Source organism: Eubacterium sp. MSJ-13 (assembly GCF_018918235.1).
Classification (GTDB): domain Bacteria; phylum Bacillota; class Clostridia; order Lachnospirales; family Lachnospiraceae; genus Butyribacter.
This window is the reverse complement of record NZ_JAHLQE010000098.1, coordinates 1-47,416: the sequence shown is the minus strand read 5'-3', so window position 1 is coordinate 47,416 and position 47,416 is coordinate 1. Positions and strand designations below refer to the sequence as shown.

The 47,416-nt window shown below is 37.3% G+C and carries 38 protein-coding genes and 1 other annotated feature; of the genes, 35 read left to right on the top strand and 3 right to left on the bottom strand.

Annotation, left to right across the window (positions count from 1 at the left end; genetic code table 11):
- The first annotated feature begins 267 nt into the window (after positions 1-267).
- The 5 genes from leuD to trxA all read left to right on the top strand — a co-directional run bounded on the left by leuD (position 268) and on the right by trxA (position 4,459).
- A complete protein-coding gene (gene leuD / locus KQI69_RS06215) occupies positions 268-741 on the top strand; it encodes a 3-isopropylmalate dehydratase small subunit (protein WP_216564479.1) in 474 nt (157 codons plus the stop codon).
- A gap of 4 nt (positions 742-745) precedes the next feature.
- Entirely contained in the window at positions 746-1,993 is a 1,248-nt protein-coding gene (locus KQI69_RS06210) for a homoaconitate hydratase family protein (RefSeq protein ID WP_216564478.1), read from the top strand.
- A gap of 209 nt (positions 1,994-2,202) precedes the next feature.
- Positions 2,203-2,694 (top strand): 3-isopropylmalate dehydratase, encoded by a 492-nt coding sequence (locus KQI69_RS06205; protein ID WP_216564477.1) that lies wholly within the window; start codon positions 2,203-2,205, stop codon positions 2,692-2,694.
- Positions 2,695-2,704: 10 nt separating this feature from the next.
- A complete protein-coding gene (locus KQI69_RS06200) occupies positions 2,705-3,952 on the top strand; it encodes a 3-isopropylmalate dehydratase large subunit (RefSeq protein WP_216564476.1) in 1,248 nt (415 codons plus the stop codon).
- A 150-nt stretch (positions 3,953-4,102) separates the two neighbouring features.
- On the top strand, positions 4,103-4,459 hold the full coding sequence (gene trxA / locus KQI69_RS06195) for a thioredoxin (RefSeq protein ID WP_371818753.1): 357 nt from the start codon (positions 4,103-4,105) through the stop codon (positions 4,457-4,459).
- 257 nt (positions 4,460-4,716) lie between these two features.
- On the opposite strand, the gene KQI69_RS06190 is transcribed toward trxA, so the two are convergent.
- Positions 4,717-7,158: a GH36-type glycosyl hydrolase domain-containing protein gene (locus KQI69_RS06190; RefSeq protein WP_216564474.1), complete on the bottom strand. Its 2,442-nt coding sequence runs from the start codon at positions 7,156-7,158 to the stop codon at positions 4,717-4,719.
- 178 nt (positions 7,159-7,336) lie between these two features.
- Here KQI69_RS06190 and KQI69_RS06185 point away from each other — a divergent pair, with 178 nt between their 5' ends.
- From KQI69_RS06185 to KQI69_RS06105, 17 genes are all read left to right on the top strand, one after another.
- Complete coding sequence (locus KQI69_RS06185; protein ID WP_216564473.1) at positions 7,337-8,095, top strand: polysaccharide deacetylase family protein; 759 nt, start codon at positions 7,337-7,339, stop codon at positions 8,093-8,095.
- A gap of 174 nt (positions 8,096-8,269) precedes the next feature.
- Positions 8,270-9,613 (top strand): phosphoglucosamine mutase, encoded by a 1,344-nt coding sequence (gene glmM / locus KQI69_RS06180; RefSeq protein ID WP_216564472.1) that lies wholly within the window; start codon positions 8,270-8,272, stop codon positions 9,611-9,613.
- 166 nt (positions 9,614-9,779) lie between these two features.
- Positions 9,780-11,066 carry a trigger factor gene (tig, locus tag KQI69_RS06175; protein ID WP_216564471.1) on the top strand — a complete coding sequence of 429 codons (1,287 nt, stop codon included), beginning with the start codon at positions 9,780-9,782 and terminating at the stop codon, positions 11,064-11,066.
- A 164-nt stretch (positions 11,067-11,230) separates the two neighbouring features.
- Positions 11,231-11,818 (top strand): ATP-dependent Clp endopeptidase proteolytic subunit ClpP, encoded by a 588-nt coding sequence (gene clpP / locus KQI69_RS06170; RefSeq protein ID WP_216564470.1) that lies wholly within the window; start codon positions 11,231-11,233, stop codon positions 11,816-11,818.
- Between the two features lie 24 nt (positions 11,819-11,842).
- Positions 11,843-13,126: an ATP-dependent Clp protease ATP-binding subunit ClpX gene (gene clpX, locus KQI69_RS06165; RefSeq protein WP_216564469.1), complete on the top strand. Its 1,284-nt coding sequence runs from the start codon at positions 11,843-11,845 to the stop codon at positions 13,124-13,126.
- Between the two features lie 143 nt (positions 13,127-13,269).
- A complete protein-coding gene (lon, locus tag KQI69_RS06160) occupies positions 13,270-15,633 on the top strand; it encodes an endopeptidase La (protein ID WP_371818752.1) in 2,364 nt (787 codons plus the stop codon).
- Between the two features lie 7 nt (positions 15,634-15,640).
- Positions 15,641-16,246 (top strand): ribosome biogenesis GTP-binding protein YihA/YsxC, encoded by a 606-nt coding sequence (gene yihA / locus KQI69_RS06155; RefSeq protein WP_216564468.1) that lies wholly within the window; start codon positions 15,641-15,643, stop codon positions 16,244-16,246.
- 47 nt (positions 16,247-16,293) lie between these two features.
- Complete coding sequence (locus tag KQI69_RS06150; protein WP_216564467.1) at positions 16,294-18,006, top strand: NlpC/P60 family protein; 1,713 nt, start codon at positions 16,294-16,296, stop codon at positions 18,004-18,006.
- Positions 18,007-18,050: 44 nt separating this feature from the next.
- Positions 18,051-19,166, top strand: a complete 1,116-nt coding sequence (locus KQI69_RS06145) for a D-alanine--D-alanine ligase (RefSeq protein ID WP_216564466.1) — start codon at positions 18,051-18,053, stop codon at positions 19,164-19,166.
- Between the two features lie 195 nt (positions 19,167-19,361).
- Complete coding sequence (gene murF / locus KQI69_RS06140; protein ID WP_216564465.1) at positions 19,362-20,750, top strand: UDP-N-acetylmuramoyl-tripeptide--D-alanyl-D-alanine ligase; 1,389 nt, start codon at positions 19,362-19,364, stop codon at positions 20,748-20,750.
- A gap of 61 nt (positions 20,751-20,811) precedes the next feature.
- Positions 20,812-21,124 (top strand) — a binding site (T-box leader).
- A 191-nt stretch (positions 21,125-21,315) separates the two neighbouring features.
- Positions 21,316-22,335 carry a phenylalanine--tRNA ligase subunit alpha gene (pheS, locus tag KQI69_RS06135; protein ID WP_216564464.1) on the top strand — a complete coding sequence of 340 codons (1,020 nt, stop codon included), beginning with the start codon at positions 21,316-21,318 and terminating at the stop codon, positions 22,333-22,335.
- Positions 22,336-22,531: 196 nt separating this feature from the next.
- Positions 22,532-24,970: a phenylalanine--tRNA ligase subunit beta gene (gene pheT / locus KQI69_RS06130; protein ID WP_216564463.1), complete on the top strand. Its 2,439-nt coding sequence runs from the start codon at positions 22,532-22,534 to the stop codon at positions 24,968-24,970.
- A gap of 253 nt (positions 24,971-25,223) precedes the next feature.
- Positions 25,224-25,721, top strand: coding sequence for a VanZ family protein (locus KQI69_RS06125; RefSeq protein ID WP_216564462.1), 498 nt, complete (start codon positions 25,224-25,226; stop codon positions 25,719-25,721).
- Positions 25,722-25,740: 19 nt separating this feature from the next.
- A complete protein-coding gene (locus KQI69_RS06120) occupies positions 25,741-26,085 on the top strand; it encodes a DUF6142 family protein (RefSeq protein WP_216564461.1) in 345 nt (114 codons plus the stop codon).
- 146 nt (positions 26,086-26,231) lie between these two features.
- Positions 26,232-26,987: a hypothetical protein gene (locus KQI69_RS06115; RefSeq protein ID WP_216564460.1), complete on the top strand. Its 756-nt coding sequence runs from the start codon at positions 26,232-26,234 to the stop codon at positions 26,985-26,987.
- Between the two features lie 144 nt (positions 26,988-27,131).
- Entirely contained in the window at positions 27,132-28,922 is a 1,791-nt protein-coding gene (locus KQI69_RS06110; RefSeq protein WP_216564459.1) for an ammonium transporter, read from the top strand.
- A 288-nt stretch (positions 28,923-29,210) separates the two neighbouring features.
- A complete protein-coding gene (locus KQI69_RS06105) occupies positions 29,211-30,749 on the top strand; it encodes a L,D-transpeptidase family protein (RefSeq protein ID WP_216564458.1) in 1,539 nt (512 codons plus the stop codon).
- A 418-nt stretch (positions 30,750-31,167) separates the two neighbouring features.
- Here the strand turns inward: KQI69_RS06105 and hisS are convergent, their stop codons facing one another.
- A complete protein-coding gene (hisS, locus tag KQI69_RS06100) occupies positions 31,168-32,406 on the bottom strand; it encodes a histidine--tRNA ligase (RefSeq protein WP_216564457.1) in 1,239 nt (412 codons plus the stop codon).
- 225 nt (positions 32,407-32,631) lie between these two features.
- Between hisS and asd the strand changes: the two genes are divergently transcribed.
- From asd to KQI69_RS06040, 12 genes are all read left to right on the top strand, one after another.
- Complete coding sequence (gene asd, locus KQI69_RS06095; protein WP_216564456.1) at positions 32,632-33,729, top strand: aspartate-semialdehyde dehydrogenase; 1,098 nt, start codon at positions 32,632-32,634, stop codon at positions 33,727-33,729.
- Between the two features lie 79 nt (positions 33,730-33,808).
- Positions 33,809-34,213, top strand: a complete 405-nt coding sequence (locus KQI69_RS06090) for an NUDIX domain-containing protein (protein ID WP_216564455.1) — start codon at positions 33,809-33,811, stop codon at positions 34,211-34,213.
- 72 nt (positions 34,214-34,285) lie between these two features.
- Positions 34,286-35,569 (top strand): dihydroorotase, encoded by a 1,284-nt coding sequence (locus KQI69_RS06085; protein ID WP_216564454.1) that lies wholly within the window; start codon positions 34,286-34,288, stop codon positions 35,567-35,569.
- A gap of 15 nt (positions 35,570-35,584) precedes the next feature.
- Positions 35,585-36,502 carry an orotidine-5'-phosphate decarboxylase gene (pyrF, locus tag KQI69_RS06080; RefSeq protein WP_216564453.1) on the top strand — a complete coding sequence of 306 codons (918 nt, stop codon included), beginning with the start codon at positions 35,585-35,587 and terminating at the stop codon, positions 36,500-36,502.
- A 22-nt stretch (positions 36,503-36,524) separates the two neighbouring features.
- Complete coding sequence (locus KQI69_RS06075; RefSeq protein ID WP_216564452.1) at positions 36,525-37,310, top strand: dihydroorotate dehydrogenase electron transfer subunit; 786 nt, start codon at positions 36,525-36,527, stop codon at positions 37,308-37,310.
- A gap of 20 nt (positions 37,311-37,330) precedes the next feature.
- The gene (locus KQI69_RS06070) at positions 37,331-38,233 is read left to right on the top strand and encodes a dihydroorotate dehydrogenase (protein WP_216564451.1); all 903 of its coding nucleotides are present in this window, start codon (positions 37,331-37,333) and stop codon (positions 38,231-38,233) included.
- Positions 38,234-38,375: 142 nt separating this feature from the next.
- Positions 38,376-39,053: an orotate phosphoribosyltransferase gene (pyrE, locus tag KQI69_RS06065; protein ID WP_216564450.1), complete on the top strand. Its 678-nt coding sequence runs from the start codon at positions 38,376-38,378 to the stop codon at positions 39,051-39,053.
- Between the two features lie 134 nt (positions 39,054-39,187).
- Positions 39,188-39,340, top strand: a complete 153-nt coding sequence (locus KQI69_RS06060) for a hypothetical protein (protein WP_216564449.1) — start codon at positions 39,188-39,190, stop codon at positions 39,338-39,340.
- The gene (gene fliB, locus KQI69_RS06055; RefSeq protein ID WP_253289029.1) at positions 39,340-40,302 is read left to right on the top strand and encodes a flagellin lysine-N-methylase; all 963 of its coding nucleotides are present in this window, start codon (positions 39,340-39,342) and stop codon (positions 40,300-40,302) included. Before KQI69_RS06060 ends, fliB begins: the two co-directional genes overlap by 1 nt.
- Before the next feature lie 256 nt (positions 40,303-40,558).
- On the top strand, positions 40,559-41,488 hold the full coding sequence (locus KQI69_RS06050; RefSeq protein WP_216564447.1) for a ParA family protein: 930 nt from the start codon (positions 40,559-40,561) through the stop codon (positions 41,486-41,488).
- 135 nt (positions 41,489-41,623) lie between these two features.
- On the top strand, positions 41,624-42,907 hold the full coding sequence (locus KQI69_RS06045) for a right-handed parallel beta-helix repeat-containing protein (RefSeq protein ID WP_216564446.1): 1,284 nt from the start codon (positions 41,624-41,626) through the stop codon (positions 42,905-42,907).
- A complete protein-coding gene (locus KQI69_RS06040; RefSeq protein WP_216564445.1) occupies positions 42,907-44,760 on the top strand; it encodes a right-handed parallel beta-helix repeat-containing protein in 1,854 nt (617 codons plus the stop codon). Before KQI69_RS06045 ends, KQI69_RS06040 begins: the two co-directional genes overlap by 1 nt.
- A gap of 13 nt (positions 44,761-44,773) precedes the next feature.
- On the opposite strand, the gene KQI69_RS06035 is transcribed toward KQI69_RS06040, so the two are convergent.
- Positions 44,774-46,078, bottom strand: coding sequence for a hemolysin family protein (locus tag KQI69_RS06035; protein ID WP_371818754.1), 1,305 nt, complete (start codon positions 46,076-46,078; stop codon positions 44,774-44,776).
- A 354-nt stretch (positions 46,079-46,432) separates the two neighbouring features.
- On the opposite strand from KQI69_RS06035, the gene KQI69_RS06030 reads away from it, so the two are divergent.
- Entirely contained in the window at positions 46,433-47,023 is a 591-nt protein-coding gene (locus KQI69_RS06030) for a zinc dependent phospholipase C family protein (RefSeq protein ID WP_216564443.1), read from the top strand.
- Positions 47,024-47,416: the final 393 nt, after the last annotated feature.

Below are 47,416 nucleotides of genomic sequence, written 5' to 3'. Positions count from 1 at the left end.
AAATGAGATGTAGGCATCATCAGCACCTAATTTTAGATATTTTACCTGTCTACTTGACGAGGGGCATATCAAAAATTCAGATGCTTTTTTGTTTATCAGATTATACACAGTTCACAGCCAATCAAAAATGTGATATACTTAAAAAGCACTTTTTGTTATACAAATTAGGTATTTGCGAAACGGTTATAATATTATAATTAAATTGTGTAATGAATATGAATTGTTTTGTAAATATCTATTATACAAATATAATGGAGGAAACTATAAATGGGTAAGATTTTTAAATTCAATCAGGATGTTGATACTGACCAGATAATCGCTTCGCAGTATCTTCTCTTTCCTACAATTGATGAGATGAAAACACATACATTTGAGTCACTTGACCCTGATTTTGCGGCAAATGTAGAGCCGGGAGATTATGTTGTGGCTTCTGAAAATTTTGGATGCGGTTCTTCAAGAGAACAGGCACCAAGTGTTTTGAAAGCACTCGGAGTCAAGGCAGTTATAGCAAAATCGTTTGCAAGGATTTTTTATAGAAATTCGATAAATATCGGACTTCCGGTTATTGTCTGTAAGGATTTACATGAAAATGTAAATGCAGGTGATGAGATGGAACTTGATCTTCAGGAGGGTATCGTGCGTGTGGGTGATAAGGAATACCAGTGCACAAAACTTCCGGCATATATGCAGGGAATACTTGACCAGGGCGGTCTTATTGCATCATTAAATAAGGAGGATTAGGTTTATGGGAATGACGATTGCAGAAAAGATTATTGCGGCAGCCGCAGGTGTAAATGAGGTTAAGCCGGGAGATATACATACAGTAGAACTTGACAGACTTATGAGTAATGACGGAACAACACATCTTACGATAGATATGTACAACAAACTTAAGAATCCGCATATAGCAGATGTAAACAAACTTGTCTGGATAGTAGACCACAATGTTCCATGCGACAGTGTTAAGACGGCAGCTTCACACAAGAAGATGAGGGATTTTGCAAAGGAACATGGCATTAAGTTTTATGAGGGAGCCGGTGTATGCCATCAGATAATGATGGAAAATCATGTTACATCAGGTGAACTTATCTTTGGTGCTGACAGTCATACCTGTGCGTATGGTGCTGTCGGTGCATTTGGTACGGGTGTGGGTTGTACGGATTATCTCTATGCCATGGTTACAGGCAAGTCATGGCTTCTTGTTCCTGAGACACTCAGATTTAATCTTAAAGGAAAACTTAAGGACGGTGTTTATGCGAGGGATCTTATCCTTACTATTATAGGAAAGATTGGTGCTAACGGAGCTAACTATATGGCTATGGAATTTGGCGGTGAGGGACTTAAAACTCTCAATATGAGCGACAGAATATCAATCTGCAACCTCTGTGTTGAGGCTGGTGCAAAAACAGCACTTATGGAGGTTGACGATATAACGATTGATTATCTTAAGGAACATGGAAGAAAACCAAAGCACAGTTTTTCAAGTGATCCTGATGCAAAGTTTGCGAAAGTTTATGATATAGACCTCGGTGAGATTGAGCCAATTGTTGCAAAACCTCATTTTGTTGACAGCGTAGTACCTGCAAAAGAATGTTTAGGAACTCACATTGACGAGGCATTTCTTGGCTCATGCAATAACGGAAGAATAGAGGATTTACGTGCTGGTGCAGAGCTTATCAAAGGAAAGAAAGTTGCTCCTCTTGTTCGTTTTCTTGTGGTGCCGGCAAGTGCGGCAGTTTATGAGCAGGCACTTAAAGAGGGCATTATCGATACATTTATGGAAGCTGGGGCAATAGTTATGAATCCAAACTGCAGCGTATGCTGGGGAAGCTGTCAGGGTGTTATCGGTGAAAACGAAGTTCTTATAAGTACGGGAACAAGAAACTTTAAAGGTCGTGCAGGACATAAGGATTCATTTATCTATCTTGCGTCAGCCGCAACGGTGACGGCATCAGCGATAAAGGGCGAGATTACAACGGCTGATTTATTGTAGAAAAATCTGATGTTGCGGATATTGTTGTGATTAAATTTTAGAGTTGTTATTTATATTTTAAGATATAATTGTCAGTTTATGGCTGGTTATATCTTAAATATCGACAAAATGATTATTAATAAATTTAAAAATAAATATAGTATTTGTGAGAAAAAATAAAAATAATAGACTTAATACAAGTCTGAATATAACGAAAAGAGGAAAAATATATGGCACAGTTTAGTGGAAAAGTCTGGGTGCTCGGTGATGATATAGACACTGATATTATTATTCCGACTGAGTACCTTGCATTAGAGACAGTCAATGACATGGCACCATATGCGTTCTCACCACTCAGACCGGAGCTTGCAGCACAGATTAAGGAGGGTGACATTATCGTTGCCGGAAAGAATTTTGGCTGCGGTTCTTCGAGAGAGCAGGCCCCTGAGATTATAAAAGCACTTGGTATCAAATGCGTTATCGCAAAATCATTTGCGAGGATATTCTTTAGAAATTCAATTAACAATGGACTTTTACTTATCGAGAATGATAAACTTCACGATGATGTGAAAGAGGGTGACAGTGTTACGGTTACCGTAAATGAAAATATAGAGTACAACGGAAATAAATATCCTATAGCATCACTTCCGGATAATCTTGTTAAGATAATTGATGCAGGCGGACTTGTAAAAGCAATGCGTAAATTAAATGGATTAGACTAGGAGGAAAGTTATGGGTTCAACGATTATTGAAAAAATCATTAGAAATAATATCGGCAAAGAGGTTAAGCCGGGGGAGATAGTTACCGTAAATGTTGACAGAGTTATGATACATGACATTTTTATCCCATTTGTTGCCTCAAAGTTTGAGGAGATGGGATTTACGAAGATATGGGATCCCGACAAGGCGGTTCTTATATATGATCATCTTGTGCCGGCAAGTCAGGTTGATGATACAAGACATTTCCGCATTGGAAATGAATTTGTGGAAAAATATGGAATGAAAAATATCCACCGTTCAGACGGAATATGTCACCAGCTTATGACAGAAGCAGGATATGTTAAACCTGGAAACATAGTTTTTGGAACAGACAGCCATACTACTACATACGGATGTGTTGGTGCATTTTCATCGGGAATCGGTTATACGGAGATGGCAAGTATTCTTGGAACAGGAACGCTCTGGATTCGCGTGCCTGAGACTATCAAGGTCAATATAACAGGAAAACTTCCTGACAATGTGATGGCTAAAGACATTATCCTTAAACTTATCGGAGATCTCGGTGCTGACGGTGCGACATATAAGGCACTTGAATTTGCCGGAGATACAGTGGAAAATATGTCGGTGGCTTCAAGAATGTCAATGTCAAATATGGCAATCGAGGCAGGAGCGAAATGTGCATTATTTACACCTGACGAGAAAACGGCAGAGTATTGCGAGATAGAACTTACTGATGAGCAGAAAGATTTGGTCGGTGACAGTGATGCGGTTTATTCAAGAGTTATAAATTATAAGGCGGAAGATTTAGTGCCTGTTATGGCTTGTCCTTCAAATGTTGATAATGTAAAACCAATCTCAGAGATTGAGGGAAAAGAGATAGATCAGGTATTTATAGGTTCATGTACAAACGGAAGACTTGAAGATCTCATGGCAGCGGCAGAAATACTTAAGGACAAGCATGTAGCACCTTTTGTAAAACTTATCGTTACACCTGCAAGCCGCAAGATTTACAGACAGGCAGTAGAAAACGGAACGATGGAAATCCTTTCAAAAGCAGGTGCGATAATAACACATCCAAGCTGCGGACTTTGCTGTGGACGAACAGGCGGTATCCTGACGGACGGAGAGACAGTAGTTGCAACAAACAACCGTAATTTCCTCGGTCGTATGGGAACATCAAAAGTAGGTATCTACCTTGCGTCACCAAAATCGGCAGCAGCCTGTGCAATAGCAGGAAAGATAGTAGTACCAGAGGTGTAAACAGCAACATACCACAGTAAATGATATACATTATCAATAAACATATATACACACAGGTCTGAAATGTGATAATATATGCAAATAGTAAGTTATTGTTTGACAATAAACTAGACGATTTGTGTCTGTGCACACTTGACATAAATCTTATGTGTGAAATATTATATTTCACACTATGCACAAAAAACGTGTGCAGAAATGAGGATTAATATGGTTAAGAAAATAGCTGATAACGATATGAGTGAAGTTTTGGCAAGCAAATGTGCTTTAGTTGATTTTTCGGCTGCATGGTGTGGACCCTGCAATATGATAGGACCTGTAGTAGAGCAGTTGTCAGAGGAAAGAGATGATGTAGAGTTCTTTAATGTCGATGTTGACAAAAATCCTGACCTTGCAATGCAGTACAGAATCCAGAGCATACCTGCACTTGTCTTATTTAAAGACGGTGAGGAAACAAACAGAAGTATAGGCTTTATACCTAAGGATAAAATAGAGGAGTTTATCTCATAACCATATATTAGAATTTTTGACAGATGATATTTTTTAGTATCATGTAACGGCTTAAAAATATCTGTTATGTGGAAAATCATAAACATTTGTAATATATTGACAAAACAACAAAATGGACTGCCGCAGCAATGAAAATCCATACAGAATATAGATTATTTACTATAATATATATTCTGCATAAAATTTTCTTGCCGCGACAGTCCATTTATTTATATTTTATAAGATTAGAGATTAGCTGTTTAGCAAAAGTCTGGGGATTAACCCATTACAACAGTTACATCATAGTTTGTCTGTCCTTTTTCATAAGGAACAACAGTTGTATTTGTAAGCTCTTTTCCGTTTACAATAAGTTTTACAACACCCTTTTCAACCTTTGAAGGATTTTCAACTTTGATATTGTAGATTCCTTCACGATATTTACGAGTCATTGTGAATTCAGTTCCCATCTCAGAAGGGATACATGGATCTATGCTAAGACCATTTAATGTAGGTACTACACCGAGGATGTACTGTGAAACATTTACAAATGTCCATGCAGCAGTTCCTGTAAGCCAGCTGTTTTTAGCCTGTCCAAAGAAATGAGCATCTTTTCCGGCTATCATCTGAGAGTAAACATATGGCTCTGTGCAGTGAATTTCACTGATGTCCTCGATATAAGCAGGACAAGTTTTTTTGTAGATTTCAAAAGCTCTGTTTCCACGACCGATAACAGTCTCAGCACATGATACCCAAGGGTTGTTATGGCAGAAGATGCCAGCATTTTCTTTATATCCTGGTGGATAAGAAGAAATCTCACCAAGTTCTACATGATATTTTGTGTAAGCTGGCTGGAGTAATACGATACCATATTTTGTATCGAGCTTTTCTTTTACTGAATCGAGTGCCTTTTTAGCTTCACCAGTTTCAACACCGATGCCTGCAAGTACACAGAAGCCCTGTGGTTCGATATATATCTGACCTTCTTCACATTCCTTAGAACCAATCTTGTGACCATATGCATCGTATGCACGTACAAACCAGTCACCATCCCAGCCGCCATCAAGTACAGCATCGTTCATTGCTGCAACCTCTTTCATTGCACGGTCAGCTTCTGCCTGGTCACCAGTATAAGCACAGAGGTCTGCGTACTCTTTACCATATTTAACAAACATTCCACCGATAAATACTGACTCAGCAACAGGTCCTTCACTAGGTCCGAATGTCTGGAAAGATTCACCCGGATGCTCAGAGAAGCAGTTGAGGTTAAGACAATCGTTCCAGTCGGCACGTCCGATAAGTGGAAGGTTGTGTGGACCCTTGTGGTTTACGATGTAGTCGAATGAGCGTTTGAGATGTTCCATAAGAGTAACAGCTTTGCTCTCGTCATTATCAAAAGGAACCATTTCTTCAAGTATTGAGGTATCACCTGTCTCACGGATATATGCAGATGTTCCTGCGATAAGCCATAAAGGATCATCGTTGAAACCGCTTCCTATATCAGAGTTACCCTTCTTTGTGAGAGGCTGGTACTGATGGTAAGCACTTCCGTCTTCAAACTGTGTTGATGCAATGTCGATGATTCTCTCTCTTGCACGTTCAGGGATAAGATGAACGAAACCTAAAAGATCCTGGCACGAATCTCTGAATCCCATTCCACGACCGATACCTGATTCATAGTAAGAAGCTGAACGCGACATGTTGAATGTTACCATACACTGATACTGGTTCCAGATATTTACCATGCGGTCAAGTTTTTCCTCACTTGATTTAACAGTGAATTTAGAAAGAAGGCTTTCCCAGTCAAGTTTAAGTTCATCAAGAGCTGCATATACCTGTTCATCAGTCTGATATTTAGCGAGAAGCTCATCAGCAGGTTTTTTGTTGATGACATTTGGTGCGACAAATTTTTCATCTACAGGATTCTCACAGTATCCAAGTACGAAGATAAAGCTCTTTGTCTCATCAGGTTCAAGTGTGACATTTATCTGATGTGAACCGATAGGACTCCATCCGCTTGCTATAGAGTTGTGAGCTTTTCCTTCTTCAACAACTACAGGGTCAGATACACCGCGGTATGCTCCTAAGAATTCATCACGGCTTGTATCAAAACCATCTACATCAGCGTTTACTGAGTATACTGCAAAATGGTTTCTGCGCTCGCGGTACTCTGTCTTATGATATATAGTAGAACCGACTACCTCAACCTCACCGATATTTAAGTTACGCTGGAAGTTTGTCATATCATCCATGGCATTCCAGAGACAGAACTCAACATAAGAGAAAAGAGTGATAGTCTTTGGCTTAGATGATTTGTTTGTGAGTTTAAGCTGGTTTACTTCGCAGTTGTCATTAACCGGAACGAAAGCTAAAAGCGATGCTTCAATATCGTTTTTGCTTGATGTGAAACGGCTGTAGCCCATACCATGACGGCACTCATAAGAATCGAGGTCTGTTTTTACAGGCTGCCATCCAGGATTCCAGACAGTATCACCATCCTTTATGTAATAATAACGTCCACCCTCATCTGTAGGGATGTTGTTGTAGCGGTAACGTGTCAGACGGAGAAGTTTAGCATCTTTGTAGAAGCTGTATCCGCCGCATGTGTTTGAAATAAGTGAAAAGAAATTGCTGCTTCCAAGATAATTTATCCATGGAAGAGGTGTTTTAGGAGTTGTAATGACATACTCCTTATTTGGGTCATCAAAAAATCCAAATTTCATATTTTTCCTCCGTTCATATTAATTTTTAATAATCTCCACAAAATTATATTCTAAAAAAGAATTAAAAGCAATAATCATATAGCCTTATAATTTGCATAAGATATACATGAAAAAATTGTTTTTTGTATAGTTTTTGCAAAAAAAGGAGGTAATTGATATCAATTACAAAAAGATTATGATGTTTTTTGAAATTATGCTGTTTGCAATGACGATATGCTTAGCTGACATATTGTGTGGATGTGAGAAAAAAAATAAAAATGTAGAAAAAATGGGTGAAGAAGTCAGTGTGCTTGCTGACAAAGGAGAAAAAATGGACAAAAAAACTGCGTATCTTACATTTGATGACGGTCCAAGTTGTCTTACGGACAAATATCTTGATATTTTGGACGACGAGGGGGTTAAGGCAACATTTTTTGTTATAGGGCAGCAGATAGAGGGGGAATATAAAAAAACGATAAAAAGAGAGATAAGGCAGGGACATGAGATAGGAATACATACATATACACATGAGGCGGATGAGATATATTGCGACTGCCAGACATATTACAATGATGTAATGAAGGTGCGTGATGAACTTGAAAAAGGTTTTGGATATAAGCCAAAATTGGTAAGATTTCCTTGGGGAAGTGCAAACTCATACATAAGCAGTTATCGAAAGGATATTATAGAGAGATTTCAAAATGCAGGGCTTGGATATGCAGATTGGAATGTAAGTGCAGAGGATTCTGTCGGAAACCCGACAGGTGAGTCGGTTATGAAAAATATAAGAAAGGATTACGCAAAATATTGTGAACCTGTGCTTCTTATGCACGATTCAGGTTCAAACAAAGTTACATTATCTGTACTGAAAAATATAATAACGGAGTTAAAGGAACAAGGATATGCATTTGACACTTTGTCTAACAGAAGTAAAAAGTGTCATTTTTATGAATATTAAGAGTTGTAACAGTTCAGCCTTGTATTTTTTAAAGTTTATATTTATTTCATTTTCAGAAATCAAAGGCTATTCTACCATAAAAAGAGAATCAGTTAAATTATTTCTACATATTGATTTGCAAAAGGCTATGTGATAAGATTTAACCTGTATGTAGTAATTGCGGAGGAAAAATAGATGAAATATTTTGGAACAGATGGATTTCGTGGAGAAGCAAATGTAAATTTAAATGTTGTTCATGCTTATAAAGTTGGAAGATTTCTCGGATGGTATTATGGAAGAGAGCATAAAGCACGTATTATTATAGGAAAAGACACAAGAAGATCAAGTTACATGTTTGAAGATGCACTTTCTTCAGGACTTACAGCGAGTGGAGCAGATGTATATCTTCTGCATGTCACACCTACACCGAGTGTATCGTATGTAGTAAGAACAGAAGATTTTGACTGTGGTATCATGATATCGGCAAGTCATAATCCTTATTATGATAACGGTCTTAAAGTTATAAACGGAAGCGGTCACAAATTAGAGGCTGAAATCGAAGAAAAGATAGAAGCATATATAGACAGCCCTGAGGATACTATTCCTATGGCTACAAGGGAAAATATTGGCTGTACTGTAGATTATGCTATAGGCAGACACAGATACATAGGCTACCTTATGTCACTTGCCACTAGATCATTTAAAAATATCAGAGTAGGTCTTGATTGTGCAAATGGTTCGTCTTATTCTGTTGCGAAAGGTGTATTTGATGCACTTGGAGCGAAGACATATGCTATAGGCATGGAGCCGAATGGAATAAATATAAATGATGGCTGTGGTTCAACGCATATTGAAAATCTACAGAAGTTTGTGAAAGAGAATGACCTTGATGTAGGCTTTGCATATGATGGAGATGCTGACAGATGTCTTGCGGTAGATGATAAGGGAGAGGTTATTGACGGAGATGCGATACTTTATCTCTGCGGATGTTATCTAAAAGATAAAGGAGAATTAAATAACAATACTGTAGTCACTACGGTTATGTCAAATCTTGGTCTTTACAAGGCTCTTGAAAGGGCTGGTATAGCATATGAGCAGACAGCGGTCGGAGACAAATATGTAAATGCAAATATGATGGAAAACGGTCACTCACTCGGAGGTGAACAGTCAGGTCATATCATATTCAGCAAATATGCTGTTACTGGTGATGGTGTGCTCACATCACTTATGCTTATGGAAGTTATGCTTGAGAAAAAGGCAAAACTTTCCGAATTAAGAAAAGACTTAAAAGTATATCCACAGCTTCTTAAAAATGTACGTGTGGCAGATAAACCTGCCGCAAGAGAAGATAAGGATGTACAGGCAGCAGTTGACAAGGTTTCAAAAGAACTTGGCGATGAGGGAAGAATACTTCTCAGAGAGAGCGGAACGGAGCCTGTTATAAGAGTTATGGTAGAAGCTAAGACAGATGAACTTTGTGAAAAATATGTTGATGAGGTAGTTAAGGTATTATATGACAAAGGTCATGGAATTGATTAGTATATCAGTTGTTTGTCACACTGCATATATGAAAAGCAGTCAGATATCTGATAAATATGTAATTTGTCGTTAAAAATATCTTGCTTTTATTATGGTATTCATGATATATTATACAAATGGTGATTTACGGGAGATTTCCCGGCAATGTTAAGGAGGAAATATTAAAATGAGTGTACAGGTAGAAAAGTTAGAAAAGAATATGGCGAAACTTACAATTGAAGTTTCAAGCGAAGAGTTTGAAAAAGCAATTGATAAGGCATACAAGAAAAATAAAAATAAAATCTCTATTCCAGGCTTCCGTAAGGGAAAAGCTACTCGTGGCATGATCGAGAAGATGTATGGCAAGGGAGTATTTTATGAGGATGCAGCCAATGAGGTTATTCCTGATGCTTATGCTGATGCAGCTAAAGAAAGTGAACTTGAGATCGTTGCTCAGCCTGAGATCGATGTTACACAGATCGAAAGCGGAAAACCATTTATATTTACAGCAACAGTTGCACTTAAGCCAGAAGTTACACTTGGCGAATATAAGGGAATTGAAGTAGAGAAAAAAGAAGCTGAAGTTACAGATGAAGAAGTTGATGCAGAAATCAACAAAGTAAGAGAGTCAAATGCAAGAATGTTAGATATCGATGACAGAGCTACTCAGAATGGCGATACAGTAGTGATTGACTTTGACGGATATGTAGATGGAAAACAGTTTGAAGGTGGAAAAGCTGATGATTATACATTAGTACTCGGCTCACATTCATTTATTGACAACTTCGAGGAGCAGCTCGAGGGAAAGAACATCGGTGAGGATGTTACAGTCAATGTTACATTCCCAGAGAACTATCAGGCAGAAGAACTTCAGGGAAAACCTGCTGAGTTCAAAGTAAAGATTAAAGAAATCAAAGTTAAAGAGCTTCCTGAACTTGATGATGATTTTGCACAGGATGTTTCAAACTTTGACACAATGGCAGAGTATAAGGAAGACTTAAAGAAGAAACTTACTGAGAATAAAGAAGAAGCTCTCAAGAGAGAGAGAGAAGAATTTGTTATCGGAAAGATTATCGAGAATGCACAGATGGATATTCCAGAGCAGATGGTAGATGCACAGACACGCCAGATGACACAGGAATTTGCACAGAGACTTTCTTCACAGGGACTTTCAATCGACCAGTATATGCAGTTTACAGGTCTTACACCACAGAAGATGCTTGAAGAGCTTAAGCCACAGGCACTTAAGCGTATACAGAGCCGTCTTGTGCTTGAGGCAGTAGTAGCTGCTGAGAATATTGAGACATCAGAAGATGAGCTTAATAAAGAAATTGAAAACATGGCTTCAATGTATCAGATGGAAGTTGATAAATTAAAAGAAGTTATTGGCGAAGAAGAGAAAAAGCAGATCAGTCTTGACCTTGCAGTACAGAAAGCAGTTGAGATGGTTACATCTGCAGCAGTTGAGAAATAATTTTTAGCTTACGTCAGCCGATTTTAAGACAGATTATCTAGTGTGATACAGCACACTGTGTCATATACTCTTATATACAGAACTGGTAAATCATATGTGAGAGTGTATGACAATCATCTGACTGAACGGTTGGCGTTTTGCACTATATAAAGGGGGAACAAAGAATGAGTTACAGCATACCTTATGTTATTGAAAAAACAAGCGGAGGAGAACGCTCATACGATATCTACTCAAGATTATTGCAGGAGAGAATCATTTTTCTTTCAAATGAAGTAAATGATGACATTGCAAGTCTTGTTGTATCACAGCTTCTTTTCCTCGAATCACAGGATTCAACAAAGGATATACATCTTTATATAAACAGTCCCGGAGGTTCAGTGAGTGCCGGATTTGCTATTTATGATACGATGAATTATGTAAAGTGTGATGTTTCAACTATATGTATGGGACTTGCAGCAAGTATGGGGGCTTTCCTTCTCGCAGGAGGAGCAAAGGGAAAGAGGTTTGCACTTCCGAATGCTGAGATTATGATACATCAGCCATCGGGCGGAGCGAAAGGACAGGAAACAGAGATAAGGATCGTAGCAGAGCAGATTCTTAAGACAAGAGAGAGATTAAACCAGATACTTGCAGAAAATACAGGAAAGCCTCTTGATGTTATTGCCGCAGATACAGAGAGAGATAATTATATGACTGCATTAGAGGCTAAGGAATATGGTCTTATTGATGAGATAGTAACAAATAGAAAATAAAATTAATGTTCAGGGGAGGTCGAAATGGCAAACAAAAAAGATGACGCAAAATTAAAGTGTTCTTTTTGCGGAAAAACTCAGCAGCAGGTTCGTAAACTTATAGCAGGGCCAAATGTGTATATATGTGACCAGTGTATAGAACTATGCTCAGAGATTCTTGATGAAGAGCTTGGAATGGAGAACGAAGAATATTTCGACGATAGTGATATTAATTTACTTAAACCAAAGGAAATTAAAAGTTTTCTTGATCAATATGTCGTAGGACAGGATGATGCTAAAAAAGTATTGTCGGTTGCGGTGTATAATCACTATAAAAGAGTGCTTTCAGAAAAAAACATGGATGTTGAGTTACAGAAAAGTAACATTATGATGGTAGGACCTACAGGTTCAGGAAAAACATTTCTGGCTCAGACACTTGCAAAGATACTTAATGTTCCATTTGCTATTGCAGACGCGACAGCACTTACAGAGGCAGGTTATGTTGGTGAGGATGTCGAGAACATACTTCTCAAGATAATCCAGGCAGCAGATTATGACCTTGAGCGTGCAGAGCATGGAATTATTTATATAGATGAGATAGATAAGATTACCAGAAAAGGTGAGAATGTTTCTATTACAAGAGATGTATCAGGAGAGGGTGTTCAGCAGGCACTTTTAAAGATTCTTGAGGGAACTGTTGCAAGCGTTCCGCCACAGGGTGGAAGAAAACATCCACATCAGGAGTTTTATCAGCTTGATACAACAAATATATTGTTCATATGCGGTGGTGCATTTGATGGTCTTGAAAAGATAATAGGAACAAGAATAGGACAGAAGTCTATCGGATTTAATGCAGAGATAGCAAATGAAAAAGATGATAATATCGGAGATCTTTTCAGACAGGTTCTTCCAGAGGATTTTGTTAAATTTGGAATCATTCCTGAACTTATCGGACGTCTTCCGATAAATGTGGCACTTGATCTTCTTGAGGAAGAGGCTCTTGAAAAGATTCTTGTTGAGCCTAAGAATGCTATTACAAAACAGTATAAGAAGCTGCTTGAGCTTGATGGTGTAAGACTCAGCTTTGAGGATGAAGCTATCAAGGCTGTTGCTAAACTTTCGTTTGAAAGAAAGACAGGAGCGAGGGGACTTCGTGCTATCATGGAGGATGTTATGACAGATGTAATGTATGAGATACCATCGGAAGATGATGTAAAGGAATGTGTCATAACAAAAGAAGCTGTTTTGGATGGAGAATCACCAAAGCTTATAATGGATGATGATGAGATAAAAATGATTTCTTCAAAGCAGGATGGGCAGAGTGCATGATATAATTCATATTATAAAATTAAAATCAGAGGGATTACTTGTTAATCCCTCTTTTTTACTATATAATACTGTATGAGTGTGTTCATGATATGTATTAAAGGTCAGAGTACATTTAGCGAAACTTGAAGTCTGGAGGAATTAAAGTGGAACAAAATATAGATAATAATGAAAATTATTCAAATGACAATGTCGGGAATATAGAAAGTTATACAGGTGTGCCGGTCGTTACTTTGAGGGATGTAGTAGTATTTCCTGAAACAACAGTATATTTTGAAGTTGGCAGGGATGCGACTGTAAAGGCTGTAAATGAAGCGATGCATGAAAAACAGTATGTTTTTGCCGTTGCCCAAAAGGATCCTAAGGTAGAACATCCCAAAAAAGATGATTTGTTTGAGGTGGGAACACTTGCACAGGTCAAACAGCTTGTAAGCATGCCGGGAAATATTGTAAGAGTGATAATAGCCGGGCAGAAGAGGATGAGGCTTGAAAATCTTGAGTTTGATGATGGATATTACAAAGCTGATCTTGAAGAACTCGCAGAGACAAGACAGGTAAGTTATGATATTGAGACGATAGCACTTATAAGAGGCTTGAAAGATCTGTTTTCGGTCTATGTGAATGAGCGTGGAAAGGTAAATCAGAATGTTGTTCAGGAGATTATGGACTGTACTGATCTGAACAGTCTTATAAATCAGATCGCTACAAGCATACCGGTTAATTATCAGTTTAAACAAAAGATTCTTAACGAGCAGGATATATACCAGAGACATGAAGATATTTCTGTGATATTGAGCAGGGAGATAGGCATACTGCGTATTCAGGATGATGTTGCGAGAAGAGTTAAATCGCAGGTAGAGAAAAATCAGAAAGAGTATTATCTTCATGAACAGATAAAGGCTATTCATAAGGAACTTGGGGATGACGATTCAGAGACGGACGCAGACAGATACAGTGAGCAGCTTGAAAAGCTCAAGGCTCCAAAAAAAGTTAAAAAGAAAATAGCTGAGGAAATAAAAAGGTTTAAACTGACAAATTCAAATTCATCAGAAAATGCAGTTATCAGAGGTTATATAGAGACTCTTCTGTCGATTCCATGGAAGAAGGCAAGTGATGATAATACCGATATAGGAAATGCCGAGAATGTTTTAAATGAAGACCATTATGGATTAAAAGATGTAAAAGAAAAGGTTATCGAGTGTCTTGCTGTCAAAGCGATAAAAAAGGACGGATACAGTCCTATCATATGTCTTGTCGGACCGCCTGGAACCGGAAAGACATCTATTGCAAAGTCTATCGCAAGAGCCATGAACAGAAAATACATAAGGATCTGTCTTGGAGGTGTCAGGGATGAAGCTGAGATAAGGGGACACAGGAGAACTTATGTCGGAGCTATGCCGGGACGCATCATTGCTGGAATAAGAAATGCAAAAGTAAAAAATCCGCTTATCCTATTTGATGAGATAGACAAGATGGGAGCTGACTATAAAGGAGATCCATCGTCAGCACTTCTTGAGGTTTTAGACCCTGAACAGAACAAGAATTTTTCAGATCATTATGTAGAACTTCCGGTAGATCTGTCACAGGCAATGTTCATATGTACTGCCAATTCGCTTGATACGATTCCGAGACCGCTTCTTGACCGTATGGAGATAATACATCTGTCAGGCTATACGGAGAATGAAAAATTTCATATAGCCAAAAAATATCTTGTTCAAAAACAGATAAATGCCAACGGATTGACAAAAGAACAGTTTAATATATCTGACAAAGCCATTTATACGGTTATACAAAATTACACAAGAGAGGCAGGCGTGCGAGGGCTTGAGAGACAGATAGGAACTTTGTGTAGAAAAGCAGCAGTCGAGATAGCAAAAGATCCTATGGCTAAAGTCAGGATTTCAAACAGGAATATTAAAAAGTTCCTTGGAAATTATAAATATATGCTTGATGCTGTCTCAGACAGACCACAGGTCGGTATAGTAAGAGGTCTTGCATGGACTTCTGTCGGCGGCGATACTCTGGAGATAGAAGTGAATGTTATGAAAGGAAAAGGGGCATTGCAGCTTACAGGAAAACTTGGTGATGTCATGCAGGAATCTGCAAGAATAGCATTATCATATGTCAGGTCACAGCTTACTGATATCGTTGCACCTGATTTCTTTGAAAAGCATGATATACATCTTCATGTTCCGGAGGGGGCGGTTCCAAAGGACGGACCTTCTGCTGGAATCACTATGGCTACAGCAATGTATTCGGCCTGTACCAATAAAAAAGTCAGAGCTGATGTGGCGATGACAGGAGAGATCACACTGCGTGGAAGAGTTTTACCGATAGGCGGGCTTAAAGAAAAGATACTTGCGGCAAAAGCTGTCGGTGTTAAACTTGTACTCGTGCCTGAAAAAAACAGAAAAGATGTAGAGGAATTTGACAGCGAGGTTACAGAGAATATTGATATCAGATTTGTAACAGAAGCACCTGAAGTATGGAAACTTGTATTAGAGGAATAGGAGCAATATGAAGATAAAAAGTGTTAATTTGGAAACCGTATGTGGCATAACAAGTGTGCTGCCTCAAAATGATAAGGTTGAAATAGCATTTGCCGGGAGGTCAAATGTGGGAAAAAGTTCTCTTATAAATGCGTTGATGAACAGAAAGGCGTATGCGAGGACATCCTCACAGCCGGGAAAGACACAGACGATAAATTTTTATAATATAAATGATGCGTTATATTTTGTTGATCTGCCCGGATATGGCTTTGCCAAAGTATCAAAAGATACCGTTGCAAAGTGGGGAAAGATGATAGACAATTATCTTGAAAATTCAAAGGTTCTGCGTCTTGTATTTCTTTTAGTAGACATAAGGCATAAGCCAAACAGCAATGATATACAGATGTATGACTGGTGTATAGAGTATGGTTTTAATCCTGTTATCATCGCAACTAAAGAGGATAAAGTAAAAAGATCTCAGAAGGCAAAACTTATCAAGGATATCAAGCAGACATTAAATGTTGTTGAGGGGACACCGGTGATTCCTTTTTCTGCACTGAACAAAAACGGGAGAGATGAGATAATGGAGTATATTGATCTTGTGTACGAGGGTTTTAATGCGGAAAGGGAATAGATAATTATAATAAAATAATGACAAAAGTCAGGTCAGGAGGTAAAGTTTTGAGTAACAGAAGATATGGTAAGATACTGTTGGGTATGTTTTTAATTGGATTTATGGTTTGTTTTATGTGTAAGGATGCATCAGCATTTGGAAATCTGTTAAAAAGCGAAGATACAAATGTATTTGCGGGAACTGTCATAAATCTCAGGGATTTTGTTGACGATACATACATGCTTGACAACTATGGTGAGGATTACAGCAAGGATAATGACGAACAGTTACTTTCATATCAGTTTAATATAGCTAACAGGAACAGTGATTGTGCAGAACTTGATAGTGATGGAAATCTTACGACAAAAAAGCCGGGAACGGTTATCGTTGATATTAAGTTTTCTTATAAAAATGTCTTTTCTATAGTTCCATTTACAGTCAATATAATGGAGCCTGAAAAGTTAAATGTAAGTTATGGAAAGTCATCAGATATAGAGGCGGCATCAATTTATGATACAAATGATTATACTTTTTCAGCGGATAAGGATAGTGTTACAGTAAGCGATAGCGGAAAGGTCACTGTTCAGGGATTTAAGGATTCAAAAATATATGCCAAAGGGAAAAAGGGCGAAAAGATAGAGGTTGCAAATGTTTCAGTAAATATGCCTAAATATACAGATGATGTAGTTGTAAGAGCTGTGGGAACAGAGCCTTATACACCTCAGATAAATGATTATACGAGTTTATCTGATGATGAGCCTATAAAATGGTCTTCCCAGAATGAAGATGTAATGAAGGTTACAGACGGAAAACTCGAAGCAACAGGAATAGGAAATACTAATGTTAAGGCGACTATCACTGCCAAAAACGGTGATGTGGAAAATATAGAAGTGCCTGTAACAGTTACAGATCCTGTTATTCCTGACAGTAAGATGGTAATTGCTGTTGGTGGTAAAAAGGCAATGAAATTGCAGGGAATCTGCGAGAGCAGTGCAGTAGCACTCACAAAATCTACAACTAATAAAGTTTCTCTTACTGATGATGGAAAATTGTATGCATCTGCGAAGGGAAAAGACAGCATAACTGTTTCTGTTGATGGCAAAGAATTAGATTGTGATGTTACAATAACAAATCCTTCTTTAAAGACAACTAATATAGTCACATATAAAGGTGGAAAAAGAAAACTTGCAGTTACAGGAACTGTTGAGGACAGTGTTGTAAGTTTTCAGTCAAAAAATGCATCTGCTGCAGCGATAACAGAGGATGGAACAATAAATGCAAAAAGTGTAGGACATGCTAAAGTAGTTGCAAATGTAGACGGAAAAAAGATTACGGCAAATGTTGAGATTGCATCTAAAAATGCATATAATGCAGCTCAAAAGGAAATTGCAATATCAAAGACAAAAACGAGATACAGCCAGGCAAGAAGAATGTCGGGAAGCAATTATGACTGCAGTTCTATAGTGTGGAGAACTTATAGAAGATATGGTGTGAATTTTGGTGTTAACTCATCTTGGGCACCTACGGCAGCGAGCATGGGATACTGGTGTCAGAAAAATAATAAAGTTATCTATAAAACAGGAGTGTCATCGTCAAAACTGCTGCCAGGAGATATAATATTCTATTCATATCAGAAAAATGGAAGATATAAGAACATAAGTCATGTTGAAATGTATGTTGGAAACGGAAAGAGTGTTTCAGCAAGCAGTGCACACAACAGAGTTATCCATTATGCATATAAAAACAGATCTGTAGTAATGATTGCAAGACCGACAAAATAGTGGTACATTATATTAGTAAATAAAAAAAGTGGAGGCTAAGTATAATGAAAATAGTCGTTTTAGCAGGTGGTATCAGCACTGAGAGGGATGTTTCACTGATTTCGGGAGCAGGTATCTTAAAGGCTTTAAGAGAGAGAGGTCATCAGGCAATACTTCTTGATGTGTTTCTCGGATATAAAAAAAGAGGCGATGATGTAAGTAACATTTTTGATAAGTCAGATGAGATGGATGACCATGTTAATGATATACAGGCAGTCGATCCGGATATCGAAGCGGTTAAGAAAATGAGGGACGGTGACGAGAAGGGACTGTTTGGACCTAATGTCATTGGGATATGCCGTCAGGCTGACATTGTATATATGGGACTTCATGGTGCTGATGGTGAGAACGGAAAGGTTCAGGCTGCATTTGATATTCTCGGAATAAGATATACGGGTTCTGATTATCTTGGAAGTGCACTTGCTATGGATAAGGGAATGGCAAAGAAAATATTTTTGCAGAGCGGTATCCCTACACCAAACGGTTTCAGCATGAAAAAAGCCCATGTCACAAAACTTCCTGATGAGATAGGCTATCCTTGTATTGTAAAGCCGTGCTGCGGAGGTTCAAGTGTAGGCATGAGCATTGCCAAAAATGAGGATGAATATAATAAGGCATTGGAACTTGCATTTAAGTACGAAGATGAGGTAGTGGTCGAGGAATACATAAAGGGAAGAGAGTTTTCTGTTGGTGTTATCGGTGGAAAGAGTCTCCCTATCATTGAGATAATTCCAAAGTCAGGTGTCTATGACTATGAGACAAAATACCAGCCGGGAATGGCAGAGGATGTTTGCCCTGCCCCACTATCAGACGAGATAACTGATAAAATGCAGACCTATGCAATTGATGTGTACAGGGAACTTAAACTCGGCTCTTATGCTAGAATAGATTTCCTTCTCGATGCGGATGACAATATGTATTGTCTTGAGGCAAACACACTTCCGGGAATGACAGCCACAAGTCTTCTGCCACAGGAAGCAAAAGTTCTTGGAGTCGAGTACGGAGTTTTGTGTGAGCAGGTTATCGCACAGGCACTTGCTGCATATAATGGTAAGACAGAAGAACTTCCGGCATCTGGCACAAACAGTCATTATGGAAAAGATGACTTGAAGGCACTGTAACAGTTCGGCCTTTTATTTCAGAAATGAAAGGTTATTCTACCATAAAAAGAGAATTTAGCGTACAATGAACAAGCTCATTGTATTGTCGATTATCTTTTTATGGCTGAACTGTTACTAAAATTGAGATAGAGTGAAGTAAACTGCCGGTAGAGTATTCTGCCGGCAGAAAAATTTTAGAAGGGAATTTTAGTCATAATGAAGAATCTTACATTAAAGAAAATAGCTGAAATCTGTAATGGAAAACTTTATGCAGATGAAAGCATAGAGAATATGGAAATCTCATCTATCACGACAGACAGCAGAAAAATTGAAAAAGACTGTATGTTTGTTGCGATAAAAGGCGAGAGAGTTGATGGTAATAAATTTATAAACGGGGCATATGAGGACGGTGCCATTGTTTGTCTTTCTGAGGATGAGCCTGATAAAAATGGTATAGATATTTCAGAAAATAAGGGGTATATAGTAGTAAAGTCATGCTTTCAGTCATTGAAAGATATAGCTGAGTATTACCGTGAGGTGATGAATACAAAGATAGTGGGCATTACAGGAAGTGTTGGAAAGACTTCCACGAAAGAGATGCTTGCGGCGGTTATGTCTGAGAAGTTTAATACATTAAAGACGCAGGGCAATTTTAACAACGAAGTCGGTGTGCCGCTTACATTGTTCAGGCTCAGGGAAGAACATGAGCTTGCCATTGTTGAGATGGGCATAAGTGACTTTGGCGAGATGTCAAGGCTTGGAAAAATCGTTAAGCCTGATATGTGCGTTATCACAAACATTGGTCAGTGCCATCTTGAAAATTTAGGTGACAGGGACGGAGTGCTTAAAGCAAAGACGGAGATATTTGATTATCTCAAAGAGGGTGGAAAGGCTTTTCTTAACGGTGATGATGATAAACTTGCCACTGTTAAAGAGGTAAACGGTTTAAAGCCTGTTTTCTTTGGATTTGACAAAAAGAATAATATATATGCGGAAGATGTAGAGTCAAAAGGACTTGCGGGAACTGTGTTTACGGCAGTCACACCGAAAGGAAAGATGAGACTTCGTGTAAATGTTCCTGGACACCACATGGTATCAAATGCCCTTGCAGCAGTTGCCATAGGTCTTGAACTGGGGCTTGATGAAAAGCAGATAGCGGCAGGAGTAGCAGCATTTAAGCCTGTATCAGGTCACAGCAGTATCGTGGAGACAGACAGATTTACGATAATGGATGACTGTTATAATGCAAATCCTGTTTCAACAAAAGCCGGTCTTGATGTGCTTGCAGAGGCAGAGGAGCGAAAAGTTGCGATACTAGGTGATATGTTTGAACTTGGAAGTGACGAGAGAAAGCTTCATTATGAGGTTGGTGAGTATGCTGTCAGCAAAGGCATCGACTGTATCGTGTGTGCAGGGGAACTTGCAAAAGAATATTATGACGGTGCAAAGGCAGCAGGAAAAACAGAGGGATTATATTATTTTGCCACAAGGGATGAAGCTATAGATAAATTAAAGGACATAGTAAAAGAAAATGATGCGATACTTGTAAAAGCATCGCACGGAATGAAATTTGAAAAGATAGTTGAAGTTTTAAAACAGATGTGATAGAATAGTTTGCGTTAAAGCTGTTATGCTTAACATAAATATATGAATATATTATTAAAGTTTAAAGGCTGTGAATGTGTAAAGTAGTCATATATCATTCATTCAGAGAGAAGATGTCCCCGGCTGAAAGCATCTTTATGTTACGTTTTATGATGAATTTCCCACAGGAGCTTCACTGTTGAATTTTATTATTATTGTTACATCTGGTAATATTTTAGTAGATAGTGACGGGTTTAGCGACCGTTATCCGCAAATTGAGAGTTTATGTATATATTTTTATCGTTTGTTCATGCACAGGCATGAGAATGATAATATATCACATGAAAATCAGGGTGGTACCGCGGTACTTAAAACGAGTAAGAGCCGTCCCTGACTGTAGTGCAGTCCGGGAGGTATCTTTATATATAATTATATATAATATAAGACTTTCCGTATTGTTTTGCGGAAAGTCTTTTTGTTTTTCCTGCTGCTAGCCGCATTGCAGATGCAGGCAGTAACATTAAAAGGACTCCGTAAGGCTCGCACATTTATGTGTTTATATGAAAATAAAGAGAGGAAAAAAGAGATGAAAGACAAGCTTAAAAAAATTCTTGATGAAGCAATGGCACAGATTGATTCATCAGACCGTCTTGACAGACTTAATGAGATTAAAGTATCGTTTTTAGGAAAAAAAGGAGAACTTACATCAGTATTAAAGGCGATGAAAGATGTTGCTCCTGAGGACAGACCAAAGGTAGGCCAGCTTGTAAATGAAGCAAGAAAGACTATCGAAGAAAGATTAGATGAAAAAAGAGAGATATTTGAAAAGGCTGTTTTAGAGGAAAAACTCAAGAGTGAGACAATAGATGTAACACTTCCGGGCAAAAAACTTGCAATGGGACACAGCCATCCAAATACGATAACACTTGAAGAAGTTGAAGATATATTTGTTGGAATGGGTTATGAAGTTGTTGAAGGACCAGAGGTTGAGTATGATTACTATAACTTTGAGGCTCTCAATATACCTGACAATCACCCTGCAAAAGATGAGCAGGACACATTCTATATCACAAAGGATATACTTCTTCGTTCACAGACATCTTCAGTACAGGTACACGAGATGGAAAAAGGAAAACTTCCTATAAGAATGATAGCACCGGGCAGAGTTTTCCGTTCAGATGAGGTAGATGCCACACATTCTCCTACATTCCATCAGATTGAGGGACTTGTTATCGACAAGAACATTACATTTGCAGACCTTAAAGGAACACTCCAGGAGTTTGCAAAGAGACTTTTCGGAGAGGACACAAAGGTTAAATTCCGTCCTCATCATTTCCAGTTCACGGAGCCTAGTGCCGAGATGGATGTTACCTGCTTTAAATGCGGTGGAAAAGGATGCCGTTTCTGTAAGGGTTCAGGCTGGGTAGAAATCCTTGGCTGTGGTATGGTTCATCCTCATGTACTTGAGATGAGCGGAATCGACCCAGAGGAATACACAGGCTTTGCGTTCGGTGTAGGTCTTGAGAGAATCACATTGTTCAAGTATGAGATTGATGATATGAGACTCTTATATGAAAACGACACACGTTTCCTTAAGCAGTTTTAAAATATGATTTATTTTCAGGCTGATAATATATCAGAAGCGTTTTTTTGCAAATATTTATTAAAATGCCAATGATATATGATGCTGAAAAGATAATGTTTTGTAAGAATAAATCTAATAAGAATATATTGATGGTTTTGTGATTTTTTATATTTGAAACACAAAATGTAAAACGAAAAAAGAAAGCAGGTATAGAGATATGGATACATCTTTTTCATGGATAAAAGCATATGTTCCTGACCTTGACTGTACGGCTCAGGAATATACGGATGCAATGACTTTATCAGGTACAAAAGTTGAGGGATTTACTGAATTTGACAAAAACCTTGATAAGATTGTTGTAGGTAAGATAAATAAAATTGAGAAACACCCTGATGCAGATAAACTTGTTATCTGTCAGGTACAGGTTGACGAGGACGGAAAGGAAGTACAGATAGTAACAGGTGCTTCAAATGTTAAGGAGGGACAGAAGGTTCCAGTTGTTCTCGATGGCGGTCATGTTGCAAGCTCACATAAAGACGGAGAGTCAGAAAACGGATTTAAGATTAAAAAAGGAAAACTCCGCGGTGTTGAATCGTTCGGTATGATGTGCTCCATCGAGGAACTCGGTTCAACAACCGATATGTACCCTGATGCTGCAAAAGACGGAATTTATATATTGAGCGATAACCCTGAGTACAAGGATGCAAAGATAGGTTCAGATGTAGTAGAACTTTTGGGACTTCACGATGTAAGATTTGAGTATGAGATAACATCAAACAGAGTTGACTGCTTCGGAATGATAGGCATCGCAAGGGAAGTTGCTGCAACATTCGGCAAGGAACTTGTCGTACCTGAGGTTAAGGAGACAGGAAACAATGAGGATGTAAACGATTATATTTCAGTTGAAGTAAAAACTCCAGAACTCTGCCCTAGATATACGGCAAGAGTTGTAAAAAACATCAAACTTGCACCATCTCCTGAATGGATGCAGAGAAGACTTGCGTCAGTAGGAATCCGTCCTATAAACAATATCGTAGATATAACAAACTATGTTATGGAAGAATATGCACAGCCTATGCATGCATATGACCTTGATAAGATTGAGGACAGAAAGATAATCGTAAGAAAAGCTGATAAGGGCGAGAAATTTGTTACTCTTGACGGGCAGGAGAGAGAGCTTGACGACACTATGCTCATGATATGTGACGGCAAGAAGCCTGTAGGAATCGCAGGTATCATGGGTGGAGAAAACTCTATGATAACTGATGATGTTACGACAATGCTTTTTGAGGCTGCAACATTTGATGGCACAAACATTCGTCTTTCAGGAAAGAAACTCGGTATGCGTACTGATGCACAGGCAAAATTTGAAAAGGGACTTGACCCGAACAATGCGATCGATGCAATGAACAGAGCATGCCAGCTTGTCGAGGAACTTGGTGCAGGCGAGGTCGTAGGCGGAGCAATAGATTACTATCCGGTAAAGAAAGAGCCTATAGTAATCCCTTACGATGCGGATAAGATAAATGCACTTCTTGGAACAGATATAGATGAAGTCACAATGGTAAAATACTTTGAAAAACTTGACCTTGCAGTAGATACTGCTAAGAAAGAAGTTATCGTTCCGACATGGAGACAGGATCTTGAGAGACTTGCCGACCTTGCAGAGGAAGTAGCAAGATTTTACGGATATGATAAGATTCCTATGACACTTCCAGAAAGCTCTGCAACAGCAGGCGGATTGTCAGAAAAACTCAAACATGAGAAAGCTGCAAGAATCGTGGTAGAGGGATATGGATTTAATGAGGGAATGACATTCTCATTTGAGAGCCCTAAGGTATATGACAAGTTAAATCTTACTGAGGATGATGTCCTTAGAAAGAGCATAAAGATAACAAATCCTTTAGGTGAGGATTACAGTGTGATGAGAACATCTGCACTTGGCGGTATGCTCACATCACTCTCAACAAACTATAACAGAAGAAATAAGAATGTAAGACTTTATGAGCTTGCAAATGTTTATCTTCCAAAACAGCTTCCGCTTACTGAGCTTCCTGACGAGCGTATGCAGCTTACACTCGGAATGTACGGTGATGGAGATTTCTTCACGATGAAAGGTGTTATCGAGACACTTATGACAAAACTCGGCCTTAAGAAAAAGGCAGAGTATGATCCTGAGGCAGGAAAAGCATTTCTTCATCCGGGACGCCAGGCAAAAGTTATGTATGACGGTGTGCAGGTAGCTTATTTAGGTGAGGTTCACCCTGTAGTACAGAAAAACTTTGCAATCGGTGAGAGAACATATATCGCTGTAGTTGATATGAAAGCTATCATGGATATGGCTGATTTTGAAGTAAAATACGAGGGTGTTCCAAAGTTCCCTGCAATGACAAGAGATATAAGTCTCAGCATGAAGAAAGAAGTTCTTGCCGGAGATGTAGAGAAAGTCATCAGCAAGAAAGGCGGAAAACTTGTCGAGTCATATGAACTTTTCGATGTGTATGAGGGTTCACAGCTTGTCAAGGGATTTAAGTCACTTGCATACAAGATTGTATTCAGAGCAAAAGACCACACGCTCAAAGATGATGAGGTAAATGCTGCAATGGATAAGATAATCAAGGCGCTTGCTGAGATGGATGTAGAACTTCGCCAGTAAGACAGCTATATGGTGATAAAGACCATATGTGACATAAGATAAATTCGTGATAAACAGGCAGTATCGTTTGTAAAACGGCATTGCCTGTTTATTATGTAATAAAAATTTAATTATTTTAATATAGTAAAAATGATGAATTTAATATATCATATAAAATGTTGCAGTACAGATATGCATGTTTTTCATAATGTAGTTTGTGTATGATACCTTAAAAGCTGAGGGGAGTTAAAGACATGCAGGAATGAGGATAGATATGAAAAAGAAACATAAATTTATTATAAGAACTGTTTCGTGGATATTATTTATAATATACCTTGTGATGATGGTTTATTTTTTATTTTTTAGCGAGATGCTTGGAAGGACGCCGAGTGACACATATCACTATAATCTTAAACCATTTACTGAAATACAGAGATATCTTGTATATTATAGAAAACTTGGCAGTTTTTATGTTCTTTTAAATCTTATGGGAAATGTTATATGTTTTATGCCACTGGGGTTTGTTCTGCCAGTCTTATCTTATAAAAATAGAAATATATTTAAAGTTACATTTATATGTTTTTTGTGTTCGGTGGCCGTTGAGATTACACAGCTTGTGTCAAAACTTGGTTCATGTGATGTTGATGATGTGATCTTAAATACATCAGGTGGCATTTTAGGATATTTGTGCTTTTCTATATGTATGATTATACTCAGGCATAAAACATCAGACAAAAAAATAAAGATAAAGAAAAAACATATCATAAGATGACACAGAAAAGAGGAATATTATGTTTAATAAGAATAAAAAAAAGAGAAAAAGAGATGGTGAGCTGAGACTTACAGATAAAAAACATCCTATATCAGGTATATGGTCAGTGGTGATAGGTGTGTTTGCACTTTCAATGTTTATAGCAACATGCATTATGTCGGGTGGCAATGGCGGAAATGGTGGAATGATAGTAGGTGTTGTAGGTATACTTTGCTTTATCATAAGTATTACCGGCTTTATCCTTTCATGGATGAGTCTTAGAAAAGAAAATATCAGATATTTTTTTCCAACGATAGGTGCTGTTGTAAACGGATTGCAGATAGTAGGATATATGGTTGTGTATATATGTGGATCATACATGTAAAATAAAAATATAAATAATTTTTCAGGAGAAAGTAAGTATAATTTGTGCAAAAATAATATAAAAAATCATGTTTTTTGTATTATACATAAAAGTTATAATCAGATTTATCAAAAAGAAAATTATGTAGAAATGAGGAAACTTATTATATGGCAATGAATTTTTCGGAAGAGGAAAAAAAGAAGATGCTTGCAGATGATTCTGAAATTTATCAGAAAAGAGAAGATGGTCTTGATGCGAACAACGGACAATTAAAAAAGTTAAAAGGTCATGAAAAGAGGGCATATTTCAGGCAGTATTATATGGGGACTGTTGCAGTTGTTGTCGTTATCGCTATACTTGCAGTACTGTTCTTTAAGAATGCATTTGAGAAAAAGCCTCAGTGTGCACTTTATATAGCTATAGAAGATGATGTTCTTGACGAAGATAAGGTGGATGATTTTCAGAAAGCAGTAGAAAAGTATCTTAACATTGACGGTGAAAAAGAATATGTAAAGATAGACAATGGAACAGATTCAAAACAGGTGCAGACATATATTTATTCCGGTATTGTTGATGTAGTCATAGCATCAGAGGACACATATAAGAATTGGTCACAGGAAGGCTGCATGACAGAACCTGATACCTCTGATAATGTGTCATTCTATAAAGAATACGATAAAAATAAACAGTTTTTCTCAGAATATATATCTGGAGAAGATGTAAGAGAAAGTACTGAAACAGCTAATAAGGCGAAGTCAGCAGATGGAAAAACCTATAATTTTGGTCTTTATTTAAGTGACAGCCAGAAGTATAAAAAAACGCTTGGCGGTCTTTTGGAAAAACCAGTCATAGGTATAACAGCCACATCAAAGCACACTGAGGAAGCGGCAGAGTTTGTCAAATGGATGATGGAAGAAAAATAAATTAAATGTAAAAAATGGTTGACAGATATTTAAATATGTATATAATAATAGTCATGACAAAGGTGTCACGAAGAAATATTCGTGGCACCTTTTTTTTGCACTAGTGGAAAAATAAAATCTAATGTAAAAAAGGAGGCAAATTATATGTCAAATGAAATTTTAGATTATATTAACAGTAATCTGTGGGGTGTCTGGTATCTCATAGGTGCCGCATTGGTTTTTTGGATGCAGGCAGGCTTCGCAATGGTTGAAGCAGGATTTACAAGAGCTAAAAACTCTGGAAATATTATTATGAAAAATCTTATGGATTTTTGTATAGGAACAGTAATGTTCATCGCAATAGGTTATTCATTATTACTTGGAAATGATGTCGGTGGATTTTTCGGGGCACCGGGATTTGATATATTTAAGAAGTATGCTGATTTTGATTTTTCAGGTTTCGTATTTAATTTGGTATTTTGTGCGACAACAGCCACTATTGTTTCAGGTGCGATGGCAGAGAGAACTAAGTTTATATCATATTGTGTATATTCAGCAGTTATCTCAGCAGTAATTTATCCGATCGAGGCACATTGGACATGGGGAGGCGGTTTCCTTGCACAGATGGGATTTCATGATTTTGCCGGTTCAAACTGTATTCATATGGTTGGTGGTATCTGTGCACTTATCGGAGCAGCAATGCTTGGACCTCGTATCGGAAAGTTCAGCAAGAGAACAGGTAAACCACACGCTATCCCAGGCCACAATCTTACAATAGGTGCACTTGGTGTATTTATCCTCTGGTTAGGATGGTATGGATTTAACGGTGCGGCAGCAACTTCACTTGAGGATTTAGGTTCTATCTTCCTCACAACAACAATAGCCCCTGCTGTAGCAACAGTAGTATGTATGATATTTACATGGATAAAATATGGCAAGCCTGATGTTTCAATGTGTCTTAATGCATCGCTTGCAGGTCTTGTAGCAATCACAGCATCATGTGATGTTACCGACTGCGTAGGTTCATTTATTATCGGAGCAGTGGCAGGTGTGCTCGTAGTATTTGGTGTATGGCTTCTTGATTATAAACTTAAGATAGATGATCCTGTAGGAGCAGTAGCAGTACATATGATGAATGGTATATGGGGAACATTTGCGGTAGGTCTTTTTGCTACAAAATCAGCACCGGGATTTCAGATCGCACTTGACGGCGGAGCAATAAAAGCCGAGGGACTTTTTTATGGCGGAGGATTTACACAGCTTGGACTTCAGATTATCGGTATGGCAGCGACAATAGCATGGACAGTTGTTACTATCACAATTACATTCCTTGCTATTAAACATACTCTAGGACTCAGAGTATCAGCAGAAGAGGAACTTCAGGGACTCGATTCAGTTGAGCATGGTCTTTCATCAGCATATGCAGACTTCATGCCGGCAGGAAACATGTTCTATTCAGCAGGTACATCAATTGAGACACTTAAAGGAAATATTCCTATGGATAAAGCAGTTGAAGTTACAAATGTATCGACAGCATCAGCACCAAAGCCTGCTGCATATAAGGAAAATAAAATTGAAAAGGATACAGATTCAGCTAAGCTTACAAAAGTTTCGATCATTTGTAAACAGAGTAGGTTTGAAGACCTTAAAGAGTCTCTTAATAACATAGGTGTAAACGGACTTACAGTAACACAGGTGCTTGGCTGTGGAACACAGAAAGGTATGACGACAAAATATCGTGGTGCAGAGCTTGATGTGGTTCTTCTTCCTAAAATGAAAGTTGAAGTCGTAGTAAGTGCCGTACCTGTAGAAAAGGTTATTGAGACAGCGAAAAAAGCACTTTATACAGGAAATATCGGTGACGGAAAGATATTTGTATACGATGTTGAGAATGTGGTAAAAGTTCGTACAGGTGACAGTGGTTTTGATGCATTACAGAGTGATGATGAATTATAAATATAAATTTTGATATGATTGATTGCTTTTGTTGAAATGTTGAATCTTCGATATTTTGAAAATATATTGTAGAATATTAAGGGGACTTTCTTTTGGAAGTCTCCTTAATTATGCAAAAGTTTCCAGTATTGTCATAAAAAACAAAAGTGGGTAAAAGCCGCAGTATTAAATGAATTGTAACAATCGTAACAAAAAAGTAATGGCACTAAGTATTGACATTGTTTCAATTTAAAACTATAATTCGTAAAGTGGAATAGGGAAAAGATATAATGATTTATGGAGGATATCATGAAAAGCAGTAATAAACAAAAGAATAATATTATAGAAAATAATGGTGCATCAGGTCTTGGAAAAAAGATTGCTGCGATTGCTGTTGGAGTTGTTGTAGTTTTGATCATTGCAGTTGTAATTGGAATAAGAGTCTATTACAAAGGTCATTGGTACTCAAATACTAAGATAGGCGATAAAGATGTGTCGGGGATGACACTTTCGGAAGCAACGGATACGATTAAGAAAGTCTATAGTTCATATAAACTTGACATCAAGGGAAGAAATGATGGAAGTCTTATTATAAACGGTGATGATATTGACTATAATGTTGATGTTGAGACGGCTGTTAAAAAGGCATATGAAGATCAACATTCAAAGTTTTCATTTTCTAAATTGTTCAAGAACAATGATACAAAGATAGAACCAAAGGTTTCTTTTGATGAGAGTAAGTTAGATTCCATTTTAAAATCTGCGTCAATAGTAAAAGGTGACAGTGATTATAAGATAGTAGCCCCTGTTGATGCAAAAGCAGAATATTCAAAAAAGAAAAACTGTTATCAGGTAGTAAAAGAAAATGTTGGTAATACACTTGATAAAGACAAATTCTCAGAAGAAGTAAAGAAAGCACTTGACAATGGAGAAACATCCATGGATATAAGTGATGGTGAAAAGTACCCTGATATATATGTAAAGCCGGCTATTACTTCAGATGACAAGGAAGTAAAGAAAGAAGTTAATGTATGTAATGCTACAGCACTCAGATGGGTGACATGGACTATACATAAGGGAGTGCAGGAAAGTGCGACACCTGAGGATATCAGTAAATGGATTACATACAGTGATGGAAAAGTCATTCTTGACAATCAGGCAATGAGAGATTGGATGGAAAAACTCTGTCTTAAATATAAAACATTGGGTGGAACAAGAAAGTTCAAGAGCCATACAGGAAAAATGCTTACACTTTCTGGTGGAGACTATGGATGGCAGCTTGATTATGAAAAAATGTGTGCACAGTTAAAAGACGGTGTAAATAAAAAGATAAATAAGAAGCTTCAAAATGCTTACATTAAAAATCAGGATGAGGCAAGTAAAAAAGCAGTTACTATCACACAGAAGCCAGAGTGGTTAGGAACAGCATACCGATATGACCCTAAAAATAAAATGAACGATTGGAACAAAAACAGTTATATAGAAGCAGATTTAGGATCACAGATGGTATATGTGTTCAAAAATGGAAAGATTATCTACTCATGTGCAACTATATCAGGAAAGCCGGTACCGGGAAGAAAAACAACAACAGGAATGTTCTTTATAAAAGACCATGCAAGACACAGAGTACTCAGAGGAGACAACTATGCGACACCAGTAGCAAACTGGGTACGAATCACATGGACAGGAACGGGATTCCATCAGGCAGAATGGCAGCCATGGGGAAGCTGGAGTCCTAGCCTTTACAAAGTCAGAGGCTCACATGGATGCTTAAACTTAAGCCCTTCAAGCGCAGCAAGAATCTATGAGCTTACAAGCTACAAACAGATGGTATTCATGCACTACTAAAAACATAAAAATTAAATAAAAAACATAAAAAGATGCAGATTGAAACTTGAAATCAGGCAAAAATCTGCATCTTTTAAATTATCAAAAACAATATAAAATTAAATATAAACATTTAACATAATCAAGCAGCAGAGTGTGTTCCAAATATCCGCCTGCCCATAATATCAAAAATATCCCCCAAAAGCACAATTGAAGGTACAGTTAATATAATAATTGCCGAACAATAAAAAAGCGACTTTTTCAACGTACAGCCAAAAACAGAATCTTATTTTGCAGCGAAGGGCGTTAGAAAAGCGTCAGTACTTAGTGAGCGTATTATGCTCACTTATGTACTGCTACGCTTTTCTCCGAGGCGCAAGCCGTCCCTGAGTGTAAAATAAGATTCTGTTTTTAGCGTCCGTCATAAACCAAACCTAAACTACCCAAACAACTTAACTCCATCAGCCTCACCATAGACAGCGAAACCGTCAAACTCATTCTGTTCAAGTTTATTTAAGAACTTACCGAGCTTCTTAGGTCTTGCGATGAGTGAAACCATATATTCATCTCTTAATTTCTCAGCATATGCAAGAGCATCGGCGTAAGTTTCTTTGTCATAGAATACTGCAATACGTTTTTTGCGGTCAGGTATAGCATAATTCTGTTCCATAAGTATTCCGAAGATTCTTTCAAAACCAATAGAAAATCCTACGGCAGGAATATCTTCATTTAAGAATTTACCGATGAGGTTATCATATCGTCCACCTCCTGCAACGGCACCACTGTAACCCTCGGCTGCAACTTCAAAGATAGTTCCTGTATAATAACCCTGGCCTCTTACAAGGGAAGGAGTAAATTCAACAGGAATCGTTCCATTTGAAGCTTTGTTCACCGTATCAATGATATATTTAAGATCATTTACATATTCTGCATCACATACATCCGCAATTGAATCAAGAGTTAAACTGCCGCCTTCAAAAAGGTTTATGAATTTATCAATGGCAGTTTTATCAAATTCATTTTCACAGAGTTCAGCCTTTACACCGTCAATTCCTATCTTGTCAAGTTTGTCAAAGATTATGGCAAGTTTTTCATTGTCGGCATCATCAAAGCCTGCATATGAGAAAATGCTCTTTAGTATACGGCGGTCGTTTATCTTTACAGTGTAATTCTTTAATCCTACTCTGTTCAGTGCTTTGGTCGTAGTTAGGATAAGCTCTATCTCAGCATCTCTTGAATCATTTCCGATAATATCTATATCACACTGCATAAATTCACGCAGACGGCCTTTCTGAGGTCTCTCGGCTCTATATACTCTGTCCATCTGAATAACCTTAAAAGGTGTCATAAGTTCGTTTCTGTTGTTTGAAAAATATCTTGAAAGAGGAAGTGTGAGGTCGTATCTAAGTCCCATGTCAGAAAGTTCTTTTTCTGTGACATCACTTTTTTCGAGTGCTGACGAGAGTTTTTTTCCTCTTTTAAGAACCCTGAATATAAGGTTTAAGTTTTCGCCGCCCTCACTTTTATCAAGATTTACGGCATCCTCGATAATAGGTGTGGTAATGCGGACAAAACCTGCATCTCTGTATGTTTCAGCAATTACATTCTGAAGATAATCTCTTATTTCAACTTCTTTTGGAAGATAATCTCTTGTTCCCTTGACTGGTGTAGATTTCATATCAATAATCATCCTTTCTGAAAATAATAATCTGGTAATTTTTACACAACAATAACCTTTAATACTTTATCATATCTTGCCTTTAAGGGCAAGAATGGGATAGAGGTGGGCTGAACTGTTACTGATTAATTAAAAATCTTTTTTGACTTATTGGCGTGAATAGTGTAAAATTGAAAGATGAAAAAAGCCGAGATATCGGTGAGTTAAACTATATGGAGGAATGACATGGATAATAAGTTAAAAGTTGGTATCCTTGGTGGTACTGGAATGGTAGGACAGAGATTTATCTCATTATTAGAAAATCACCCTTGGTTTGAGGTTGTAGCTATCGCTGCAAGCCCAAGAAGTGCAGGAAAAACTTATGAGGAAGCAATCGGGGGCCGTTGGAAGATGACTACACCAATGCCTGAAGCCGTTAAGAAGATAGTGGTACAGGATGTCAGCGATGTTAAAAATGTTGCTTCAAAAGTTGATTTTGTGTTTAGTGCCGTTGATATGACAAAAGACGAGATCAAAAAGATTGAAGAAGAATATGCAAAGACAGAAACTCCAGTTGTTTCCAACAATAGTGCACATAGATGGACACCTGATGTACCTATGGTAGTGCCTGAACTCAATCCTGAGCATCTTGAAGTTATAGCAGACCAGAAGAAGCGTCTTGGAACAACAAGAGGATTTATAGTAGTTAAACCAAACTGTTCAATACAGAGTTATACTCCTGCACTTCATGCACTCAAAAAGGCAGGTTATGAACCAAAAACAGTTGTTGCTACAACATATCAGGCTATTTCAGGAGCAGGAAAGACATTTAAGGACTGGCCTGAGATGGAACATAATATTATTCCATTTATTGGTGGTGAGGAAGAAAAGAGTGAGCAGGAACCACTCCGCATCTGGGGACATGTTGAGAATGGCCAGATAGTAAAAGCAGAGGGACCTGTTATCACAACACAGTGTATCCGTGTACCTGTACAGGATGGTCATACAGCAGCAGTATTTATGACATTTGAAGAGGGAAAGAAACCTTCTAAAGAAGAGATCATCAAGGTGTGGAGAGAGTTTAGCGGAATGCCACAGGAACTTGGACTTCCAAATGCTCCAAAGCATTTTATCCAGTATCTTGAAGAGGATAACCGTCCTCAGGTTTCACTTGATGTAAATTATGAAAATGGATTTGGAATATCACTTGGACGTCTTCGTGAGGATACGGTATTTGATTATAAATTTGTTGGATTATCACACAATACTGTTCGTGGTGCAGCAGGTGGAGCTGTACTTATTGCAGAACTTCTTAAAGCCAAGGGATATATTGCAGCAAAATAGTTTATATCGCCCATATATTTTACAGGCGGATTCAGTTATGTTCAAAAACTAATAAAAGTAACATGAATGGAGGTGCCATATGAATAAATATCGAATTTTGGTAAAAGGAATTGTTAAGAAAAATAATAAATATCTTACAGTTGAAAAGTGGTATGATGACAATATCGTAGAGCCATATCAGTGGGAATTTATTGATGGTGAAGCAGAATTTGGAGAATCACCTGACAAGGCAGTAGTCAGAACTATTCAGGAGCAGACAGGTCTTATTACGGAAGTAGACAAGGTTCTTTATACATGGACATTTATGATCGGTTCAGAGTGTAACTTAGGTTTGGCATATCTTTGCCTTACAGAGCAGGACGAAGATGATGTTATGCTGTCTGAGGATCTGCACGATGCTAAGTGGATAGAAGCTATGGATTTTGAAAATTATATTCATAATAAGCGAATGCTTGAAGATCTTGAAAAGGCGGAACTTTATTAAATAAAAGAGTGCATCTGTCAATGAATTTGGCGGGTGCTCTCTCTGTATATAGGGAAAGGCATAAAACGGTTTATGGAAAAGATTCTTATTAAAAATGGCAGAATGATCGATCCTGCAAATTATATTGATGGAAAGAAAAATATTCTTATAGAGGATGGGAAAATTAAAAAAGTTGCTGATTTTATTATGGCAGATGAAGATATGAAAGTGATAGATGCAGACGGCAAGGTGGTTATGCCTGGCTTTATAGATCTTCATGTTCATTTGAGAGAGCCGGGATTTGAATATAAGGAAACGATAGAGACAGGGTCTAAGGCAGCGGCTAGAGGTGGAGTCACATCCATATGCCCAATGCCGAACACAAAGCCTGTTATTGACAGTGCAGAAAGCGTAAAAGACCTTCTTAAGAGAGCAGAAAATATGCCGGTTCATATTCTACCAATAGGAGCATGCACTATAGGTCAGGAGGGAAGAGAACTCGCTGACATAGAGGGTATGAAAGAAGCCGGTATCGTAGCATTAAGTGAGGATGGCAAGTCCGTTATGGATTCGGCATTGTTCAGAAAAGCATTAAAGGAAGCAGCAAGACTTGATCTTCCGATGTTCTCACACTGCGAGGATAAGGCACTTGTCGAGGGCGGCGTTATGAACGCAGGGAAAAAGTCAGAGGAACTTGGTCTTCCGGGTATCACAAACTCTGTTGAGGATGTTATTGTTGCGAGAGATATCATTATGTCAAAAGAAGCGGGAAACAGGCTGCATCTTTGCCACTGTTCTACAGCGGACAGTGTTGTACTTGTCGAGATGGCTAAGAAGCAGGGACTACCTGTCAGTGCGGAGGTATGCCCGCATCACTTTACAATGTCCGATGATGAGATAACGGAGGATAATGGAAGATTTAAGATGAATCCACCGCTCAGGAGCAGAGCAGATGTTGATGCGTTAAAAGAAGGACTTAAAACGGGCATTATGGAAGTTATCTCCACAGATCATGCACCACATGGAAAAGAGGAGAAAGACCAGTCGATGTTAAAAGCTCCTTTTGGTATAGTTGGACTTGAGACTTCATTTGCTCTTGGCTATACAGAGCTTGTAGACAAAGGAGTGCTTACATTGTCACAGCTTGTGGAAAAGATGAGTGTAAATCCTGCAAAAGTTCTTGGCATAGATAAAGGCAATCTTGCAGAGGGCAAGGTGGCAGATATAGTTATAGCCGATATTACGGAGGAGTATGCTATAGACAGCAGTAAGTTCGTATCAAAAGGAAAGAATACGCCTTTTGACGGCAAAAAAGTCAAAGGCAGAGTCATAACGACCATTGTTGACGGAAAGATTGTATATCAGGAAGATAAATAAAATGGAGGAAGATAAATGATAAATAAATTAGTTTCAGAGATTAAGAAGAAAAATGCACCTATAGTCGTGGGACTTGATCCTATGCTTAACTATGTACCGAAACATGTACAGGAAAAAGCATTTGCAGAATATGGAGAGACACTTGAGGGAGCGGCCGAGGCTATATGGCAGTTCAATAAAGCTATAGTTGATGCAACATATGACCTTATACCTGCCGTAAAACCGCAGATTGCAATGTATGAGCAGTTTGGAATACCGGGACTTGTATCTTACAAAAAGACTATAGATTACTGTAAAGAAAAAGGACTTGTTGTAATAGGTGATATCAAGCGTGGTGACATTGGTTCAACATCGGCTGCATACGCTGTCGGCCATCTTGGAAAAGTTCAGGTCGGTTCAAAGTCTTATGCAGGATTTGACGAGGATTTTGCAACAGTGAATCCATATCTTGGAAGTGATGGAGTAAAGCCGTTTATCGATGTGTGCAAGGAAGAAAAGAAAGGTATCTTTGTTCTTGTAAAAACATCTAATCCGTCAAGTGGAGAGTTTCAGGATAAGGAAGTCGATGGAAGACCTCTTTATGAGCTTGTCGGCGAGATGGTTTCAAAATGGGGCGAGGATTGCATGGGTGATGATTACAGCTATGTTGGATGCGTTGTCGGAGCTACATATCCTGAGATGGGAAAAGTTCTCCGTAAACTTATGCCAAAGACATATATCCTTGTTCCGGGGTACGGTGCGCAGGGAGGTACAGCAAAAGACCTCAAACCTTACTTTAATGAGGATGGTCTTGGAGCTATAGTAAATTCTTCAAGAGGAATAATCGCAGCATACAAGCAGGATGCGTACAGCAGGTTTGGCGAGGAGAATTTCGCAGATGCATCAAGAGAAGCTGTCATCAACATGAAAAACGATATAAACAGCATATTATAAATGAAATGAGGTTATACGGTTTATGGCTGACAAGAAAAAAACTATGGCTGTGATAAGATCGCAGGAAAATATAACAAAAGACATATTCAGTATGTGGCTTGAATTTGAAACAGATGCTGATGTTGTGAGCAGGGCAGTTCCGGGACAGTTTATCTCAATGTACAGTGCTGACGGCAGCAGACTTTTACCAAGACCTATAAGCATATGTGAGATTGATAAAAATACAAACAGTCTTAGAGTTGTTTACAGGGTTGTCGGAAAAGGAACAGATGAGTTCTCAAAGATGGTCAAGGGAGATAGGATACCGGTTGTCGGACCTCTCGGAAACGGATTTACGCTTAAAGGGGGAAAGGCAGTACTTATCGGCGGCGGAATAGGAATACCGCCAATGCTTGAACTTGCAAAGTCGCTTGATTCTAAAGAAAATGTTTCGGTAGTACTTGGTTACAGAGACAATGACCTTTTCTTAAAAGATGAGTTTGAGCCATATGCAAATGTATATGTGTCAACTGAGGATGGAAGCGTTGGAACAAAAGGAAATGTCATAGATGCGATAAAGGAAAATGCACTTGAGGCAGATGTACTTTATTCATGCGGACCTATTCCTATGCTTCGCGGAGTAAAGGCATATGCAGGAGAAAAAGGCATCGAGGCACAGATTTCAATGGAAGAAAAGATGGCTTGTGGTATAGGAGCATGTCTTGGCTGTGTATGTAAATCAAAAGAGATTGATGAGCACAGCAAGGTTCATAACAAGAGAATATGTAAAGACGGACCTGTATTTAATGCAGAAGATATAGAAATTTAGTTGCGAAATGGAGGAAACTTATGAATCTTTCAGTAGATTTTGCAGGAGTTAAGATGAAAAATCCGGTGACAACGGCATCGGGTACTTTTGGTTCGGGCGAGGAGTTCAGTGAGTATGTTGACTTAAACAGACTTGGGGCTGTTACGACAAAAGGTGTTGCAAGTGTTCCGTGGCCGGGGAATGACACGCCGAGAGTATGCGAGACATACGGTGGAATGTTAAATGCGATAGGACTTCAAAATCCCGGAATAGATACATTTGTAAGCAGGGATATTCCTTTTCTTAAAAAATATGATACAAACATTATCGTAAATGTGTGTGGAAAGACACCAGAAGAATATATAGAGGTTGTAGACAGACTTGCAAATGAGGATGTTTCAATGCTTGAGATAAATATATCATGTCCTAATGTAAAGGCAGGCGGGATTGCTTTTGGACAGGATCCAAAACTCGTAGAGCAGATAACATCAAAGATAAAAGCTCATGCAAAACAGCCTGTCATAATGAAGTTAAGTCCTAATGTTACGGATATAACTGAGATGGCAAAGGCTGCAGAGGCAGGAGGAGCAGATGCAGTTTCACTTATAAACACACTTACGGGCATGAAGATAGATATAAACAGAAGAACCTTTGCTCTTGCCAATAAGACAGGTGGAATGTCGGGGCCAGCCGTAAAACCTGTTGCCGTGAGAATGGTGTATCAGGTGGCAAATGCCGTAAACATACCTGTTCTTGGAATGGGAGGAATAAGAACGGCAGAGGATGCATTAGAGTTTATCATGGCAGGAGCAACGATGGTCGCAGTCGGAACAGCAAACTTTAACAATCCAGCGGCAACAATCGATGTTATTGACGGAATAGCAGAGTTTATGGACAAAAATGGCGTTAAAGACATAAATGAGATTATCGGCTGTGTGAAATAATTAAAGACAAACTGTTTGTTTAAGGGAGCAGTTATGGCGAAATGACATGACGGGCAATAAAATTGACTGAATCAAAGACTAATGATACAGATGTTAAGATTGAGTTTTACAGGTAAAATATTTATAGAGAAGAGGTTTGATTATGGAAAGTTATAAGAAAGAATTTATAGAGTTTATGGTTGAGAGTGATGTTTTAAAATTCGGAGAGTTTACTCTTAAGAGTGGAAGAAAATCACCATTTTTCATGAATGCGGGAGCATATGTCACAGGTTCACAGCTTAAGAGACTTGGCGAGTATTATGCAAAAGCGATACACGAACATTATGGAGATGATTTCGATGTATTGTTTGGACCTGCATACAAGGGAATACCTCTTAGTGTTACAACAGCTATCGCATACAGTGAGTTATACGGAAAAGAGATAAGATACTGCTCAAACCGCAAGGAAGTAAAAGACCACGGAGATACGGGTATTTTACTCGGAAGCAAGATAAAAGACGGAGATAAGGTTGTAATCATCGAGGATGTTACTACATCAGGAAAGTCTATTGAGGAGACATTCCCTATAATTAAGGCTCAGGGAGATGTTGAGATAAAGGGACTTATGGTTTCTTTAAACAGAATGGAGAGAGGTCTTAGCACAAATGCAAGTGCCCTCGATGAGATTCAGTCAAAATACGGTTTTGGTGCAAATGCTATCGTAACGATGGAAGATGTTGTAGAGTGTCTTTATAATAAGGAGTGTAAAGGAAAAGTTCTTATCGATGACAAACTAAAAGCTGCAATAGATGAATATTATGAGCAGTATGGCGTAAAGTAAAAATAATATTATATAATAACTATAAAATCCGGATGTTTTGTATCTGCCGTACTTTGTGTAAAAAGATTTTATCATTAAATACACCGATTTTAATCGGTGTATTTAGGTTAATAATATGCTAAAAGGAGGTTCATATGGGAGAAAAGATATATAAGACAATGAAATCTGTAGGTTCTTTTAATCTTGTAATGGGAATACTGCTGATAATTTCAGGAATTACTACAGGAGTATTGTTTATAGCAAAAGGAGCAAGGCTTCTTAAAGATAAATCGGAGCTTATGTTTTGATGAAAGTTTATATATTTGGAGCGTATAAAGATTTTAGGTGTATGGCTGGAAAATGTCAGGCAACATGCTGCAGCGGCTGGAAGATAGTTGTGGACAAAGAAGCATATGAAAGATTTATAGAGCTTGAAGATGAAAGCCTGAGAGCTGACATACTATCAAATATCGTAGAAAAAGATGACGTGTATTCATTTAAAAATATGGCAAATGGTGACTGTGCCATGCTTGATAAGGATGGGTTGTGCCGTATACAGAGAAACTCTGATGAAAAGACGTTATGTAATACCTGCCGTAAATATCCGAGATTATCTTTTAAAGATTCGGATACAATGTTATTATCAATGGCGGCATCATGTCCCGTAGTAATAAATTATCTTTGCATACAAAGATATGATGACATCTGGTATCAGATGACGGATGATAAAAAAATGTATCCTGTAATGCTTGATGACATAACCGGGTTGTCAGATGAAATTTATAAATTTGAGCAGTTGTTTATAAAGATTCAAGACAAATGTTTTGAAAAGGGTGACAGGTTATGTGAATTGTTTTATGATTTTGCAGATATAGCTGTGGATATGATAATAAAATGCAATGATTGTGTATATCTTGACGGAAGCTTTGATATCTATGAAGAGCAGATGGACGGGCATTTTTTTGAAGAAAAATATGATAGGTTTATTAAGTTATATGGAAAAAATCTTTTTAGATTTGAAAAAAATTACATCTTATATAGGATATTGACTGCTAAATATGAGAGAAGTGAACAAAATACAAGTGAAAGGTCATATCAGATAGCAGGAGAGATTATTATGAACAGAGTTATCATGCTTAGTCTTACTCAGAATGAGGATTTTATGGACAGTATTGTGCAGTCTGTACATTGGGTTTATAAGGCGGCTGTACATGGAAAGATAAGCAGTAGCATTATGCACAAAAAAGTAGCCGAAATTTTGTCACAATGACGAAAATAAAAATAATATATCTTGGAAAACGAGAAAAGTGTCGCTTTATCAGTGACATTTTTTTTGCTTTGTAGAAAAATTGCATAAAAAATTGTGAATAACGGAGAAAGATTGAAAAGTGTCGAAAACATGTCAAAAAGTTCTTTACATGTCAAGAAAAACTCTTTATTATTACAAATACGGGGGATGCAACTGTTAAAATTGGGAAAGAAAAAATTGGTGGGTAGAAATAAGATGATTGGAGAAGAGGAGAGGAATGAAGATCGCTTTTTGGAGCAACGGTGGAAATAATATGTGTGTTACATCAAATATGGCATGCATAACATCAATGATTTCTTTAAAAAATTCGGGAATGACGAGGGAAATATTACTTGAGAATCATTTTAACAGCAGGAAAGGTCTGGAAGCAGTACTTGTACAGCAGGAAAGACTCGATTTTTTAAGAGAAACGGGAGGGTATTATGTAAAATATGGATTGGAGTACATATTAAAGAGGATATTTACGGGAGAGACGCATGATGAGATAGTTAAAAATTCAACAATAAATCTATTATTATCTAATATGTTTTTATTACCTTCAGGAATGGTTTTTAATAAGGAGGTATTCAATTATGATTTCAGTCTTGTTCACAATGAATTATTTAAGATGTTGGAGAGGATTGGAGATTATGTGTTTATTGATACAGAGTCAAATCAGAATTTGAGCACAAAACAGATTTTATATGATGCGGATATTGTTGTGGTAAATCTATCTCAGGACCCTAAAAATATATATGATTTTTTTGAAAATTATACATCCCTTAAAGAAAAAGCAATGTATATTATAGGGAGATACCAGCCAGAAAAAAGATGGACCCGTAAAAGGATATGTTATGAATATAATATTCCGATGAACAAGATTGGTGTGATACCATATAATGTGGAGTTTAATGATGCATTGGAACATGGCAAAATGCAGCATTTTTTAAATTATAATTACACAGGAAGAGTAAGATTAGAAAATGATTATTTTATGAGACAGTGCAGGAAAAGTACAGATATGGTACTAAATATGATAAGTGAGGTGAAAAAGAAGAGGGAAAAAGCAGAGCGACAATTATATTTAGACGGTTTATGTAGAAAAAGCATGAATGAATTTGGAGTATTAACTGAGTATGCTAAAGAAAAAATAAATTCGTATAAATAACCCCTGAAATATGTTATAATATTCGTGGAGACAAAGGCTTTAAGAATAGTCGTAAAATTACTTCCTTTGTCTCGACGGATAAAAACTTAAATAGCAATAATAATATATATAATCTGTTGTAAGAGGAGGATTGCGATGGAAAATGGGGGGAATTTAAATCTTTTAGATAATTTAAAAAAAAGACAAAGTGAACTTGAGTGGGTAAATCATCCTATGATAGGATGTGACGATTCATTTAGGTATTTGTATGCTTTTGGTCTTGGAGTAATGGCACTTGGTAATATGAAAGCAATGATGGAACTTCAGGATTATTTTGACACAGTGCTTGATAAGTTGTGTATATCACGCAAGAACAGGGAGCAGATAATAACTGATATAAATAATTATTTTGATTTCAGGATTACTGAATGTACTGAAAAATTAAAAGAAAAGGAAGTGCAGTATTGCTTTACATTTGACCTGTATAAAATATACCAATTATCATTGTGGTCTCAGGATTATTGTGAAAAAATACTTGACTATTATCAGCAGATATTCAGATTTTCTGATATAGAGAGGGAGTTTTTTGAGGGATTTAGTGAGTGTGCATCAAGAAAAGATACTAAAAAAGCAATTGAAATATATAATATATTTAGAAAAAAAGGATATGATATAAGATATTCAATTCTTACATATTTTTTCCCGGATTTTATATTGGAAGAGGAGTATGGCGATATTGTTGTAAAAGCAGGAAAAACATTTGTTATAGATAAGCCTACTACAGTAAATGGAGATATAAAAGTTGAGCGTGGAGGTTCACTTTTAATGAATGGTGGAATCTTAAAAATACATGGCGGCATAATATCTGATGGAGGCAGAATAAGGCTGTATAGTACCAGGATAAGAGTGATTGAGAATAATTATGAATATTTTATGCATATTGATAATGCAGCGATAGTTCAGATTTCTGATTCGTTTATTGACTGTGGAAAATTTACGGGATTTATGAAGCAGACATCCGGCAGGCTTATAATAACAGATACTATTATAAATAATGTTGCCAAAAACAGGGCATTGTCATTTTATGGAAGGTCGGCAGTTATATCAAGAAGCCGCTTTGTAAATTGTAAAAATGGAGCATTGGCATTGTACAAAAGATCCAGAGTCGAAATAAAAAATTGTGAGTTTACAAATTGTGAAGCTGAATATGGAGCAGCATTATATTCAGAATCTATTGGAAATGTAAAATGTGAAAATTGTGTTTTTGATGAGTGTAAGGCAAGATATCTTGGGGCAGCCGTATATTTTAAATATCAAAAATTTGGACAGTTTATGAAAAACTGCAGTTGTAAACAATGCATACCAGAAGAAAACCAGATATTTAATGTATATGATGACGACTTTGAGATACAGCGTATTGAGAAAAGGGGGAGTGTGTGATGGTAGTAGACATATTGACTAAATTTAATTGCAGACGAAAGATATTTCTCACACCCGAGCACCCTTTTTGCTCATATGGCACTGAATTTAAGGTTATGTATACATCAGCGGTGATAATGCAGGCTAAACTTAATAAGAATATAAAACCGCTCAGCAATTTTGAACTAGAACGTCTTATGAAGTATGGTCTTAAAATGAATTCGGGTGATATAGCATGGGCACTTAGAAATATAAATGAATATGAGAGTGTATTTGCATATATTTTAGAAAATTTAAGATCAGGTGAAGAAAAGATAATCTTTCTTATGGATCTGGTAAATGTTGCAATGGCTGACAATATGATATCATCAGAGGAGAATGAATTTGCTGTTAAGTTTGCAAAAAAGCTTGGAGTATCAGAGCAGATTTATGAAATAATAAAAAGATTTATCATATGTGCTTTTAGTGAGGAAGACAAAGAATGTTTTGAGCTTGCACAGATAATTAAAAATCTTTATCCCAAAATAGAACTTATTGACCTGAAATATTTTGCTTTACAGATTTATGAGTCTGTTGAGTGCACGCAGAGAGCCATAAATGAAAAAAGAGAGTTAAGGATAACTGACAGATGTCAGATATATGATGATATTATCTTAACTAGAGGAACAAAACTCATTTTCGACCATGCACTTGTGAGGGTATATGGAAATATACTGCTTGATGGTGGAACGCTTGAAATGATAAACAGTAAGATAATAAGAAAAAGTGACAGCCACAGGGCATGTATAAATATTAAGGATGATTACAGCAGAGCATTTGTAGAACATTGTGAAGTGGACTGCAGGAATTATGGAATGTTTATCAGGGCCGAGGCAGGAGAAATCTGTGTTAATGGATCAAATATCTATAATACAACAAGAGGTGCTGCAATAAGATTTTGGGGAAAGAAGCTTGACCTAACAAAATGTGAGTTTAGCAGGTGCTATTCTCCAGAGGATGGAGGAGCGGTTATGGCTAGTGGCGGACAAGGAAGAATAAGCGAGTGCCGTTTTTCTGATTGTGAGGCCAGACGTGGAGGAGCCGTATTCGCTGCTGAAACTGTCAGGTTAGATAAGTGTCATTTCACTAATTGTAATGTTGCTGAATATGGAGCCGCAGTATTTTATTCAGGAATAGCATCAGCCGATGATTCTGAATTTGAATATGTGGCATGTCATCCTACTGGAGCAGAGTTTGTTCAGGTTATTTCAAAGCGTGGTGAGATGAAGATCTCGGAAGATATGTTGATAGATAAATCTACAATAATAGATTGCCCGGTTTATGTGGAGACAACAGGGAAGCTTAATATTTTAACAGCATCGCTTTATCTTAATTATCCCATAAGATGTGCGGGAAGTATAAGTATGAAACATTCGAGAGTTATATGTAATCATCTGCAGGATTCGGATATGCTTTATCTTGAAAATGCTAAAAAATGTGAAATTTTTAATTGTGAATTTGATGGGGCACTTAAGACGGGCGCAATAAATGTTAAGGGGACAAAAATAGTTTTAAAAAATTCTCTGTTTAGAAATACTTCTGGTGGAAGAGCGGTGTTTAATGCATACCGTCCATCCATAACTGAATGTATATTTAATTTTTGTCAGGGTGGAGCAGTGTATACTCAGGGGGGTGAAATACAAAAATGTGTATTTGTAAATTGTCGTGCAAAGACTGGTGCTGGAATTCAGATGTATGGAAGAAGTGGCGCTGTAGAACATTGCAATTTCAAACGATGTATAGCTGACACCGGTGGAGGTGCTGTTGACAGACAGATTGGACAGCGCATAGATAAATGTTTGTTTGAAGATTGTAAACCAGAAAATATATCATAAAAAGAAGCACAGCCTATATGGCATGTGCTTCTTTATCGTTGTTGTTTAAATCGTCATTGTTTTCATCATTTTTTGGAAGAAGATGAAGTTTGACTTTGTCTATGTGATTTTTTGCTGCTTCAAGAACTGTATATTGGGCATAATCATCTGAAACGGTTTCGCCAGCATTGGGAAAATGGTCTAACAGGTTAATGATATGTCCGGCAATGGAATCGTAATCTTCTGATTCTATTTTGATACCAAGAGCTTCATCTATATCATCAAGTTTGGCTACACCAAGTATGATATAATCACCATCGTCAGTTTTTGTGATATCATCTTCTTCATTGGCGTCATATTCATCTCTGATCTCACCGACAATCTCTTCTATAAGGTCTTCTATAGTAAGGATTCCGGAAGTAGAACCATACTCATCAAGAACAATTGCCATAGGAATAGAATCTGATTTCATTTCAAAAAAAAGTTCTGATATTTTTTTATATTCATAAGTAAAATATGCCTCACGCATTACATCGGCAATCTTAAAATCTTTTTTATCCCCCTGATAGAAGAAGATATCTTTAAGATTTATGATACCAACTACGTTATCCCTGCTGTCATCATATACAGGCATACGTGTAAATTTTTCTTTTGAATAGCTCTCGATAAGTTCATCATATGTCAGATTCAGTTCGACAAATTCCACATCCATTTTTGGAACCATGACATCTTTTGCAAGCGAGTCACCAAAATCAACAACATTTGTTATCATTTGGCGTTCTTCACTCTCGATAACCCCCTCTTTATGGCTCACATCAACAATAGTCCTGAGTTCATTTTCTGTAATTGCAGGCTGTTTTGTAATATCGATATGAAAAATTTTTAAGAGAAGATTTGAAAACTTATCAAATATATATGAAAAAGGACCTAATACAACAGTGAGCGTATAAATCGGTTTGGCATAGATAAGTGACATCTTATCAGCGTTCATTGTAGCTATGGATTTAGGTACTATTTCACCGAATATAATAACAAGTATTGTAAGTATAGCTGTAGCAGCACCGGTAATCAGACTTGTCGCATCGGAAAAACCGGATTTCTTTGCCAGATTTATTGCAAATGTAGTGGCAAGAGAAGATGCTGAAAGATTGACAATATTGTTTCCTATTAAAATGGAACTAAGCATTTTTGTCTGTTTGCTGATAAGTTTTAAAACTAATGCAGCTTTTTTGTTACCTTCATCTGCCATAGATTTTAGACGCATTTTGTTTACTGTTGTAAGACATGTTTCTGCTGAGGAAAAAAAGGCAGATAACAACAACAGTATAAGTAATATCAATAGTTTCGAGGCGTCACTTGAATCCAAAAAAATCAACTCCAATCAATAAATTTATTTAATATGTATAAACACACAATATTTTACCTATAGATTATGCTGTTGTCAAGTAAAATACAACTTTGAATAATGGTGGATATGACAATGATTGTTTGTCGTTGGGTTACTAAATATGAAAATAGAATTGTATAGTAATGGGAAGCTGATATTATATATGGAAAAAATTGTGAAACTTTAATAAAAACTTAAGAAAAATTGTCAGAAAACTATTGCAAAAATCACATAATTGTTGTACAATGTAATCACAAATTAAGACAGCGATGTCAATCGTGTATATGTCACAGTGAGGAGGATGATATGCGAAAGAAATCCCATATTTCATTGGCGTGGTACTTGATGAACAATGAAGGTATGGAGTCAGTTAAACATCATAAAGGATCATTCTATATTGGAAGTATATTACCGGATTGTATTCCTTCATTTTTTGTAAGGAAACATACTATTGAGGATTCCTTTGATGTACTTGAGAAAGAAATCAGTAAACTTGTATCACATTTTGACCCGATTAGAGGTCTTGATAGCTATTTTTGCAGACATTTAGGAGTGATTACACATTATGTTGCTGATTACTTTACCTTTCCACACAATCAGAATTTCCCCGGAAATTTAAAAGATCATTGTATCTATGAAGAGGAGTTAAAGAAAGAACTTCGTAAATATGTAAGACAGCCGGATATAGAAAGAGGCAGATTGAGTGAAACGGTTCATTCACCTGAAGCAATTCTTAGTTTTGTTCAAAGGATGCATCAGATTTACATGCGTATGCAAAGTGGAGTGAAACGTGATTGTGAATATATTATAGAACTTTGTCATACAGTTGTTGATGCGTTACTTATGTTATTTGAGGAACTTACAAAGCAATTGCACTTATCTTTAGTATCACTTTAGAGTTTGGATTATGGAAGACGGCAAGTTTTATGAGGGCGGAGCCGTACGACGATAGATTGAAGAAGTATCTGCTGCGAGAAAAAAGAAGCGGCAGGTACTTTTTCTTTGTTATAATTTCTGAATATAGTGGAAATATCAGCGAAAAGTTGTCTGCTAAATATAAATATTTTTGAACTAAAGCCTTTAAAAATAGGGCTTTGAGGGGATAATTAAAATTTTTTTTGAAAAAAATTAAAAAAAATTGAAAAAAGGGGTTGCATTTTGGAAAAAGATGTTATATACTAAGCAAGTGCTCAGCAAGAGAGACAAAAACAAAACAACAGTTTAACAGATGATGGGCTATCGCCAAACGGTAAGGCACTGGACTCTGACTCCAGCATTTCAAGGTTCGAA

Coding starts and splice junctions, on each gene's coding strand:
- glmM (WP_216564472.1), top strand. CDS start 8,270: ATGAAATATTTTGGAACAGATGGATTTCGTGGAGAAGCAAATGTAAAT.
- KQI69_RS06040 (WP_216564445.1), top strand. CDS start 42,907: ATGGTAGTAGACATATTGACTAAATTTAATTGCAGACGAAAGATATTT.
- hisS (WP_216564457.1), bottom strand. CDS start 32,406: ATGAAATCTACACCAGTCAAGGGAACAAGAGATTATCTTCCAAAAGAA.
- KQI69_RS06090 (WP_216564455.1), top strand. CDS start 33,809: ATGAATAAATATCGAATTTTGGTAAAAGGAATTGTTAAGAAAAATAAT.
- KQI69_RS06050 (WP_216564447.1), top strand. CDS start 40,559: ATGAAGATCGCTTTTTGGAGCAACGGTGGAAATAATATGTGTGTTACA.
- pyrE (WP_216564450.1), top strand. CDS start 38,376: ATGGAAAGTTATAAGAAAGAATTTATAGAGTTTATGGTTGAGAGTGAT.
- KQI69_RS06145 (WP_216564466.1), top strand. CDS start 18,051: ATGAAAATAGTCGTTTTAGCAGGTGGTATCAGCACTGAGAGGGATGTT.
- pheT (WP_216564463.1), top strand. CDS start 22,532: ATGGATACATCTTTTTCATGGATAAAAGCATATGTTCCTGACCTTGAC.
- KQI69_RS06060 (WP_216564449.1), top strand. CDS start 39,188: ATGGGAGAAAAGATATATAAGACAATGAAATCTGTAGGTTCTTTTAAT.
- KQI69_RS06210 (WP_216564478.1), top strand. CDS start 746: ATGGGAATGACGATTGCAGAAAAGATTATTGCGGCAGCCGCAGGTGTA.
- KQI69_RS06205 (WP_216564477.1), top strand. CDS start 2,203: ATGGCACAGTTTAGTGGAAAAGTCTGGGTGCTCGGTGATGATATAGAC.
- KQI69_RS06120 (WP_216564461.1), top strand. CDS start 25,741: ATGTTTAATAAGAATAAAAAAAAGAGAAAAAGAGATGGTGAGCTGAGA.
- KQI69_RS06185 (WP_216564473.1), top strand. CDS start 7,337: ATGTTTTTTGAAATTATGCTGTTTGCAATGACGATATGCTTAGCTGAC.
- KQI69_RS06070 (WP_216564451.1), top strand. CDS start 37,331: ATGAATCTTTCAGTAGATTTTGCAGGAGTTAAGATGAAAAATCCGGTG.
- fliB (WP_253289029.1), top strand. CDS start 39,340: ATGAAAGTTTATATATTTGGAGCGTATAAAGATTTTAGGTGTATGGCT.
- KQI69_RS06115 (WP_216564460.1), top strand. CDS start 26,232: ATGGCAATGAATTTTTCGGAAGAGGAAAAAAAGAAGATGCTTGCAGAT.
- pheS (WP_216564464.1), top strand. CDS start 21,316: ATGAAAGACAAGCTTAAAAAAATTCTTGATGAAGCAATGGCACAGATT.
- KQI69_RS06110 (WP_216564459.1), top strand. CDS start 27,132: ATGTCAAATGAAATTTTAGATTATATTAACAGTAATCTGTGGGGTGTC.
- KQI69_RS06105 (WP_216564458.1), top strand. CDS start 29,211: ATGAAAAGCAGTAATAAACAAAAGAATAATATTATAGAAAATAATGGT.
- KQI69_RS06030 (WP_216564443.1), top strand. CDS start 46,433: ATGCGAAAGAAATCCCATATTTCATTGGCGTGGTACTTGATGAACAAT.
- KQI69_RS06045 (WP_216564446.1), top strand. CDS start 41,624: ATGGAAAATGGGGGGAATTTAAATCTTTTAGATAATTTAAAAAAAAGA.
- KQI69_RS06125 (WP_216564462.1), top strand. CDS start 25,224: ATGAAAAAGAAACATAAATTTATTATAAGAACTGTTTCGTGGATATTA.
- murF (WP_216564465.1), top strand. CDS start 19,362: ATGAAGAATCTTACATTAAAGAAAATAGCTGAAATCTGTAATGGAAAA.
- KQI69_RS06200 (WP_216564476.1), top strand. CDS start 2,705: ATGGGTTCAACGATTATTGAAAAAATCATTAGAAATAATATCGGCAAA.
- KQI69_RS06085 (WP_216564454.1), top strand. CDS start 34,286: ATGGAAAAGATTCTTATTAAAAATGGCAGAATGATCGATCCTGCAAAT.
- clpX (WP_216564469.1), top strand. CDS start 11,843: ATGGCAAACAAAAAAGATGACGCAAAATTAAAGTGTTCTTTTTGCGGA.
- leuD (WP_216564479.1), top strand. CDS start 268: ATGGGTAAGATTTTTAAATTCAATCAGGATGTTGATACTGACCAGATA.
- KQI69_RS06075 (WP_216564452.1), top strand. CDS start 36,525: ATGGCTGACAAGAAAAAAACTATGGCTGTGATAAGATCGCAGGAAAAT.
- asd (WP_216564456.1), top strand. CDS start 32,632: ATGGATAATAAGTTAAAAGTTGGTATCCTTGGTGGTACTGGAATGGTA.
- pyrF (WP_216564453.1), top strand. CDS start 35,585: ATGATAAATAAATTAGTTTCAGAGATTAAGAAGAAAAATGCACCTATA.
- KQI69_RS06190 (WP_216564474.1), bottom strand. CDS start 7,158: ATGAAATTTGGATTTTTTGATGACCCAAATAAGGAGTATGTCATTACA.
- clpP (WP_216564470.1), top strand. CDS start 11,231: ATGAGTTACAGCATACCTTATGTTATTGAAAAAACAAGCGGAGGAGAA.
- tig (WP_216564471.1), top strand. CDS start 9,780: ATGAGTGTACAGGTAGAAAAGTTAGAAAAGAATATGGCGAAACTTACA.
- yihA (WP_216564468.1), top strand. CDS start 15,641: ATGAAGATAAAAAGTGTTAATTTGGAAACCGTATGTGGCATAACAAGT.